Genomic DNA, 57671 nt, shown 5'->3' with positions numbered 1-57671 from the left:
CGTCGGGCCCGCAGGACGACGACGTGATCTACCAGCGCATGTTGTCGGAGATCATGGGCGACCAAGACCCCCATCAGCTGGTCGACAGCCCCGACCTGGACTGGCAGACGGTGTGGGACCGCGGCTGGTCGGCGGCTGCCGAAGCCGAGAACAAGCCGGTGGAGTCGCGCACCGAGCACGGGTTGCCGATGCGTACGCCGGGAGCCCGCCTGGTGCCCGGCGCCGCGGAGGCCGACGAGCCGGTTGTCTCCAACGGCGGATTTCACGCCCGCGACCCCAACGCCGTCCGTACCTCGATCGGCAGCCATTTCAGCGGTGTGCGCTCCGCCCGGTCACACGCGCGCGATACCCGGGAAGGCGAGCAATGACGGTCCAATCGTCGTACAGCCCACTGGACTGGCTGGTGTCGAAATTCGTGCGAGAGGTGCCGGGGGTGGCGCACGCGTTGCTGGTATCGGTCGACGGGCTGCCGGTCGCGGCCAGCGAACACCTGCCGCGCGAGCGCGCCGACCAGTTGGCCGCGGTGGCATCCGGGCTGGCCAGCCTGGCCAGCGGCGCGGCTCAGCTGTTCGAGGGCGGACAGGTGCTGCAGTCGGTGGTCGAGATGCAGAACGGGTTCCTGCTGCTGATGCGTGTCGGCGACGGCTCGCATCTGGCCACGCTGGCGATGCCGTCGTGCGATATCGGTCAGATCGGGTACGAGATGGCCATCCTTGTCGAACAGGTGGGCAACGTGGTGCAGTCCGCCCGCCGCGCCGAGTCCGGACCGCAATGGACGAACGCGAGCCGCCGGTAACCGCCGGCGGGCCGAACCTGGTCCGGCCGTACACTTTGACGGCCGGGCGGACCGGAACCGACGTCGACCTTCCGCTGGAGGCGCCGGTGCAGACCCTGCAGGCGGGGCTGGTTCACCAGTGGCCGGCCGGGGACACCCGCGGCAAGATCCTGCAGTTGTGCACCGCGAGCCCGTCGGTCGCCGAAATCTCGGCCCGGCTGGATTTACCGGTCGGTGTTGCGCGCGTCTTGGTCGGCGATCTGGTGACGGCCGGTTACCTTCGGGTGCACAGGACCTTGACCGACCGTTCGACCCGCGATGAGCGGCACGAGCTCATAGGAAGGACCCTGCGTGGCTTACGAGCACTCTGAAGGGGCTCCTGTGCAGCAGGACACCGCCTCGACGAAAATCGTCATCGCGGGCGGTTTCGGCGCGGGCAAGACCACTTTCGTCGGCGCGGTGTCGGAGATCATGCCGTTGCGGACCGAAGCGATGGTCACCGACGCCTCAGCCGGTGTGGACATGATCGAGGCCACCCCGGACAAGCGCACCACCACGGTCGCGATGGATTTCGGCCGCATCACCCTGGCCGAGGATCTGGTGCTCTACCTGTTCGGCACGCCGGGCCAGCGCCGGTTCTGGTTCATGTGGGACGACCTGGTGCGGGGCGCGATCGGCGCGATCGTGCTGGTCGACGTCCGGCGGCTGCAGGACAGCTTCGCGGCGGTGGACTTCTTCGAACACCGCCGGCTGCCGTTCGTGGTCGCGGTCAACGAGTTCGACGGCGCGCCGAGGTATCCGGTCGGTGAGGTGCGCAAGGCGCTGACCCTGCCGGACCACATCCCGGTGATCAGCGTCGACGCCCGCAACCGGCATTCGGCGCGCGACGCGCTGATCGCGGTGAGTGAATACGCGCTGGCCAGCCTGGCGAGCCACTGACCGCCTTGGAGTGGACCGACCGCGAGTTCACCGGTGAGGACTTCCGGGACGAGGATTTCAGCCGGCTGCACACCGAACGGGTCGTGTTCACCGAGTGTGACTTCAGCGGGGTGAACCTGGCCGAGTCCCGGCACCGCGGATCGGCCTTCCGCAACTGTGTGTTCACTCGAACTACGCTGTGGCACAGCAGTTTTGCGCAGTGCAGCATGCTTGGCTCGGTCTTCGCGCAGTGCCGGCTGCGGCCGGCGACGTTCGACGAGGTGGACTTCACGCTGGCGGTACTGGGCGGCAACGACCTGCGCGGGGTCGACCTCAGCGGGTGCCGGCTGCGCGAAACCAGCCTGGTGGAGACCGACCTGCGCAAGAGTGTGTTGCGCGGCGCCGATCTGCGCGGCGCCCGCACCACGGGCACCCGGCTGGATGACGCCGACCTGCGGGGCGCCAGCGCCGACCCGGCCTTGTGGACCACCGCGTCGTTGACGGGCGCCCGCATCGATGTGCCGCAGGCGCTGGCGTTCGCCTTGGCGCACGGCCTGCGCCTGGACGCCTGAGAGGTGGCGCGAGCAGACGCAAAATCGCACTCCGCGAAGCGGATTCGTGCGATTTTGCGTCTGCTCACCCCACTGGGTGCCCGCGCAACCTCACTCAGCGGCGCAGGCGGATTCGCCACCACACCAGGCCGGAGTAGACCGCGGCCAATACCGCGAGCATCGCCATGTCGAGCAGCCAGGCCCCCGTCGAGTGGTTCCAGTGGCTGTCCTTCGGGCTGAACTCGCTGGGCTGCACCTGGTTCAGGTCGATGGTCGACGCGCAGGCAGCGAAACCCCACCGCGCCGGGGTCAGCCAGGATAGCTGGTCGATCACCGCCCGGTCGGTCACCGGGATCACCCCGCTGGAGAACACCAGCTGCGCCATGATGGCCACCACCAGCAGCGGCAGGATGTGGTCGCTGGTGCGGGCCACCGCCGACAGCAGCATCCCGATGATCGCCGCGACGATGCACGTCGCGGCCACCGCTACGTACAACTCGAGGGTGGGACTGCCCAGCAGCACCGCCCCGTGTTTCGGGGTGCCCTTGCCGATCACTGTGATCGTGGTGGCGATCACCGTCTGGGCGATGGCGAACGCGCAGAACACGCCGATCTTGGCCAACAGGTACGCCTTGGTCGAGAGCCCGAACGCCTGTTCCCGGTGGAAGATGGGACGCTCGCCGACCAGGTCGCGGATGGTCAGCGCAGTGCCCATGAAGACCGCGCCCATGCAGAGCAGGACCAGAATCTGTGCCGGTTCGGCCGGGCTCTTGCCATGCGGGTCGGCCAGGCCGAACCCGCTCTGCCCGGGCACCGTCAGCGTGAGCAGCCCGATGAGGAACGGCAGCACCGCGAGGAACACCGTGTACCAGCGGTCGGACACCACCAGCCGAACCTGCCGGCGCGCGAGGGTCCAGAGCTGACGCCGCACCTGGATGTGTACCGGCTCGCCCAGGTCCCGCGGCTGGGCGGCCGGCGATTCCGGCTCCGGCCGGCGCTGGGCCAGAAAGCGCTGCTTGGCTTCGTCGGGATCGGCGCCCACCTTGATGAAGATCTCGGCCCAGTTGGTGGTGCCCATGACGGGTGCGACGCCGTCGGGTGGGCCGAAGTAGGCCGTCTTGCCGCCGGGGGCCAGCAGTAGCAGCTGATCGCACAGGTCGAGGTGGGCCACCGAGTGCGTGACCACCAACACCGTGCGACCGGCGTCGGCGAGCTGGCGCAGCATCATCATCACCTGGGAATCCAGCGCCGGGTCCAGGCCGGTGGTCGGTTCATCCAGGATCAGCAGCGACGGGCCGGTGAGCAGCTCCAGGGCGACCGACGCGCGTTTGCGCTGGCCGCCGGAAAGCTTGTCCACCCTGGTGTCGGCATGCTCGGTGAGGTTCAACTCATCGAGCACCCGGGCGACCGCCGCGGTGCGGTCGGCCGGGCTGGTGTCCGGGGGCAGGCGTAGCTCAGCGGCGTAGCCGAGGGCCTGGTTGACCGTGAGCTGGCGGTGCACGACGTCGTCCTGGGGCACCATCCCGATCCGGGTTCGCAGCGTCGCGTACTGGGCGTGGATGTCGTGTCCCTCGAAGGTCACCGAGCCGGAACTCGGGCGGGTGTATCCGGCGAGCAGCCTTGCCAGCGTGGTCTTGCCCGCACCGGAGCCGCCGATGATGGCGGTCAGGGTGCCGGGCCGGGCGCTCAGCGAGATGGTGTCGAGCAACTCCTTGCCGTCGGCGCTGAACTGGACGCCGTTGACTTCCAGGCCGCCGGTGCCGCCGGCGGACTGCGGGACCAGGGCGTCGCCGGTGAAGTTCAGGTCGACGTTGCCGACGGTGACGACATCCCCCCGGCGCAGGGTCGCGGACCCGACCCGCACGCCGTTGACGAACGTCCCGTTGACGCTGCGGGAGTCCCGTATCTCGGTACCGAGGTGGGTCGGCACCAGGAACGCGTGATGGCGCGAGGCCAGCACGTCGGGCACGACGATGTCGTTGTCGCCGGCCCGCCCGATCGTCGCGCAGTGGTCGCCGGCCGGGATGGGCTGCGTTCGCGGGGCCGGCCGGCTCGGTGGGGCCGGCAGCGGGGACTGCGGAACGGTGGGCGGGTCCGCCGGGCGTCGCTGATGCATGGTGGGCAGGGGAGCGGTCGTCGGCGCCGCGCCGTCAAATGACCGCCCGACGCCGAAGGTCAGGCACGGCCCGTCCGGGTTGCCGACGTTGATGCGCTGGCCGTCGCAGATGTCGATGACCCGGGCCCGGCGCCGCGCAACGAATGTGCCCTGCCGCGAGGAGTTGTCGATGGCCCGCCACCGGCCGTTGCCGAAGCGCAGCAGCAGGTGCCGGCGCGAGATCAGCGGGTGGCTGACCCGCACGTCAGCGCGCAGATCACTTCCGACAATAACGTCGTGACCTGCGGTGAAAGTATGTTCCGCCCCGTTGGCCCGCACTGTGAGCACCGGCGGCGCCGCCGCATTCATCCCTGTGAGAGTTAGCCGCCGGCGCCGGGGCCAAACATATGAAAACCCCCAGCGCGTCCCCGGAGACCGTTGGTGACAGCGCGCCCGTCACCGCCGCTTGAGCCGGATCCTCCACCACACGACGAGGCTGTAGACCACCGACAGAACGGCCAGCATCGCCATGTCGAACAGCCAGGCCGGGCGGGAGTGGGTCCAGTGGCTGTCCTCCGGGCTCAGTGAACCGGGCACCAGTTCGCGCAGGTTGACCGTGGCCGCCGAGGCTGCGTACCCCCACCGCGCGGGTATCGCCCACGACATCTGGTCCAGACCGACCCGGTCGGTCACCGGGATCATGCCGCCGGCGAGCACCAGCTGCAGCATCAGCGACACCACCAGCAGCGGCATGATCTGTTCGTTGGACCGGGCGACCGACGACAGCAGCAACCCGACGACCGCCGAGGCGACACAGGTGGCGGCGACCGTGGTGAACAGCTCGAAGCTGGGATTGCCCAGCACCAGCGCCTTCTGGGTGGGAGCACCCTTGCCCACGATCACGATGGCGGTGGCGATCGCGGCCTGCAGGACCGCGAACACGATGAACACCGTGAGCTTGGCGCCCAGATACGCCCACGTGGACAGGCCGACCGCCTGTTCGCGCTGGAAGATCGGGCGCTCCCCGATCAGGTCGCGGATGGTCAGCGCGGTGCCCATGAAGACGGCGGCGATGGAGAGCAGCGTCAGGATCTGGGCGGCCTCGTCGGGGGTATTGCTGGTTGGCGAGGCCATCCCGAACCCGGTGTTGCCGGGCACGGTCAGCGCCAGGCCTCCCAGGATGAACGGCAGCACCGCCAGGAAGATGAAGTAGGCGCGGTCGTTGACCACCAGCCGGACCTGGCGGCGGGTAATCGTGGAGAACTGGCGTCGCACGCTGGTGTGGGCGGGCGCGCCGAGGTCGCCCGGCGCCGCTGCCGCGGGGGTCGGCGGTGGTTGCTTCTGGGCCAGGAACCGCCGGTTCGCCTCGTCGGGGTCCGCGCCGACCTTGGCGAAGATGTGCGCCCAGTTGGTGGTGCCCATCACGTCGCCGATCTGGCCCGGCGGCCCCAGATACGCCGTCTTGCCGCCTGGCGCCATCAGCAGCACCTGGTCGCAGACGTCCAGGTAGGTCAGGGAGTGGGTGACCACCAGCACCACCCGGCCGGCGTCGGCGAGTTGTCGCAGCATCGTCATGACCTGCAGGTCCAGCGCGGGGTCCAGGCCCGACGTGGGTTCGTCGAGGATCAGCAGGGACGGCCCGGTGAGCAGCTCCAGTGCCACCGACGCGCGCTTGCGCTGGCCACCGGAGAGGTTGTCGACCCGGGTTTCGGCGTGCTTGGTCAGCCCGAGTTCGTCGAGGACCTGCGCCACCACCTGCTCGCGGTCCTCTTTGCTGGTGTCGGGGGGCAGGCGCAGCTCGGCCGCGTAGCTGAGAGCCTGGTTGACCGTCAGCTGCCGGTGCACGACGTCGTCCTGCGGGACCATCCCGATCCGGCTGCGCAGCGACGCGTACTGCTGGTGAATGTCGTGGCCCTCGAAGGTCACCGCGCCCGAGCTCGGGGTGGTGTTACCTGCGATGAGCCGCGAAAGGGTGCTCTTTCCGGCGCCGGAACCCCCGATGATCGCGGTCAGCGTGCCTGGCCGAGCCGTCATCGACACGTTGTCCAGCAGCCGGTTGTTGTTGATCGAGAAGATGATGTCGCGGACCTCGAGGCCGCCGGTGCGGGTCGCGGCCTCGGTGCGCCGCACCAGGATGCCGCCGACGAACGCCAGGTCGACGTTGCCGATGGTGACCACGTCGCCCTCGGTCAGGATCGCCGAGCCGACCCGGATGCCGTTGACGAAGGTCCCGTTGATGCTGTTCAGGTCGCGGATCTGGGCACCGGCCGGGCTGGGGGACAGCTGCGCGTGGTAGCGCGATGCCAGCACGTCAGGGATGACGATGTCGTTGTCGGAGGCCCGGCCGATGCGGGCGGCCGCGGTCGGGGCGGCCGTGCCCGTCGCCTGGTTCGGAACCCGGACCGTGCCGGCCTGAGACTGCGACACCGTGTCGTCCTGGCCCGGCGGCTGCGGGATCGTGGGGATGGCGGTGGTACGCGTGACGTCATCCAGGGCCAGCACCGGCACGCGTTCGGTCGGCGGTAACGCACCCACGTCGCCTCGGTAGTGCCCGACTTCGAAGGTGATGCGCGGACCGTCCGGCTGGCCCAGGTTGATGGTCTGGCCATCGCGGATGTCGAGTCCCGGCACCCGCTTGCCGTTGACGAAGATGCCGCTTTGCGAATTGTTGTCGATGGCCAGCCACCGGCCCTGGTGGAAGCGCAGTAGCAGGTGGGCACGGGAGATCAGGGGATGCGCGACGCGCAGGTCGGCGCGCAGGTCGCTGCCCACGACCACATCGGGTCCCGCCGCGAACTCGCGGTGTGAACGGTCTGATCGGACTGTCAGCACCGGCGCGGTTGTATTCATCCGGACAGATTAAGCGGCGAATGCCCGGGCTAACGGCGCTTCAGCCGGATCTTCCACCACACGATGCTGCTGTAGATGATGCACAACACCGCGAGCATGGCCATGTCGAACAACCAGGCGCTCGCCGTGTGATTCCAGTGCTGGTCTTTCGGGTCGGTCGGCCCGGGGGTGAGGCGGTGGGTGTCGATGGTCGACGACGCCGCCGCGTAACCCCATCTCGCCGGTGTGGCCCACGACAGCTGGTCCAGGCCGGTCCGGTTGGTCACCCAGATCATGCCGCCGGAGAACACCAGCTGGGACATGATCGCGGTGACCAGCAGCGGCATGATCTGGTCCTGGGACTTGGCGATCGCGGACAACGCCATGCCCAGGATCGCCGATGCCACACAGGTGGCGGCGACGGTGACGAACAGCTCGAATCGCACGTCACCCAGCAGCACCGCACCCGAGAGCGGCTTGCCCCAACCGACCACCGCGATGGTGGTCGCGATGAAGGCCTGCATGATGGCGAACGCGCAGAACACCACGATCTTGGCCGCCAGGTACGCGCCGGTGGACAGGCCGACGGCCTGCTCGCGCTTGAAGATCGGCCGTTCGCCGACCAGGTCGCGAATGGTCAGCGCGGTTCCCATGAACACCGCGCCGACGTTGAGCATGACCAGGATCTGCCCGGGCTGGTTGGGCGCACTGCTGAGGGGATCGGCCATGCCGAACCCGGTCTTGCCGCGAACCGTCAGCGTCAGCACGCCGATCAAGAACGGCAGCAACGCCAGGAACACCGTGTAACCACGGTCGGAGACCACCAGCCGGACCTGGCGGCGCGCGATGGTGGAGAACTGCCGGAACCCGTTGTTGTGCACCGGCTCGCCGAGGTCGGCGGCGGGGCTGGTCTGCGACGGACGCTCCGGCTCCCGGTTGCCTTCCCGGAAGCGGCGGTTGGCCTCGTCGGGGTCGGCGCCCACCTTGGTGAAGATGTCGGCCCAGTTGGTGGTGCCCATCGCCTCGCCGATCTGGTCCGGCGTACCCAGGAATGCGGTCTTGCCGCCGGGCGCCAGCAACAGGATCTGGTCGCACACGTCGAGGTAGGACACCGAGTGGGTGACCACCAGCACCACGCGGCCGGCATCGGCCAACTGGCGCAGCATCATCATCACCTGCCGGTCCAGTGCCGGGTCCAACCCGGACGTCGGCTCGTCCAGGATCAGCAGCGACGGTCCGGTGAGCAGTTCGAGGGCGACCGACGCCCGCTTGCGCTGGCCGCCGGACAGCTTGTCCACCCTGGTCTCGGCGTGCTTGGTCAGTTCCAGTTCCTCGAGGACCTGAGCGACCACCTGTGCGCGGTCGGCCTTGCTGGTGTCGGGGGGCAGTCGCAACTCGGCGGCGTAGCCCAGCGCCTGGCTGACGGTCAGCTGCCGGTGCACCACGTCGTCCTGCGGGACCATACCGACCCGGCTGCGCAGCGAGGCGTATTCGGCGTGGATGTCGTGGCCCTCGAAGGTCACGTTGCCGGTGGTGGGACTGGTGTAGCCGGCGATCAGACGCGACAGCGTGGACTTGCCCGCGCCCGACCCGCCGATGATCGCGGTCAGCGTGCCCGGCCGGGCGGTCAGCGAAATGTGGTCGAGCAGTTGCTTGCCGCCCTCGACGGTGAACGTCACCGAGTTGACTTCCAGGCCGCCGGTTCGCGACGCCACGGCGGTGCGGCGTGCCAGCGTGCCCCCGGTGAACGTCAGGTCGACGTTGCCGATGGTGACCAGGTCGCCTTCGGTGAGGATCGCCGACCCGACCCGCACCCCGTTGACGAAGGTGCCGTTGACGCTGTTGTTGTCGCGGATCTCCGCACCCAGCGGCGTGAGCGTGAGGAACGCGTGGTGCCGCGAGGCGAGCACGTCCTGGATGACGATGTCGTTGTCGGTGGAGCGGCCGATGGTGACCGAACCGACTGGCTTCTCGTGGGTGCCCGTGCCCAGCAGGGCCTGGAACATCTTGGTGGCGATGTTGCCCTGTTCGGGCGGCTTCGCCCCGACCGGCGGGCCCGGTAGACGGCCCGGCGGCCGGAACGGTGCCTGCGGAGTCGGCGGCGGATGCGGGATGTGCGAAGACGACGCCGGGTGCGGTGGTGGCCCGCTCGACGGGTATCCGGGCGGCGCCCACGGAGCCCCGCTGCTCGGATACATCGGTTGACCCGGCGGCGGCGGTGGGGGACCCCCGGAACCCTGCCGTCCCGGCAGCGGTCCCACCCAGGTGGCCTGTCGACCGCTCGGCGGTGGGGGATGCCCCGGCCCGCCGGGTGGCACGGGACCGGAAGGTCCGGCCGGTCCTGACGGCTGCAGGATCGGCAGCGATTCGGTTTGCGGTGGGCGTCCGGCCGGGCCGCGGTGCCGTCCGACTTCGAAGATGAGCAGCGGCCCGTCCGGGTTGCCGATGTTGACCGTCTGGCCGTCGCTGATGTCGACCACCGGCACCCGCCGACCGTTGGCGTAGGTGCCGTTGAGCGAGTTGTTGTCGATAGCCAGCCAGCGGCCCTGGTCGAAGCGCAGCAGCAAATGGGCGCGCGAAATCAACGGATGGGTTATGCGCATGTCGGCGCGCAGGTCGCGGCCGACGACCACGTCGTGGCCCGCCGCGAACGTGCGCTCCGACCCGTCGTATCGAACGGTCAGCGCCGGCGGGGCGGGTGGAGGCATCGCACCAACTTTAGCTCCTGGGAATCCCGCGCAGCCGACCACGGCAAGCCGGAGCACGACCGCGGGATGGCGGGACGGTCCCGGGGTTTCCCGGCCCATTGTGCACTTTGCACAGTCTCCACGAATTCAATTGGTTATTCCGCCCTTGAGTCGCGGGGACGGAGCCGGGAATTATGTACGCCCTTGGCCGCCGAAGGACTCGGGCTTCGATCGTGGCCGAAATTGGCCAGGCCGATTGTCGAAAGCATCCGCACCTAGGGGCCGGTAATGAGACCATGATCTTCGCCAATGACGAGGGGAGGTCGACCCGTTGAATTTCCAACTGTTGCCTCCCGAGATCAATTCTTTATTGATGCGGGCGGGCGCGGGATCGGCACCGTTATTGGCGGCCGCCACGGCATGGGACGGTCTGGCGGCGGAGTTGGGCTCGGCGGCGGCTTCCTTCGCGTCGGTGACCTCCGGATTGGTGAGCGGGGCATGGCAGGGCCCGGCGTCGACGGCGATGGCCGCGGCGGCGGCTCCGTATGCGGGGTGGTTGACCGAGGTCGCGGCGCAGGCGTCCGTCGTGGCAGGGCAGGCACGCGGGGCGGCGTCGATTTACGAGGCGGCACTGACGGCGCTGGTGGATCCGCTCACGATCGCCGTCAACAGGATTCAGCGCACGGCGCTGGCCATGACGAATATCTTCGGGCAGAACACCCCGGCCATCGCGGCCGCCGAGGCGGCCTATGAATTGATGTGGGCCCAGGATGTGGCCACCATGGCGGGCTACCACGCCGGCGCGGCCGCGGTGGTATCGGCTCTGCCCGCGTTCACCGATCTGGTCGGCAGCGCCAACGCATTCGTCAACGCCGTTCTGGCGGACCCGTCGAAGGTGCTCAGCCTGAACGCCGGACTTGCGCATGTCGGCAACTACAACGTCGGACTGGGCGACGTCGGCGCGTTCAACCTCGGCGCGGGCAATGCCGGGGTGCGCAACCTCGGTTTCGGAAACGCCGGTGACGGCAATTTCGGCCTGGGAAATGCCGGGACCGCCAATTGGGGATTAGGGAACTCCGGATTGACGGCGGGCACGGCCGGCCTGGGCAATGTCGGGTTCGGCAATTCCGGCGGTGGCAATGTCGGGCTCGCGAACATGGGTGTGAGCAATATCGGCATCGGCAATACTGGGAACAACAATATCGGTATCGGGTTGACCGGCGACAATCTGACCGGTTTCGGCGGCCTGAATTCCGGTAGCGGCAACATCGGTCTGTTCAACTCCGGGACCGGCAACGTGGGGTTCTTCAACAGCGGCACCGGCAACTTCGGGCTGTTCAACTCGGGGAGTCACAGCACCGGCGTGGGCAACGCGGGTACAGCTTCTACCGGGCTTTTCAATATCGGCAATTTCAATACCGGCCTGGCCAATGTCGGTCATTACAACACGGGCAGCTTCAACGTCGGAAACACCAACACCGGGGATTTCAACCCCGGCAACCTCAACACCGGATGGTTCAACACCGGCGACGTCAACACGGGCATGGCGAACCCCGGCAATGTCAACACCGGCGCCTTCATCTCGGGCAACTACAGCAACGGCATCTTATGGCGGGGAGATTTCCAGGGCCTCTTCGGCTTTGCCGCCGGATCGTCGATACCGGCAATTCCCATCGGCATCGGCATCAACGGCGGCGTCGGCCCGATCACGCTGTTGCCCATCCCGATCATTCCCGCCATCCCGCTGAACATCCACTACACCTTCAATATCCCGCCGCTGGCCGTTCCCGACATCACGATCCCTTCATTCTCGGTCGGCACCGGCATACCGATCAGCATCGGACCGCTCACGGTTTCGTCGATCACGCTGGTGGCCAAACAGCAATTCCCCGCGATCGATTTCTCGGCCGGCCCCTTCAACGCTCTGGGGATTGTCACGATACCGGCGACCACCGCCTCGGACGGGTCGGTGACCGGTCCAATTCATATCGACACCCGAATTCCCGTCCTGAATTTCCACGTCAACTGGAATACGCCGGAGGTGAAGCTCTTCCCGAATGCCATCAGCATCCCGGACAACCCACTGGCGCTGCTCACCAATCTGTCGTTGGGGACCCCCGGCTTCACCATCCCGGGGTTCAGCATTCCGGGACAACCGATTCCGTTCACGATCGACATCGACGGCCAGATCGACGGGTTCACCACGCCGGCGATCACCATCGACCGTATTCCGCTGGACGTGGGCGCCGGCATCCGGATCGGCCCCATCCCGATCCAGGGCGTCAACATCCCGGCGACGCCGGGTTTCGGGAACACGACGACCGCGCCGTCGTCGGGCTTCTTCAACAGTGGCGCGGGCGGAGTGTCGGGTTTCGGCAACTTCGGAACCGGCGTATCGGGCTGGTGGAACCAGGCCTCCGGCGCCCTGCTCGGGACGAGCTCGGGCTACCTCAACGCCGCGTCGTTGAGCTCGGGTGTGCTCAACGTCGGTTCGGGTGTGTCGGGGTTGTACAACACCGCGGCGGTGGGGGTGCCGGCGCTGGTCTCCGGTGTGGGCAACGTCGGTCAGCAGGTGGCGGGGTTGCTGACGGCCGGGGACGGGGTGAGCCGGACGCTGATCGCCAATGTGGGTCTGGCTGATGTGGGCAACTTCAACGTCGGGTTGGGCAATGTCGGGGATCTGAACCTGGGTCTGGGCAATGCCGGATCGGCGAACCTGGGCCTGGGCAACCTCGGCGATCACAATGTCGGGTTGGCCAATATCGGGGACGGCAACTTCGGGTTCGGCAATGGCGGAATGTCTGCGGGTCTGGCCGGGATGGGCAATATCGGGTTGAGCAACGCCGGCAGCCTCAACGTCGGATTGGCCAATGCGGGCCTGGGCAATATCGGACTGGCCAACACCGGCACCAACAACCTAGGTATCGGGCTGACCGGGGACAACTTGACCGGGATCGGGGCGCTGAACTCCGGTTCGGGCAACCTCGGGTTGTTCAACTCCGGCACCGGCAATGTCGGGTTCTTCAACACCGGGACCGGGAACTTCGGGTTGTTCAACTCCGGCAGTTACAACACCGGGATCGGCAATGCAGGGACGGCCTCGACGGGTCTGTTCAATGCGGGGAATTTCAACACCGGTCTGGGCAATGCCGGGCACTACAACTCGGGCAGCTTCAACGCCGGCAGTGTGAACACCGGTGATTTCAACCCGGGCAGCGTCAACAGCGGGTGGTTGAACACCGGTCACGCCAGCACCGGCTTCGCCAACGGCGGTGACACCGACACCGGCGCGTTCATGACCGCCAACTACAGCAACGGCATCCTGTGGCGCGGCAACTACGAAGGGCTGGTCGGCGCCTACTTCGCGCCGACGATTTCCCGGTTCCCGGTGACGCTGCACGCGGCCGGCCTGGTCGGCCCGATCCATGTGGCGCCCATCCCGGTCCCGGCGGTCCACGTCGCCGTCACCAATGCGGCGGTCGGTCTGGGGCCGATCAACTTTGCGCCCATCACCGTCCCGGCTATACCCATCGACGCGCTGGGTTCGGTTGACCTGGCGGCCAATTCGATCGCCCCGATCCGGCTTCTCAACCAGCTCAGCGGCGCCGTTTCGGCGCGCATCGACCCCTTCAGATTCAACGACCCCTTCATCGCGATCGACAAATTCGGCAATCCGAACGGGTTCTTCTTGTCGAATCTGTCACTCGCCGGCGTACAGATCGGCGGTCCCACTTCTGGCAGCACCATTCCGTTGAGCCTCAACTTCGTCAGCGATGCGCTGACCCTGCTGCCGAACGGCTTCACCATTCCCGGACAGACGGTGGCGACCGTCAATGTGTCCGGCGGCAACGACGCTTTCACCTTCTTCCCGAACGGTTTCACGATTCCGAAAGCGTCCGCCGGTTTCGCGAACCTGTTCGGCGGCATCGACGCCTTCACCCTGCTGCCCAACGGGTTCACCATGAACATCCCGGCCAGTGTCGACGGGGTCGCCTACGTCGGGGATATCCCGATCCCGATCATCAATTTGCCCCCGAATCCGGGGTTCGGCAACGCGACCACCACGGCGTCCTCGGGCTTCTTCAACACCGGACCGGGCGGTGGATCCGGCTGGGGCAACTCCGGTGTCGGCATGTCGGGCTGGTGGAACCAGGCGCAGAACGCGCTTGCGGGTTCGGGGTCGGGGCTCGCCAACTTCGGTGGCCCGGGATCGGGTCTGTTGAATGCGGGCTCGGGTGTGTCGGGTTTCCTCAATACCGCCGCGCTGGGGTCGCCCGCGCTGGTCTCGGGTCTCGGCAATGTCGGCCACCACCTGTCCGGCCTCTTCGCCGCGGGAACCACGCTCAATGCCGGCAGCAGCATCGTGAACATCGGGTGGGCCGATCTCGGCCTGGGCAACGTCGGGTTCGGCAACGTCGGCGATCTGAATCTGGGCGCGGCGAACATCGGCGCCCAGAACCTGGGCCTGGGCAACATCGGCAGCGGCAACTTCGGGTTCGGCAACATCGGCGCCGCCAACTACGCTTTCGGCAACTCCGGCCTCGCGGGACTGCCCGGCATCGGCAATGTGGGATTCGGCAATGCCGGCAGCGGCAACTTCGGCCTGGCCAACCTAGGCTCGAGCAACATCGGCTTCGCCAACAGCGGTACCAACAACATCGGAGTCGGGCTGGTCGGGGACAACCTGACGGGCTTCGGTGGTTTCAACTCCGGGGCCGGCAATATCGGGCTGTTCAACTCGGGCACCGACAATGTCGGGTTCTTCAACACCGGTACCGGCAACTTCGGATTGTTCAACTCCGGCAGCTACAACACCGGCATCGGCAACAGCGGAACGGCCAGTACCGGGCTCTTTAATGCCGGCAACTTCAACACCGGACTGGCCAACACCGGCCACTACAACTCCGGCAGCTTCAACGCCGGCAACACCAACACCGGCGACTTCAACCCCGGCAACCTCAACACCGGCTGGTTCAACACCGGCCACTCCAACACGGGCCTGCTGAACTCGGGCAGTCTGAACACCGGTGCGTTCATCTCCGGCTACGGCAACAACGGTCTGTTCTGGCGGGGCAACTACGAAGGGCTGGTCAGCCTTTACTACGGCATCACCATCCCCGAGTTCCCGATCCACATCGTCACCACCGGCGGCGTCGGCCCCATCGTCATCCCGGACATCGACATCCTGCCGCCGCTGCACATCGATCTCGCCGGAGCGGCGAACTACGGGTTCACGTTGCCCGACATCCCGATACCCGCGATCCACATCGGGTTCGGCGGGGGCGCCAACGTCAATTTCACCGCGCCGGCCACCACGTTGCTCTCCGCCGTCAACGTCGACGGAAACTTCACCGCGGGCCCCCTCACCGCCTCGAACATCAAAGTCAACCCGTTCAAGATCAACCTGGCCATGCCGCAGGTCCTTCAGGATCCGCCGTTCAACCTGCCGCCGTCGATCGGGATCGAACTCGAAGCGCCGCTGATCCTTGATTTCATCACACTCGCCGGATTGTCGCTGCCGATCAAACAGGCCATGGATCCGATTGCGCTACAAGCGATTTCATTCACCCAAGCGATACCGATCGACATCCCGCCGATCGATATCCCGGCGCAGACGGTCAAGGGCATCTCGATGGGCGACATCCTGCCGCTCAACTACTCGCTGGACACCCCGGCCATCTCCATGACGGGAATGACGATTCCGGCGATCCCGCTGAATTTCGACATCCCGCTGACCGCGGGACCGCTGCACATCTCGATCATCGACCTCAAGCCGGTGCCGGGCTTCGGAAACTCGAGTACCGCGCCGTCCTCCGGCTTCTTCAACTCCGGTGCCGGCGGGGGATCGGGCTTCTTCAACGCGGGCTCGGCCATCTCTGGTGTGTTGAACCAGGCCGCGAAGGAATCGATGCTGGGCACCCTCTCGGGCCTGGGCAACACCGGCGGCCTGTCGTCGGGACTGCTGAACTCCGGCACCGCCATTTCGGGCTTCTTCAACGTCACCGGGTTGGACTTCAACACCCCCGCATTCGTGTCCGGGTTCAGCAACCTCGGCGACCACGTATCCGGGCTCTCCTACAAGGGCCTGTACGCGATGCTCACCTATCCGAGCGGTCCCAGCGCCATCTCGCAACTCATCGACAACGCCATCGCCGAGCTGCAGCACCTGGACGTCCGCAATGCGCTCAACCTCGGCAACGTCGGCGGCATCAACGTCGGCTTCGGCAACCTCGGCGACCTCAACCTGGGTGCGGGCAACTCCGGCAGTGCCAATTTCGGTGGGGGCAACCTGGGCGCGCAGAACTTCGGCTTCGGAAACATCGGCGACGGCAACTTCGGGTTCGGCAACATCGGTGACGGCAACCTCGGCTTCGGTAATTCCGGTCTGGCGGCGGGCTTGGCAGGCCTGGGCAACGTCGGCTTCGGCAACGCCGGCAACGCCAACACCGGTTTCGCGAACGTCGGCCTGGGCAACATCGGCCTCGCCAACAGCGGCAACAACAACATCGGGATCGGTCTCACCGGCGACAACCTCACCGGCATCGGCGCCCTGAACACCGGTGGCGGGAACATCGGCCTGTTCAACTCGGGGACCGGCAATGTCGGGTTCTTCAACACCGGGACCGGGAACTTCGGGTTGTTCAACTCCGGCAGTTACAACACCGGGATCGGCAATTCAGGGACGGCCTCTACTGGTCTGTTTAATGCCGGCAATTTCAACACCGGGCTGGCCAATGCCGGTCACTACAACACCGGCAGCTTCAACGTCGGTAACGCCAACACCGGCGACTTCAACCCGGGCGACGTCAACACCGGCTGGTTCAACGTCGGAAACACCAACACCGGCCTGTTCAACACCGGCAATGTCAACACCGGCCTGTTCAACTCCGGCAACTTCAACAACGGGGTGCTGTGGACCGGGGACTGGCACGGCACCTTCGGCTTCCGGTACGACCTGCAAATCCCCGGCAGCACCATTTTCGACTTCAACCAGACCTTCGATTTCGGCCCAATCAAAATCAGCGATCCCATCCACATTGCGGGAATGTCCCTGTTCGACATCCACCAGGTGGTCAATGTCGGGCCCTACGTCATTCCGCAGATCGACGTCCCAGCGTTCGAGCTGGATATTCACCAGACCCTGGAGATCCCGCCCATCGTCTTCCTGCAGGGCATGACGCTCGGCGGACAGACCTACACCACGCCGTTCAACAACCCGCCCGGGCTCGCCTCCGAGTTCACGCTGCCGATCATCAAGGTGCGGATACCGCTGATCAGCAACTTCGTCTGGACGATCGGCCAACCCAACGGCCTGGGATTCATGGGCAACGAGAACTGGGCCCAGGAGCCGGTCAAAGGCATCACCTTGTACACCGGCACCGGTTTCGCCACGTCCGGCTACAACTCGATCACCATTCCGGTCATCAACATCCCGACGATCATGACCGATGCCATTCCGCTGAATATCGATATCAGCGGTGGTCTACCCGCCTTCACTTTGTTCCCGGGTGGACTCAACATTCCGCAGAACCCCATTCCATTCAATATCGACGCCACCGGGATCCTCGACCCGATCACCATCTTCCCGAACGGTCTCACAATCGATTCGCTGCCCCTGCACGCGGCGCTGAATGTCACCATGCCGCAGAGCAGCGTCACGCTGATCGACATCCCGCGGACCGCGGGCTTCGGCAACACTTCGCCGACGCCGTCGTCCGGCTTCTTCAACAGCGGCGCGGGCGGGGTGTCGGGTTTCGGCAACTTCGGCGCGGGGGTGTCGGGCTGGTGGAACCAGGCATCGAGCGCGCTGGCCGGGTCGGCGTCCGGCGTGCTCAACGTGGGCTCGCTGCATTCGGGACTGATGAACTTCGGCTCGGGTGTCTCCGGCCTGTTCAACACCAGCACGCTGCCGCTCGGCACGCCCGCGGAGCTCTCGGGTATCGGCAATGTCGGCCAGCACCTGGCCGGGTTGTTTGCCGCCGGGACGACAGGCGCCCAGAGCCCGATCGTCAACCTCGGGCTGGCCGACCTCGGCAACCTGAACGCGGGGCTGGGCAACATCGGCACGCTGAACATCGGTGCGGCCAACATCGGCCTGCAGAACCTGGGCTTCGGCAACGTCGGTGACGGCAACTTCGGGCTGGGCAACATCGGCACCAGCAACTTCGGCTTCGCCAACGCCGGTGTGTCGGTGGGTCTGCCCGGCATCGGCAACGTGGGATTCGCCAACGCAGGCAGCGGCAATTTCGGCCTGGCCAATGTGGGTCTGAGCAACATCGGCTTCGCCAACAGCGGCAACAACAACATCGGCATCGGGCTGGTCGGGGACAACCTGACGGGCATCGGTGGGCTCAACTCCGGGGCCGGCAATATCGGGCTGTTCAACTCCGGCACCAACAATGTCGGGTTCTTCAACACCGGTACCGGAAACTTCGGGCTGTTCAACTCCGGCAACTACAACACCGGCGTCGGCAACTCCGGCATCGCCAGCACCGGGCTGTTTAATGCCGGCAATTTCAACACCGGCCTGGCCAACCCCGGTCACTACAACACCGGCAGTTTCAATGCCGGCGACACCAACACCGGCGACTTCAACCCGGGCAACCTCAACACCGGTTGGTTCAACACCGGCGACTCCAACACCGGATTCGTCAACACCGGCAATGTCGGCACCGGCGCGTTCATGTCGGGCAACTACAGCAACGGACTGTTCTGGCGCGGCGAGTACCAGGGCCTGTTCGGCATGCACTACGACTACCCGCTGCCCAAGATCGCGCTGCTCGAGATCCACGGCAGCGGCGAGTTCGGTCCCGTCGTCATCCCGCCGATCCCGATCCCCGCCACCCACCTGCAACTGGGCGGGAACGTCGCGATGGGGTCGTTCACCATTCCGCAGATCGACATCCCCGCGCTCAACCCCGACATCCTCGGCAGCATCGGTTTCGGTCCCATCCACGTCCCGTCCGTCCACATTCCCGGCATCGACGCCATCAACGTCGTCATGCACACCGACCCGGTGCGGGGACCGAACACCGCCACCAGTCCCTTCCTGATCTGGACGGCAGGCGACACGTCCGGCATCTATCTCGGCCCGACCTACTACTCGATCGGCGGATCGGGAGGCAACCCGTTCTCGACCGGCAACATCACCGCCAACGGCGGTTTCGCCGGAGAAGCCAACACTTTCATCAAGATCATCAGCGAAGGCTTCGACACCCCCGAACTCAACATCGGCCGCATCCCGGCGGGCTTCCACATACCCGGCTTCGTCGACCCGATCACCGTCTTCCCGGGCGGCGTGACGTTCCCGGCGGCCAACCTGATCAACCTCGGCATCAATGCGGGCAACCTGGGCGTCGACATTCCGGCGATCACCTTCCCGCAGATCCTGGGCAACGTCGACGGCACCGTGTATGTGATTTCCAGCAACATCCCGTTCGTCAACATCCCGGCGACACCGGGCTTCGGCAACACCACGACCGTTCCGTCGTCGGGCTTCTTCAACAGCGGCGCCGGTGGGGGATCGGGTTGGGGCAACTTCGGTGCCGGGCTGTCGGGTTGGTGGAACCAGGCCCACGACGCATTGCTGGGTACCGGCTCGGGTTACTTCAACGTCGGCACCCTGAACTCCGGCCTCCTGAACTTCGGGTCCGGGGTGTCGGGGTTGTACAACACCGCGGCGCTGGGCGCACCGGCGTTCGTGTCGGGGCTGGGCAATGTGGGCCACCACGTGGCGGGGTTGTTGACGGCCGGGGACGGGGTGAGCCGGACGCTGCTGGCCAACGTCGGTCTGGCCGACGTGGGCAACTTCAACCTCGGCCTGGGCAATGTCGGCGACCTCAACCTGGGATTGGGCAACATCGGGCTGCAGAACCTGGGCCTGGGCAATATCGGCGACCATAATCTCGGGTTCGCCAATATCGGGGACGGCAACATCGGGTTCGGCAACGGCGGAATGTCTGCCGGACTGGCCGGGAGGGGCAACAACGGGTTCGCCAATGCCGGCAGCTTCAACGCCGGGCTGGCCAATGTGGGGCTGGGCAATATCGGGCTGGCCAACACCGGCACCAACAACCTGGGCATCGGGCTGACCGGGAACAATCTGACCGGGATCGGGGCGCTGAACTCCGGGTCGGGCAACCTGGGGCTGTTCAACTCCGGGACCGGCAATGTCGGGTTCTTCAACACCGGCACCGGCAACTTCGGGTTGTTCAACTCCGGGAGCTACAACACTGGCATCGGCAACAGCGGAACGGCCTCGACCGGTTTGTTCAACGCCGGCAACTTCAACACCGGGCTGGGCAATGCCGGGCACTACAACTCGGGCAGCTTCAACGCCGGCAACGTGAACACCGGCGACTTCAACCCGGGCAACACCAACAGCGGATGGTTCAACACCGGGCACGCCAGCACCGGCATCGCCAACGCCGGCGACGTCGACACCGGCGCCTTCATGTCCGGCAACTACAGCAACGGCATCCTGTGGCGCGGCAACTACCAGGGCCTGGCCGGTTTCGCGCTCGGCTACACCGTGCCGCAATTCCCTGCGGTCGGCGGGGACCTGCTGGGTGGCGTCGGCCCGATCACGGTGCTGCCGCCGATCCACATACCGTCAATCCCGTTGTATATCAACACATCCGGCGGTATCGGCCCGGTGAGCATCCCGTCGATCCCGATCCCGTCGATCCACCTGGGCGTCAACCCGACACTGGACGTCGGCCCGGTCAACGTCGGCCCGTTCACCATCAGCACGCCGAACTTCACCGTCAACTACAGCACCGCACCCAGTACCTCGGTGTCCGGCGGCAGCTCGGACCTCTACGTGGTGGCCAGCTACGCACTGGTGATTCCGGGACCGATAAAGATCTCGGGCAGTCCCGCCGGAGTCCAGGTCACGTCGCCGGGATTTGTCGTGAATCCCATCTCGATCCTGGCCGGAACCGCGACGTTCCCCGGGTTCACCATTCCGCTCGAGCCCATCCACATCGGCTTGCCGCTGTCCCTGACGATTCCGGGCTCCGGCATCCCGGGCGGGGGGATCCCCAACATCCCGCTGAACTTCGGGTTGAACTTCGCCACTCCCGCCTTCGGGCTCCCGACCGCCGTCATCGACCGGATCCCGCTGGAGTTGCACGTGGCCTCCACCCTGGGCCCGATCGAGATCCCGATCGCCGGCTTCGGCGGAGTTCCGGGTTTCTGGAATACGACACTGCTGCCGTCCTCGGGCTTCTTCAACATCGGCGGCGGCGAGGGTTCGGGCTTCTGGAACTCAGGGTCCGGGCTGTCCGGGTTCCTCAACGCGATCTCGGACCCGCTGCTGGGCTCGGCCTCGGGGGCGCTGAACTTCGGCACCCAACTCTCCGGTCTGCTCAACCGCGGCGCCGGCATGTCGGGGGTGTTCAACACCAGCACGCTCGACCTGATCACGCAGGCCTTCAACTCGGGTTGGATGAACGTCGGCCAGCGGCTATCCGGCCTGATCTACACCGGCACGGGGCCTTAACCCGCGGCCCTGCCCCGCTACGGAGGACCGCCGCCGGTGCCGTTCACGCCGCCGAAGCCGCCCGCCCCGCCCGTTCCCAACCCGGGCGAGAATCCGTTGTCGCCGCTGCCGCCCGCGGTTCCGGAATGGACGATGGTCCCGTTGACGACGGTGTTGCCGCCGTTGCCGCCCGAGCCTCCCTTACCGCCGTTCCCGGGTTGGACCGCGTCGCCGCCGCGCCCGCCTTGACCGCCGAAGCCGCCGTCGCCGCCGCCGGCGTTGCCGTCGCCGCCGACGCCTCCCGCACCGCCGGTGCCGCCGTTGGCGCCGCCGTTGAAATAGGAGGTTCCGGCGCCGCCGACGCCGCCATCGCCGCCTTCGCCGCCTCTGCCGACGCCATTCACCCCGCCGTTGCCGCCGGCGCCGCCGACCCCGCCGGCGGCGCCGGGGAGCAGAGCGACGTTGCCGCCCACCGCCAAGGCGCCGCCGGTGCCGCCGGTGCCGCCGATGCCGCCGTTGCCGCCGGTACTGCCGTTGCCGCCGGCGCCGCCGGTGCCGCCGCGTGCCGCGGTGACAAGGGTTCGGTCGGTGCCGTTGATGCCGCTGCCCCCGGTGCCGCCGTTGCCGCCATTGCCGCCGACGCCGTTCCACCCGGTGGCACCCGTTGCGCCCAGCCCGTTACGGCCGGTGCCGCCAATGCCGCCGGCCCCGCCGTTGCCGCCTGCGCCGCCGGCGCCGCCGCTCTTGCCGGGGGTGGCCGAGGTCGTGCTCGTCGCGTTGGTGCCGTTGCCGCCGTTGGCGCCGGTGCCGCCGGTGCCGCCCATGCCGCCCTTGCCGCCGGTGCCACCAAGGCCCTGTTGGCCCGCTGCGCCGAAGCTCGCGGTGCCGCCGGCACCGCCATTGCCGCCGGCGCCGCCGGTGCCGCCGAGCGCGCCGGTGCCCCCATTGGCCCCCGGGGCGCCGGGACTGAAGCCCTGACCTCCGGTGCCTCCGGTGCCGCCGGTGCCGCCGTCACCGCCGTTACCCGCGTTGCCGCCCTTGCTTCCGCCGTTGCCGCCGAGGCCGCCGTCACCACCTTTGCCGCCGGGCCCGCCCAGCACGCCGCCGGTGGTCGAGTTGGCGCCGGGCCCGCCGGCGCCACCCTTGCCGCCGACACCACCGTCGCCGTAGTTGCCGCCGTCGCCGCCCCTGCCTCCGGTGGCCCCGGTGGCGTTGACCGTTGTCGCGTCGGCGCCGGCACCTCCGTTGCCGCCGTTGCCGCCGCTGGTCGGGTCGTCACCGTTGAGAGCTTTGGCGCCATTGCCGCCACCACCTGTGCCCGCGATGCCGGCCTTTCCGCCTACGCCGTTGTCACCGCCGTTGCCGCCGTTGCCGCCGAGCCCGTTGTTCAGCGTGTTGGTTCCGGTTGCGCCGGTGCCGCCGTCGCCGCCCTTGGCACCGTTTCCGCCGGCGCCGGCGGCCCCGCCGATGCCTTTCGCGCTGGGGGCCGCCCCGCCGTTGCCGCCGTCGCCGCCGCTGCCGCCGCTGCCGGCATTGCCGCCGTTCTGGGCGCTGACCGATACTCCGCTCACTCCGTTGCCGCCGTTTTGGCCTTTGCCGCCGGCGCCGCCGGCACCGCCGGCACCACCGTTGCCGGCCTGGGCGCCGCCGGATCCGCCGTTGCCCCCGTTGCCCCCGTCGCTGCCGGAGTTGCCTGTTGCGGCGGGCTTTGGCGACAGGCCGGCAGCGTTGTAGCCCGCGCCACCTTTGCCGCCGTTGCCGCCGTTGCCGACCAGTCCGCCGTCACCGCCGGCGCCGCCGTTACCGCCAGGCAAGGCCGTCGACGAGCCGAGGGTGAAACCGGCGCCGCCAGCCCCGCCATTGCCGCCGTTGCCGCCGCTCGTCGCGGTGCCGCCGGTCTTGCCGTCAGCGCCGGGTGTGGAGCCGGCGCCGCCCTTGCCGCCGGCGCCCGCCGTTCCCGGGTTGCCACCGTGACCGCCGTCGCCGCCGTTGGCGCCGGGAAGGCCGGCGCCACCGTCGCTGCCGTTACCGCCGGCCGCTCCCGTTCCGCCGTCACCGCCGTTCCCGCCGGCACCCTGCACTCCGGCCTTGCCCGCGGTCGCGGCGCCGCCGGCGCCGCCGTCTCCGCCCGCACCGCCGGTCCCGCCGGCCCCGCCGTTCTGTCCGGGGTTGCCGTTAGTGCCGGCACCGACCGGATCGCCGTCCTTGCCCACGATGCCCGATCCGCCGCTGCCGCCGTTGCCCCCGGCACCCCCGGTGCCGCCGTTGCCGGCCTGGGCGCCGCCCTTACCGCCCGCGCCACCGACACCGCCCGCGCCGCCGGTTTTGCCGGCGTCACCCGGGTTGAGCGCAACGGGCGCTGCGGCGCCGTCACCGCCACGCCCGCCGGTGCCGCCGTTACCGACCAGTCCGCCGTCGCCGCCGGCGCCGCCGGCGCCGCCGACCCGTCCGCTGTCGGTCAACGCCGCCGACCCGTCGGCTCCGTTGCCGCCGTTGCCGCCGCTGGTGGGCGTGGCCCCGGTGGCCCCGGTGGTTCCGGTGGTGGCGCCGGCCCCGCCTGCCCCACCGAGACCGGCGACGCCGGGATTACCGCCCTTGCCGCCGGCGCCGCCGGCGCCGCCGAATGCCGCTGACGTGGCGCCGTTCCCGCCGTTTCCGGCAAGCCCGCCGGATCCGCCGGTTCCGCCGTCGCCGCCGGCGCCGAGCGAGCCGATCAGGCCTCCCTTACCTCCCGCGCCGCCTACGCCACCTTGACCGCCGAATCCGCCATTACCCCCGACTCCGCCGGTCAAGCCGGACCCTGCAGCGTTGGTGAGACCGTCAGCGCCGGTTCCCCCAGCCCCACCGAGGCCACCGACGCCACCGGCGCCGCCGACACCGATGAGGCGCCCACCGGCCCCACCGGCTCCGCCGGCCCCGCCGTTGCCGCCGGCCAATCCGTTGCCGCTGGGGTTGACCGGGGTCAGGCCGACGCCGCCCGCGCCGCCCTGGCCACCCGCTCCGCCGTAGCCGAACAATCCTGCGTCACCACCGACTCCACCGGTGCCACCGATGCCGTTTGCGCCGGAACCTGCCGTCCCGCCCGCGCCACCGCCGCCTCCGGCACCCCACAGCCAGCCGGCATGACCACCCGCGCCGCCGTTACCTCCCGCGGCGCCGGGCACGCTGCCGGCGCCGCCGGCGCCGCCCAATCCTCCGTCGCCGAACAGCCAGGCGCGCCCACCCGTGCCACCGGCGTGACCGCCGGTTCCGCCGGCGCCACCGTTACCCCACAACCACCCGGCGTCGCCGCCACCGCCGCCGATCCCGCCGGCTCCGCTGGCCCCGCCGACACCACCGCTGCCCAGCAACCAGGCCCGGCCACCGGCCCCGCCGTTGGCGCCGGCGCCACCGCTGCCGCCGGCACCCCACAGCCATCCGCCATTGCCGCCGGCGCCGCCGGCCGCGCCCGGACCTCCGACACCTCCGGTGCCCCCCGACCCGATCAGTCCCGCGGACCCGCCGGCCCCGCCGGCCGTCCCGGCGTTCACCCCGGCCGCGCCGTTGCCGCCGTTGCCGTACAGGATTCCGCCAGGTCCGCCGGCCTGACCGGGCAACGTCCCGTCAGCGCCGTTACCGATCAGTGGACGATCGAACAGCGCCTGGGTGGGCGCGTTGATGACGTCCAGCAGTGCCTGCGCGGCGTTGGCGGATTCAGCTTGGGCATAGGAACCGGCCCCACCGGCCAGGGCGCGCACGAACTGATCGTGGAACGCCGACACCTGGCTACTCACCGTCTGGTACCCGCCGGCGTGCCCGTTGAACAATGCGGCGATGGCCGCCGACACCTCGTCGGCTCCCGCCGGCAGCAGCCCCGACATCCGCACCGCCGCATCGAGGTTGGCCGCACTCAGCGCCGAGGAGATCCTGGCCAGATCCGCGGCCGCGGCCGACACCACATCCGGCGCTACGTTGACAAAAGACATTGACCCACCCACCTGACGTCCGGCGCCGACAGGCGTACGCGGCCGATTGCCGGTAGCTATCGGTGGTGCGTCAGACGTCGGCAGGACCAAGGCTGGTCGCAAAAGGGCGGAACTGGCCCGTAGGGCACTACGTGGATTTCCCCACCGTGCCCCTGCCGACTACGTGGATTCGGCGAACAGCCTCGTCAAAGCGGGCCGGCATGCGCCATCGTCGACGTGGCCGAGATACCAGGTGCGAGGGATTGCCGATGACAACGGGCGACCAGTACGAGGCGGCACTGCGCAGCCTGCCCGAAGCGCATTCACTGGCGATCCGCCTGCAAGATGCCGGGGTGGCCGCGGAGGTGATCTGTGGCTATCTGCAGATCGAGATTGAATGCCTTGGGACGCTGCTGGATCTGGCACGACGCAAGCTGGACAGTGCCATGCAGGGCTGACGGCACGTCGGGTACGAGGTTGCCCTCAACCGTCAGACGGTTCGCCGACGTGGTTGAACTGTCGGACCAGGTCGGACAGCTCGGAGCGTGACGTGACGCCGGCTTTGGTGCTGGCCTGATAGACGTGACCCTCGACGGTCCGGACCGACAACGACATCGCTTCCGCGATCTGCCTGTTGGAGAGGCCGCGGGACACCAGGTTCGCGATCTCGTGTTCGCGCCGGGTGAAGGGCAGCGGGACCTTGCTGGCAGCGAGCGCGGGGCTGACCGCTCCGCCGCATCGTCTGGCGAGCAGTTGGGCTCGCGCGCTCATCGAGAGCGAGCTGCCGCGTCGGCCCGCTGAGCGGTGGCAGCAGGCGGCCTGGGCCGCCGCATCGGCGGCGGCCAATACGTCGCCCATCGCCTCGAAGTCGTTCGAGACCGCATCCAGCCCCGCGGCATCATCGTCGGCGAAGGCGCGGGCGTAGCGGGCCGACAGCGGCGCCCTGGGACCCTCGACTCGGGTGGCCAACTCTTCGAGTCGGGCGGCCGCGCCGGCGTACCCGAATTGCACCGCGGTCTGCAGACACATCGCTTCACGCGCGTGCTGGCCGCAATTTCGCGCGAATTCCGTTGCCCGCAGCGAGATTTGCCGGGCATCGGTTTCCCGGCCCTGCACGGCGTGCACCCAGGCGGACGCCAACAGGTAGTTCGATTCGACGTATCGGTAGGCAGGGTGACGGCTCCGTCGGGTCGTCTCCAAAGAGGCCAGGGCGGCATCGACGATGCCGCATCGCGCCAGCGCTTCGGTCTGCAGAATCCTGAACCGATAGAACAGTCCGGAGATTTCGCCGTAGCCGCCGAAACTCTCTCCGGCCGAGTGGAAATGCCGCACGGACGCCGCCAGATCGCCCTTTCCCAGCGCCGCCATGCCCAGGGCCGCGATCGCCATCGACCGCGACATCCCGGGCAGGTCGGCGTATCGGCGATACTGCTCGGCGGCGATGGCGTCCGCGTCGTCGATGCATCCCGCCGCGATCAGTGCGTAGGCGTGGAACTCCGCCAACCCGGTGCCATGGAAGGACGCTTCCTGCGGTGAATCGCTGAGCACCCGGTAGCCCGCCGAGGCCTGGGCGGACGCTTCCCGCACACGTCCAAGGTCGCCGAGTGCGATCGTCGCCGCAGCGTAGCCGACGACACGGCCGAAGTCGTCCAGCCGATCAGTGTCGATCCCGGCCATGGTTTCGGCAGCGCCGGCCGGCTCGGCGGCCACCACTTCGATCGCGGCCCGGAACGTGCGCAGCGCGTGGTTGCGGTCGCCGTCGCTGCTTCGGATCGCGCTGTCGATCACGGCACGGGATTCACCAGGATTTCTCAGCAACCACAACAGATTTGCGGCGCGCAGGATCGATCCGTCCAGGAAGCCGTCTGCGGCGAACTCCGCCGGACCGAGAGTGTTCAGAACCTCCTCGGCCTCGTCGCCCTTCTCCTGGAGAAACAAGATGTAGGCCAGCGGGATCGTCGTCTCAGGACCCGGCCGTGCGGTCGCCGCCGCATGTGCGAGCCGCTCCGCCAGTCCGACGTCAAGTCGCGATGCCGCGATCTTGGCGGCCTGCATCAGTATTGCCGCATCGGGCACCAGGTCGGACTCCAGCCAGAGCAATCCCAGCCGCAGCAGGTCTGATCCATTCCTCTCCGCCATCACGGCGGCGACACTCCCTCGGAGTCTCTTGAGCCGCAACGGTCCGCAGTGGCTCAGCCGGATCTCGCCGTACAGCGGGTGGCCCACGTAGACGGCGTCGGTGGCGGCATCCGCGGTGATGAGCCCGCGCTGTTCGGCACGTTCGATCGTTTGCGGGTCGGCCAGTGCGGCCAGAACCTGCCGGTCGAGGGGCTCCGCGATCGCGACCAGGTCCACTACCTGCCGGATGTCGTCGGCCACCGTGCCGATCTGCTGCTCTACCAGTTCGACCAGCGACGGCGACGCCGTGAGTGTTCCCGTCCAGCACCATTGCGCGTCGACCAGCACCAGACCGCCCGATTCCCGCTGGTGCTCGACAAGATGACGCAGAAAGAGCACATTCCCGCGGCTCAACTTCCACAGCCGCTCGGCACAGTCAGGGTCTACGGCCGCCCCGAGAACGGACTGCAGCAGACTGCCAGTCTCGTTGCGGGACAACGGTTGTAACTCAAGCCGCCGCAACAGGCCGTCTTTCCACAGTGCCCGCACCGCGTCCGGCATGGTCTCGCCGGTGCGGATGGTCGCGATCACGCTTGCCGCGTCCTGCAAAACCAATTGGTGCACGAGCAGTGCCGACAGGTCGTCCAAGAGGTGCGCATCGTCGACAAGCACCAGCAGCGGCGCGCCCTGGGCGCCCTCCATCAGGCCCGCGAACACGTTGCGTGTCAATGCCACCGATGTGTCCGCTGCGCCGGCCCAGCGCGCAAACGCCCCCAATGTCACCGCGCGACCCGTTGCGGTACCCGCCACGCGCCGCACTGACCAACCACTCCGCGCAGCCGCGTCGGCGGCGGCACGGGACAACCGGGTCTTGCCGACACCCGCCGCGCCTGCGACGACCATTCCCTTGTGTTCGCTGCCGGTGAGCGCCTCGCCGATAAGGCGAAGCTCATCCGCGCGGCCGGTCAGGGGCCAGCGGTCAGCCATAAAGCGAAATATTAGTTGGCTGTCCGGCTGGCTACCCGGAAAAGCCGGCCCTAGTCCGGCGCCCCGGTCACCACGCAGTGGGTGCGACTGTAGATGGTCGGCATGCACTTGTTGCAGTGTGTGCAGGCCGACCGGACGCTCGCGCCGTCCCGGGCGATCCGGTTGATCAGGTCCGGCTCGGCCAGCAGTGCTCGACCCATCGCGACGAAGTCGAACCCCTCGGCCATCGCCAGGTCCATCGTCTCCCGGTTGGTGATGCCGCCCAGCAGAATCAGCGGCAGCTTCAACTCGGCGCGGAACAGCTTGGCCTCTTTGAGCAGGTAAGCCTCTTGGTAGGGATATTCGCGCAGGAACTTGGTGCCCGTCATCCGCATGCCCCAGCGCAGCGGCGGCTTGAAGGCGCCGGCGAACTCCTTCAGCGGCGCCTCGCCGCGGAACAGGTACATCGGGTTGACCAGCGAGCTGCCCGCCGTCAGTTCGATGGCGTCCAGCCCGCCGTCCTCCTCGAGCCATCTGGCCGTGATCAGCGACTCCTCGTTGGAGATGCCGCCGCGCACGCCGTCGGACATGTTGAGCTTGGCGGTGACGGCGATCTGCCGCGGGCCCTGGTCAACGGCCCGGCGCACCGCCATCACCAGCCCGCGAGCGACCTTGGCCCGGTTGGCCAGCGAACCGCCGAACTCGTCGGTGCGGCGGTTGATCAGGGGGGACAGGAACGCACTCGCCAGATAGTTGTGCCCCAAATGGATTTCGACGGCGTCGAAACCGGCCTCCACCGCGAATCGGGCTGCCTTGGCGTGATCGGCAAGCACCTCGTCGATGTCGTCGGCGCTTGCCTTCTTGGCAAACCGCATGCCGATCGGGTTGAAGAACCGCACCGGGGCCAGCGCGGTGGCTCCGTTGCTGCGGGCGTTTGCGACCGGGCCGGCGTGGCCGATCTGGGCGCTGACGGCGGCGCCTTCGGCGTGGATCGCGTCGGTGAGGCGCCGGAAGCCCGGCACCGCCTCCGGCCGCATCCAGATTCCGTTGCCCTCGGTGCGCCCGCCCTGGGAGACGGCGCAGTAGGCGACGGTCGTCATCCCGACCCCGCCGGCGGCGGGCTGTCGGTGGTACTCGATCAGGTCGTCGGTCACCAGCGCATTCGGGGTGCGGGCTTCGAAGGTCGCCGACTTGATGGTCCGGTTTCGGAGGGTCAACGGACCGAGTTTGGCGGGGCTCAGAACGTCTGGGGCTGCAGACATATAGGCAGCCTAACCGTCGTCATGAGACCGGCGACGTGGGGTGCAGCTGCGGGACGCCAGGGGCGCCGCCGACACCGCGATCAGCGCTCCGAGCCTGCGCTGAAAGCGCCGATTCGGGCTGTATGCGGGCGTGAATACAGGTTCTGTGCCGCCACCGCGGTCTCGACTCGGAGATCGCACTCACCGAGCCGCGCGCCGGGCATGCCAGACTGTCTGGCGTGGGCGCAATCACGCTGGACGGCAAGGCCACCCGTGACGAAATCTTCGTCGACCTGACCGAGCGGGTCGCGGCGCTGACTGCCGCGGGCCGCACTCCGGGGCTCGGCACCATTCTGGTCGGTGACGACCCGGGCTCGCAGGCCTACGTCCGCGGCAAGCACGCCGACTGCGCCAAGGTGGGCATCACCTCGATCCGCCGCGACCTGCCCGCCGACATCTCGACCGAAATGCTCAACGAGACCATCGACGAGCTCAATGCCAACCCCGAGTGCACCGGGTACATCGTCCAGTTGCCGCTGCCGAAGCATCTCAATGAGAACGCAGCTCTGGAGCGCGTCGACCCCGACAAGGACGCCGACGGCCTGCACCCCACCAACCTGGGCCGGCTGGTGCTCAACATGCCGGCGCCGCTGCCGTGCACCCCGCGCGGCATCGTCCATCTGCTGCGCCGCTTCGACGTGCCGATCGCCGGCGCGCACGTAGTGGTCATCGGGCGCGGTGTGACGGTGGGCCGTCCGCTCGGGCTGCTGCTCACCCGGCGGTCGGAGAACGCCACAGTCACCTTGTGCCACACCGGAACTCGCGATCTGCCAGCGCTGACCAGGCAAGCCGACATCATCGTCGCCGGGGTCGGGGTGCCGCACATGCTGACCGCGGACATGGTCCGCCCCGGTGCTGCCGTCGTCGACGTCGGTGTCAGCCGGGTCGACGGCAAGCTCACCGGGGACGTGCACCCCGACGTGTGGGAGGTCGCCGGTCACATCTCACCCAACCCCGGTGGCGTCGGTCCGCTGACCCGTGCGTTCCTGCTGACCAACGTCGTCGAGCTGGCCGAACGGCAGTGACTATCCGATGACGGTCCGGGCCATTCTGGGGCGCGCGGTGCGCGCCCAATGGCCGATCCTGCTCGTCGGGCTCATCTTCCTGGTGGCGTTCGTGCTGGCCGGTGCCAACTTCTGGCGCCGCGGCTCGCTGCTGATCGGCATCGGTGTCGGGGTGGCCGCCGTGCTGCGGCTGGCCCTGCCCGACGAGCGGGCCGGCCTGCTGGTGGTGCGCAGCCGGGGGACCGACTTCCTCACCACCGCGTCGGTGGGGGCCGCGATGGTCTACGTCGCGTGGACCATCGACCCGCTGGGGACGGGTTAGACCGGTCAGCTACCGGGCATCCCCGGAATTCCGGCCAGGCCCGGAATGCTGCCGACGCCCGGGATCTGCTGCAGTGCGCCCGGCACCTTGCCGGCGGCAACGTCGGCCATCACCGACGGGCAGTACATCTGGATCGCGATGGTGGTGAACATCCCGGCCATCTCGGGCGACATGCCGCTCTGGCTGGCGAACACGCGGGAAGCGGCGGTGTTGAACGACCCGCCGGGCTGAGCCAGGATCGGACAGACCGACTTGCCCAGGTTCTCGGCGTTGATCGGGTCGCCGTAGTTGACGCCGGCGTTGCTCAGCGCGGTGATGAATGCGTCGTCGACGGGGCTGGCCTCGGCCGGGGCGGCGAATACCGCGCCCGCGGTCAGCAGGCAGGCGGTTCCGGCCAATAGCCGGACGGTCAGGGGTTGGTGACGCCATGGCTGCATGGTGGGGCTCCCTCAGGATTGTTGGAGAGCACCCTCTGGCGGCACTCAAGCGACCTCTCGAACCTTCGTCCTTCACAGTCTCATTCGGGACACGATGGCGTAAAGGTTTGGCAGGACCGGCGTTTTGCGACCGCGGCGGGGCGGCCGGACCGACTTGCGGACACAATAGCGTCACGCTGTGCCGCGACACGTGGACGGAGGGTCGCTTCCGGTGCTCGGGCGAAGAACAATGCGGCTCATGATTTCTCGCCAGGCATTTCTTCGGGGGGCCGCCGGAGCGTTGGCGGGCTCGGCACTGTTCGGAATTTCCCCCGGGATTCGAGGGCCGCGCGCCTGGGCGGAACCGACCGGCGCGTGGAGCAGCCTGGCCTCCTCAATCGGTGGCAAAGTACTGCTGCCCGCCGACGGAGCCTCTTTCACCACCGCCAAGCAGGTCTTCAACTCCAACTACAACGCCGCCACCCCGGCGGCGGTCGTGGTGGTGACCTCACCATCGGATGTCGCGAAGGCCGTCGCGTTCGCGGCGGCCAACAAGCTCAAGATCGCCCCGCGCGGCGGCGGGCACTCCTACACCGGTGCCTCGACCGCCAACGGCGCCATGGTCCTGGACCTGCGCGGGCTGCCCGGTGGGGTGAACGTCGACAGCGCCGCCGGCACCGTCACGGTGCCCGCCGCGACAAACCTGTATGCGGTGCAGCAGGCGCTGGCGTCTGCCGGGCGGGCGATTCCCACCGGCAGTTGTCCCACCGTCGGGACCGCCGGGCTGACGCTGGGCGGTGGGATGGGTGCCGACTCCCGGCACGCCGGGTTGGCGTGCGACGCGTTGCGGTCGGCCACGGTGGTGTTGCCCAGCGGGGAGACCGTCACCGCGTCCGCCGAGGACCACCCCGACCTGTTCTGGGCACTGCGCGGCGGAGGCGGCGGCAACTTCGGGGTGACCACATCGCTGACGTTCTCCACCTTCCCGGTCGCCGACTCCGACGTGGTGCGGGTCGACTTCGCCCCGGCCGCCGGCGCGCAGGTGCTCACCGGCTGGCAGACCTGGCTCGCGGCCGCCGACCGCAACACCTGGGGGCTGGTCGATCTGTCGGTCAGCGGCACCGAGGGTAACTGCCATGTGCTGGCCACCTGCCCCGCCGGCTCGGGCCAGGCCGTGGCTCAAGCGATCACGAACGCGGTGGGCGCGCAGCCCACCGCGACCGAACGCAAGACGATGACCCACCTGGACCTGGTGATGTACCTGGCCGGCGGGAGCGCGACGAGCTCCCCGCGTGGCTTCGTGGCCGGGTCCGACGTGATCGGCACCATGAATTCGACTGCAGCACAAGCGATTGTCGCGGCACTCGGAAAGTGGCCGCCGGCCGGCGGACGGGCGTCGGTGATCGTCGACACGCTGAGCGGCGCGGTCGGCGACGTCGAGCCGGCCGACTCGGCCTTTCCATGGCGCCGGCACGCCGCCGTCGCGCAGTGGTACGTCGAGAACGGCGGCGGACAAACCTCGACGGCCAGCACCTGGGTGGCCACCGCGCACACGACGGTGCAACAGGTTTCGGCCGGCGGGTACGTCAACTACCTGGAGCCCAATACACCGGCGTCACGGTACTTCGGTGCCAATCTGGCGCGGCTGGCCTCAGTGCGGCAGCAGTATGACCCGAACGGGCTGATGTATTCGGGGCTTTCCTTCTGAGTTGTCGGCTCCATCGCGCGATTTCCCCACCTCGACGCACGTCGGCCCGGTTCAATGGCGGTAGCCCACCGCAGTCGAGGGAGGCGGAAGGAGGGCGCGTCGGTTGGAAGCGAGCGAATTCGGTCGATACCAACTGTTCGAGCTGATCGGCCAGGGCGCCATGGGCGAGGTGTACAAGGCCCACGACACCGTCATGGGACGCGACGTGGCCATCAAGATCCTGCCTGGCGAGCGGAGCCGCGTTCCGGGATTTCGCGAGCGATTCAGCCGGGAGGCGCTGATCTCGGCGCGGTTGACCGAACCGCACATCATCCCCATTCACGACACCGGCGAAATCGACGGACGTCTCTATCTGGTGATGCCGATCATCCGTGGGCTCGATGTGGACGCCGCGTTGCGGCGCGACGGTCCGATGGCTCCGGCGCGAGCCGTGCGGGTCGTCGAACAGATCGCCGCCGCCCTGGATGCGGCGCACGCCCATGGTCTGGTCCACCGCGACGTCAAGCCGTCCAACGCCCTGATGACCGACCACGACTTCGTCTACCTGATCGATTTCGGCATCGCTCAAGACAATTCGGCTTCCAAATTGACCACCGCGAGCCGCACCGTCGGCACCTGGGCCTACATGGCGCCGGAACGATTGATGAGCGACGTCGCCGATGCGCGCACCGATGTCTACGCGTTGGCCTGCGTGCTCTACGAATGCCTGACCGGCGACCGGCCGTTCCCCGGAGAGCTTGTGGCACAACAGATGACGGCGCACCTGACCACGCCGCCCCCGCGGCCGAGCGAGCGCCGGCCCGGCGTGCCGGTCGGGTTCGACGACGTCGTCGCCCGCGGAATGGCGAAGGACCCCGCCGACCGCTACCAGAGCGCCGGTGATCTGGCGGTGGCCGCGGCCGCCGCTTTGGCGACGCCGCGGCGCGGGGAAGCCGGCGACAGCCTCGACCCTGTCGAGGTGGGCGCGCGCGTCGAGTCACCGCGCAGCGGTGCCGCCGCGTTCGCAGGACTGGCCAACACGCTGCAGAGCGGCATCGGCGCGGCATCGTTCCCGTGGCCACCGCCCTCGGAACCGGACCGGCCGCCCTATCGCGGGTGGGAGCAATTCCAGCCGGTCGACGCCGGGGTGTTTTTCGGTCGCGACGCCGAGTTGGTGCGGGCCATGGACGCACTGCACGGAATGCGGGACAGCGACGAGGCGCTGTTCGTCGTGCTGGGGGCATCCGGAGCGGGCAAGTCGTGTTTTCTGCGCGCGGGCATCGTGCCCCGGCTGCAGAGAATCAAGCGCAGCTATCTCGTGCTGGACATCGTCCGGCCCGAGCTCAGGGCGCTGACCGGGGCGTGTGGCCTGGCGCAGGCGATTTGCGCCGCCCGGCAGCGAGTCGGCCTGCACGAGCCGCCGTTGGGCGACATCAAGGACGCCTGCACCCGCGGCGACGCCGCGGCGCTGCGGACCTGGCTGCTGGAATGCCGGGACGCCGGGGGCTCGCCCGATGCGGCTGCCGAGCGCGAAGCGCCGACCATCGTGCTGCCGCTGGATCAGGCCGAAGAGCTGTTCACCGCCGACAGCGGTGGCGAGGCCGCCGGTTTCCTGGCGCTGATCCGAGATCTGGCGCTCGCCGGGGACGGCGAGGACCGGCTGCCGTTCATCGTGGCGGCGACCATCCGCACCGACCGCTACGAGGTGATGCAGACCGCGCCACAGCTTTCCGGGCTGCAGACCCGACAGTTCGATCTGCGGCCGATGGACGCGACCCAGTTCCACAGCGTGATCACCGGCCCGGCGCAGCGATCCACCGACGGTGGGCGTCCGCTGTACCTCGACGAGGATCTGGTGCGCCGCCTGCTGGACGACGCCACCGCCGGCGCCGACACGCTTCCGTTGCTGTCGCTGACCCTGGCCTGGCTGTACCGCGACTACGGGTCGACGGGCCGGCTGACCGCCAAGCCCTATGACGAGCGGGGCGGTATCGACGGCGTCGTGCAAGCTGAGATCCACGAGCTGCTGGCATCGGAACCCGGTGAGCGCGCCGAGCAGCTGCACCGGCTGCGGTCCGCCTTCATTCCGTGGTTGGCCACCGTCAATCCCGACAACGACCAGCCGATGCGACGGCTGGCGCGCTGGGACGACCTGCCTGCTGACAGTCATCCGCTGCTGGAGCGTTTCATCGAGCGCCGGTTGCTGATGAAAGACCTGCGCGACGGGGTGGTGGTCGTAGAGGTCGCGCTGGAAAGCCTGCTGCGGTTGTGGGAAGAGCTGGCCGGCTGGCTGGTGGAGGAGAGCGAAGACCTCAAGGCTGCTGACGCTCTGGAGCGCGGTGCCGCCGAGTGGCGCAAGAAGCAGCGTGAGGACGCCTGGCTGCTGCACGGCCCCCGGCTGACCGCAGCCGAAAACCTGGCCGCCAAGCCAGGATTCTGTGACCGCCTGAACAACGTCCGCGACTACCTGCTCGCCTCGCGCCAGCATGAGAACGAACAGGCGGCGCTGGAAACGCAGCGCCAGGTCGCCGAACTCGAGGCCGCCAAGAAGCTCGCCGCCGCGGAAACCCAAGCGCGCGAACAGGTTCAGGAGAGCGCGGCGGCGCTACGCCAGCGCAGCCGGATCCTGCGCGCGGTCCTCGCCGGAACGTCCGTCATCGCCGTCATCGCGGTTGTCGGCGCGGTGGTGGCTGTGACCATGTTCAAGCAGGCCACCCGCGAAGCGCGCAACGCGCTGGCCGCGGAACTCGATGCCCAGGCCGCCGCCGTGTTCTCCGGAACCATCACGGACAGCAACATTCGCGCGCTGACCGCCACCCTGGCCGCGCAGCGGTTGCGTTCGGACCCCGCCGCCGGACTCGGCGCGCTCTACACCGCGGCCACGGTGCTGAACACCACGCGCATCATCCTCTCCACGCCGGCCCCGGTCGCCACGGTGGCGATGAGCCCGGACGGGCGCGTCCTGGCTTCCGGTGGCGGCGACGCCGTCGTGCGTCTGTGGAACGTCAGCGACCCGGCACACCCGCGCCCACTGGGTTCACTGGGAGCAGTGGGGCAGGGCGCCGCGGTGGCCAGTGTCGCGTTCAGTCCCGATGGGCGCCTGCTGGCCTCCGGTGGCGCTGATGGCGCGGTGCGGTTGTGGGACGTCGCCGACCCGGGGCATGCGGGTCCGCTGGGCGAATCTCTGCAGGGCCAGGGAGCCGGGGTGGCCAGCGTGGCGTTCAGCCCCGGCGGACGTGTGCTGGCCTCCGGCGGCGGTGATGGCACGGTGCGGTTGTGGGACGTCGCCGACCCGCGGCATGCGGGTTTGCTGGGAGCGCCCCTGCTGGGCCAGGGCAAAGGTCTTACCAGTCTGGCTTTCAGTCCCGACGGGCACGTCTTGGCCACCGGTGGCAACGACGGCAGGGTGCGAATGTGGAATCTCGCCGACCCGGCACGTCCGGCCCCGCTGGGCGAACCCCTGTCGGGTCACACCCGCTTCGTGCAGGACCTGGCCTTCAGCCCGGACGGGCGGGTGCTGGCTTCCGGCAGCGGTGACGGCGACATCCAGTTGTGGGATTTCGCCGACCCGGCACACCCGAGGCCACTGGGTGAGCCGCTGCTGGGACACACCGGGATTGTGCAAAGTCTGGCCTTCAGCCCGGATGGACACGTCCTGGCCTCCGGCAGCGACGACGACACCGTGCGACTGTGGGACGTCTCAGATCCGGGACACGCCGGCCCGTTGGGCGGGCCCTTGGCCGGTCACAGCGGAAATGTGCCCAGCATCGCGTTCACCCCGGACGGACGCACTCTGGCCTCGGGGAGTCAGGACGGCAACATCCAGCTGTGGAACCTGGACACCGCGCTGCCGCTCCAAACGCAGGCCGGCGCCGTGCACAGTGTGGTGTTCAGTCCGGATGGACACACCCTGGCCTCGGGAAACGAGGACGCCACCATCCGGTTGTGGGATGTCGCGGACCAGGTACACCCGCGAGTGCTGGGTCAGCTGCTGCGGGGTCACACCGGCGCCGTTGAAAGTGTGGCGTTCAGTCCCGACGGGCACACCCTGGCTTCCGGCGGCGACGATGGCACAGTCCGGTTGTGGGATGTCGCGGACTCAGCGCATCCGGCTCCGTTGGGCGGGCCGCTCACGGCTGGCGGCGCACCGGTGCGCAGTGTCGCGTTCAGCCGCGACGGGCACACCGTGGCCTCCGGTGGTGACGATGCCACCGTCCGGTTGTGGAATGTCGCGGACTCAGCGCATCCGGTTCCGCTGGGCGCGCCGCTCACCGGTCATAGCGCGCCCGTGCGCAGTGTCGCATTCAGTCCCGACGGGCGCACCCTGGCCTCCGCTGGCGACGATGCGACCATCCGGTTGTGGAACGTCACTGACCATGCGGTGCCGCTGAGCCAGCCGTTTCGCCGGTATATGACCGCGGTTTACAGCGTGGCCTTCAGCCCCGACGGACGCACCCTCGCTTCCGGCAGTGGCGATGACACCGTCTTGCTGTGGAACGTCACCGACCCGGCGCGCCCGAGCTCGCTGGGCCGTCCGCTGCACGGAAACACCGGTTACGTCTATCAGGTGGCGTTCAGTCCGGACGGTCACACGTTGGCGGCGGGCAGCGCCGATCACGATGTGCAGCTGTGGGACCTGGAAGATCTGGCCCACGCGCACCCGCTGGGCCAGCCCCTGATGAGCGACACCGATTCCGTCCTCAGTGTCGCGTTCAGTCCCGACGGGCGGAGCCTGGCTTCGGGTAGTGCCGACACCACCGTGCGACTTTCACCCACCCCGCTCGACGCGACCGCCAAGCTGCTCTGTTCGAAGCTGACGTCGAACGTCAGTCACGAGGACTGGCAGCAGTGGATCTCGCCCAAGGTCGGCTACATCACGCTGTGTCCGGAGTTGCCGGTCGCGCAGTAGTGGTTTTCGGGCCGGCTCGATTTGACTATCACTCGGGTTCTCGTCACATCAGTGGCTCGTCGTTCGTCGTCATAGCGGAAAGGGGGAATACCACCGCAATGACCGACATCACCGAACTGCATCGGGCCCTCGTCGCCCGCATCCTCGGCAGCGCTGCACAGACTCCAATCGAGCTGCGCCGCGCCGCATTCGAGAACGCTGCTACCGGCGACCCACTCCGAACGTTGATCGACAAAGTCGCGCGCCATTCCCACCAGGTGACCGACGACGACGTCGCCGCCGCCAGGGACGCGGGTTTCAGCGAGGACGAGATCTTCGAGATCGCGGTCTGCGCCGCCGTCGGACAAGCCGGCCGTGATTACGACAGCGCACTGGCCGCTCTCGTCGAGGCGACGGGTCGATGAGACTCGCAGTCCTGGAACGCGGCCATTCCCTCCCGACCAGGGCGCTGTTCGCGGTGATCCGGCTGATGACCCGCCAGCCCGTGGTGGACGCCGTCAAGCTCGCCCTCTACCGCACCGACTTCTACGGCGCCGGGCCATTGACGCACGAGGCCATGCGCGGACCCTCGCAATGGTCCGTCGGCGACCGCGAGTTGATGGCTGCCGTTGTCTCCCAGGCCAACCGCTGCCCATTCTGCGTCGCCGCGCACTCCGCCACGTCCAGCCAGTGGTACGGCAACCCGGCCAAGGTGGATGCCGTCCTCGCAGAGGTCGACACCGCACCCGTCGGCGAGCCGCTGCGAGCCACCTTGCGCATGTTGGCCAAGCCCTGCACCGCGGATGACGTCCGTGCCGTGCTCGCCAAAGGCGTTACCCCGCAACAGATCAGCGACGCGCTCAACGTCGCCCTGGTCTTCGGCATCACCAACCGGCTGGCCAACGCCTTCGATTTCGAGGTTGCCGGACCGGAGGCCATGAACGCCGGAGCCAAGCATCTGCTCAGGCGCGGCTACCGGTGAGATTCAGGACAGCGTGGCCCGCACGCACACTGTGACGTACGGCAGCGCCAGCCCCGCGGAGTTCGCCAGCGCCGGGTGGGTGGCCAGCAGTTCGCGGACCTTGTCGAGGGTCTTGGTCCGTACCTCGGCCGGCGAGTTGATGCAGTAGGTCCGCGACGCGACCAGATCGATAAGTGCTTGGGGCGTCAGGTAATTCGTCCACTCCACCTGATGGCGTTCCACCTCGCCGAACGGCTCGGGCAGCGTCGCACGGTCGCGCAGCGGATCGTCGTCACGACCGATGATCTCGCCGAGTTCGCGCACCCAGCCCAGCCGTTCGTCCCGGGTGTTCCACACCAGACCCAGCCGGCCACCGGGCCGCAGCACCCGGGCCACCTCCGGAATCGCGCGGGCGGGGTCCACCCAGTGCCACGCCTGAGCCACCAGCACCGCGTCAACGCTGTTGTCCGGCAACGGAATCTCTTCCGCCGTGCCCAACAGCGCGCGAGTGTCGGGCAGCGATGCGGTCAGCACTTCCAGCATCTCGGGAACCGGATCGACGGCCACCACGTCCAGGCCGCGCTCGACGAGCCGGGTGGTGAGCTTGCCCGTCCCGGCACCGAGGTCCAGCACCTGGCGTGCGCCACCGGGCAGCAGCCAGTCGATGGCATCCGGGGGATAGGTCGGGCGTCCCCGCTCGTAGGCGGCCGCCGCCGAGCCGAACGACAGGGAGCGGTCACGCCTGGAGCGGGTCACCGCGAACACGCGCCTTGTGCGAGCGCCAGGTCGAGGGTCTCGCGGATCAACACACCGACGGCGTCGGATTCCACCAGGAAGCCGTCGTGCCCGCAGACGGACTTGACCACCCGCACGCCGCCGCAACCGGGCAGGAGCTCGGCCAACTCGTCCTGCAATCGCAACGGGTAGAGCCGGTCGGAGGTGACCCCGCCGACTACCGCCGGCACCGGGCACCGGGTGAGCGCGGCATGCAGGCCGCCACGCCCACGGCCGACGTCGTGGCTGTTGAGCGCCTCGGTCAGGGCCACATAACTGCCCGCGTCGAAGCGGGACAGCAGCTTGTCGCCCTGGTGCTCCAGGTAGCTCTGCACGGCATAGCGACCGCCATTGGTCGGGTCCTCGCCGTCCTGGGCGTCGTTGCCGAAGCGCCGGTCGAGTTCGACCTCGCCGCGGTAGGTCAGGTGCGCGATGCGGCGCGCGATCCGCAGGCCGTCATCGGGGGACCGGCCGGTTTCGTAGTAGTCGCCGCCCTGCCAGTTCGGATCGGCCTTGATGGCCGCGATCTGGGTCGTCTGGGTGCCGAGCTGGTCGCCGGTGGCGCGCGCCCCGACCGCCAGCAGCAGCCCGGCCCGCACCCGTTCCGGGTGACCGACCATCCACTCCAAAGCCCGGGCACCGCCCATGGATCCGCCAACGACCGCGGCCACCTGAGTTATTCCCAGCGCAGCCAGCGCGGCCAGGTCCGCCTCCACCTGGTCGCGCACCGAGATCTGCGGAAACCTTGAGCCGTAAGGCTTTCCGTCGCGGGCCAGCGAACTCGGGCCGGTGGAGCCACGGCACCCGCCGAGCACGTTGGTGGCCACCGCGCACCAGCGGTCGGTGTCGATCGGCGCACCCGGCCCGGCCACCCCGTCCCACCAGCCGGGGGTCGGATGCCCGGGTCCGGCGGGCCCGGTGATGTGTGAGTCGCCGGTGAGCGCATGCAACACCATGACGACGTTGTCCCGCGCCGGTGACAGCTCACCCCAGCGCTGAACGGCGATGTGGACATCGTCGATCACCGCGCCGCTCTCCAGCCTCAGCGAGCCGATGTCGACGACGCCGGTCTCGCCTTCGGCGGGCAGCGTCTGGGTAGGCACGTCGGAGATCGTCATGTCAGGTCTCCTCAGAAGGCCGCCACGGTCTGCGGGTCGCTGCCGGTCTTAGAGGCGCTATATACCCCGGCGGCAGCAAATCCACGCTCCAGGTCGGCCAGGATGTCGTCGATGCCCTCGATGCCGACGGCCAGGCGCACCAGACCGGGGGTGACGCCGGTGGCCAGCTGCTCGGCGGCGCTGAGCTGGGCGTGGGTTGTCGACGCCGGGTGGATCACCAGCGAACGCACGTCGCCGATGTTGGCAACGTGGCTGTGTAACTGCAGCGCGTCGACGAAAGCCTTGCCGGCCTCCGCGCCGCCGGCCAGCTCGAAGGCCAGGACGGCGCCGGTGCCCTTGGGCGCCAGCCTCTTCGCCCGTTCGTGCCACGGCGAACTCGGCAGTCCCGCGTAGTTGACCGACAGCACGTCGTCGCGGGCTTCCAGGAACTCGGCGACCCGCTGGGCGTTGGCGACGTGCCGCTCGATGCGCAGGCTCAACGTCTCCAGACCCTGGGCCACCAGGAACGCGTTGAACGGCGACGCGGCGGAGCCGAGGTCGCGCAGCAGCTGCACGCGGGCCTTCAGGGCGAAGGCCGGCGGCCCCAGCTCGGCGTAGACCACGCCGTGGTAACTGGGGTCGGGGGTGGTGAAGCCGGGGAAGCGGCCCTGGGTCCAGTCGAAGGTTCCGCCGTCGACGATCACCCCGGCGATCGCCGAGCCGTGCCCGCCCAGGTATTTGGTTGCCGAGTGGACCACCACGTCGGCGCCCTGGGCCAGCGGCTGGATCAGGTACGGCGTGGCGATGGTGTTGTCGACGATCAGCGGCACCCCGTTGCGGTGCGCGACCTCGGCGACGGCCGGGGTGTCCAGGATGTCGATCTGCGGGTTGGAGATGGTCTCGGCGAAGAACGCCTTGGTGTTCGGCCGGACCTCGGCCTGCCAGGCGTCCAGGTCGTCGGGATCGGAGACGAAGCTGACCTCGATACCGAGCTTGGCAAGCGAGTAGTGGAACAGGTTGTAGGTGCCGCCGTAGAGCCGGGGACTGGACACGATGTGATCACCGGCACCGGCGACGTTCAGGATCGCGAACGTCTCCGCCGCCTGCCCGGAGGACAGGAACAGCGCCGCGACGCCTCCCTCGAGGGCGGCGATGCGCTGCTCGACCACGTCGGTGGTCGGATTACCGATGCGGGTGTAGATGTTGCCCGGCTCAGCCAGCGAGAAGAGTGCGGCGGCGTGTGCGACGTTGTCGAAGGTGTACGACGTGGTCTGGTAGATCGGCAGGGCGCGCGCGTTCGTCGTCGGGTCCGGCCGCTGGCCGGCGTGAATCTGCTTGGTCTCGAAGGACCACTGCGCGGTCGGGTCCGTCTCGGTGGTGCCGTCAGTGCTCATGAGAATGCTCCCCTGTCTGGCTCAGGGGTCCGATCACGGCGGACCCGCGCTTGCCGCGTAGCCGTTGCGGCTACTCAACCTGGTCATCACCCGGGGCACCCCACCGCGGTTGGAGGGTTGCCGGCCAGCAAGCCGGGGCTAAACGCTGGCACTCATGACCGATTCGCAGCTTATCGTATGGCTGCTGTGTCCCGCCAAATCGACGGGCGAGGCGGCTCAGCCGGCCGGCGGTTCGAGGGCGCGAACGGGCGGCGAGACTTCTTCCAGGAACTCCAGGATCACCTCGGTGACGCGGCCCGGCGCCTCGAACATCGGTACGTGCCCGACGTTTTCGAGCACGGTGAACTGGTGGTCGTCCGGCAGGTGGTGGCGGAAGTGCTTGCTGAACCTGGGCGACGGGACGATGCGGTCCTTGGTGCAGATCACCAGATGTGCCGGCACGGCGTTCTCGGCCAGTTCCTGCAGACCGGGCATCAGCAACGCCTTGAGCAGTAGCTGGAAGTAGGCCGGGCAGTGCGCGACGTCGTCGATGATGACGCTGAGCTCGCGCTCGCTGACGCCCTCGGGTTTCGCGCTGATGGCGTACGTGGCCAGGTGACGGCTGAACGGCACGCGCATGACGTTCGGGCCGAACAGCCAGGCGAACACCAGCAGCGGAATGCCCAGGATGAACTTGGCGATCACCTCGAACTTGGCCGGGCTCCAGCGCGTCCAGCCGCCGGCCGGGGCGATGCCGGTGACGCTGCGGGCGCGGCCGCGCCGCTCCAGTTCGAACGCGACCCATCCGCCCAGCGAGTTGCCGACGATGTGGGCGGTCTCCCAGCCGAGCTCGTCCATCTGACGTTCGACGTGGTCGGCCAGGACCTGCGAGGACAGGAACCAGGTGCCGGCGCGGGGGCCGCCGTTGTGGGCGGCCATGGTGGGTGCGAACACCTCGTAGCGGCCGGTGTCGGCCAGTTGTTGGGCGACGACCTCCCACACCGTCTGGGACATCAGGAACGGGTGCAGCAGCAGGATCGGCTCCGCAGAGCCGTCCGTGGGTCCGAGGTGGATGGGCTGCCGGGTGGCGCCCGCCGATGACGGTCTACGCAGACGGAGCATAAATCCGACAGTAAATGCGGTACCGCCGGTACCGCAAGCCGCCCCCCGGACCCCCGGTCGTCGCCCAGAGTGAAGCTGTCTTCACGCTCGACGCCGAGCGTGAAGACAGCTTCACGTTCGGTGCTTGAGGGGCCCGTGAAAAGATCGGGGCATCATGAGCACCCCTACCGGAACCCGCCGGATCTTCTCCGGCGTGCAGCCCACCTCCGACTCTCTCCACCTCGGCAACGCCCTGGGCGCGGTGGCCCAGTGGGTGGGGCTGCAGGACGGGTACGAGGCGTTCTTCTGCGTCGTCGACCTGCATGCCATCACCATTCCGCAGGACCCCGAGGCGCTGCGGCGCCGCACGCTGATCACCGCCGCGCAATACCTGGCGCTGGGCATCGACCCCAACAGCGCCACCATCTTCGTGCAGAGCCACGTGCCGGCCCACAGCCAGCTGGCGTGGGTGCTGGGCTGCTTCACCGGCTTCGGCCAGGCCTCGCGGATGACGCAGTTCAAGGACAAGTCGACCAAGCAGGGCGCCGACTCCACCACCGTCGGACTCTTCACCTACCCGGTGCTGCAGGCCGCCGACGTGCTGGCCTATGACACCGATCTGGTGCCGGTGGGGGAGGACCAGCGCCAGCACCTGGAGTTGGCGCGCGACATCGCGCAACGGTTCAACAGCCGCTTCCCGGACACCTTCGTGGTTCCCGACGTGCTGATCCCCAAGGTCACCGCCAAGATCTACGATCTGCAGGACCCGACGTCGAAGATGAGTAAATCGGCGTCCACCGACGCCGGACTGATCAGCCTGCTCGACGATCCGGCCAAGTCCGCCAAGAAGATTCGTTCGGCGGTCACCGACAGCGAGCGCGAGATCCGCTATGACCCGGTGGCCAAGGCCGGTGTCTCGAACCTGCTGAGCATCCAGTCGGCGGTCACCGGGGTCGCGATCGACACTCTGGTCGACGGCTACGCCGGGCGTGGCTACGGCGACCTGAAGAAGGACACGGCCGAGGCGGTCGTCGAATACATCAGGCCGATCAGGGACCGGGTGGCGGAGCTGACGGCCGATCCGGCCGAGTTGGAGTCGGTGCTCGCCGCCGGCGCGCAGCGCGCCAACGATGTCGCCAGCAAAACCTTGCAGCGGGTCTACGATCGGTTAGGTTTCCTGCCGCAAAGGGAATGAATTGACCGTCGATCAGCAGACCGAGCCAGGGTTCCTGGATCGGCTCCGGGCGCGGTATGGCTGGCTGGACCATTTCATTCGCGCCTTTCTGCACTTCAGAGCGTGCAATGGCAACCTCTTCGCGGCGGGTCTCACCTACTACACGCTGATCGCGTTGTTTCCTTTGCTGATGATCGGTTTCGCGGTGGGCGGCTTCGCATTGTCGCGGCGTCCGCAACTGGTCGACGCGATCGACGATCGCACCCGGTCCTGGGTGTCGCCCGAGCTGGGGCAGCAATTGGTCACGTTGATGAACTCGGCGATCAAGGCGCACACCTCCGTTGGCGTGATCGGGCTGGTCTTCGCGGCGTGGATGGGCCAGACCTGGATGTACCGGCTGCGGGAAGCGTTGTGCAGGATCTGGGGCCATCAGCCCGACAGGCTGGGCTTCGCGCGCACCATCGCGTCCGATCTGTCCGCGGTGCTGGGCACCTTCGCGGTGGTGGTGGCCAGCATGACGCTCGCCGCGCTGGCCCATGCTGAGCCGATGAAGATGGTGCTGAATCTGCTTGGCATACCTGAACTTTCGGTATTCCACTGGGTATTCCGCACCATCTCGGTGGTGATATCTTTCCTGGTGTCGTGGCTGGTGTTCAGCTGGGTCATCGTTCGCTTACCGCGGGAGTCGGTTGGTGTGGCCACCTCGATGCGGGCGGGTCTGATGGCGGCCGTCGGGTTCGAGTTGTTCAAATGGGTGGGCTCGCTGTACCTGCGGATGGTGCTGCGCAGCGTCGCGGGGGCGACGTTCGGGCCGCTGTTGGGCCTCCTGATATTCGCCTATGTCACCTGGGTTTTGGTGCTGTACAGCACAGCCTGGGCCGCGACCGCGCCAGGTGCGACGTGACCGAGCCGACTGACAAGCCCGGGTTTTTGCAGCGGCTGCGCACCCGCCACCCGCGGTTGGACCATATCCTGCGGGCATACCAGCGCTTCGCCAAGCAGAAGGGCACGTTCTTCGCGGCGGGCCTGACGTACTACACCATCTTCGCGCTGTTCCCGTTGCTGATGGTGGGTTTCGCGGCGGCGGGCTACGTGCTGGCGGGCCGGCCGCAGTTGTTGCAGACGATCGACGGCCGGATCCGGTCCGCGGTGTCCGGCGAATTGGGGCAGCAGATGGTCGATCTGATCAACTCGGCGATCGATGCGCGCACATCGGTCGGGTTGATCGGTCTGGCCACGGCGGCCTGGGCCGGGCTCGGCTGGATGTGGCATCTGCGCGAGGCGCTCAGCGAGATGTGGGAACAACACATCGAGCCCGACGGTTATGTGCGCACCAAGCTGTCCGATCTGGCCGCGATGGTGGGTACCTTCCTGGTGATCATGGTCACGGTCGCGCTGAGCGCGCTGGGGCAGAAGAGACCGATGGCGGCTGTCCTGAGATGGCTTCACATTCCTGACTATTCGGTGTTCGACGAGATCTTCCGGGGTGTGTCCGTACTGGTCTCGGTGCTGGTGACGTGGCTTCTCTTCACCTGGATGATCGCCAGGCTGCCTCGGGAGTCGGTGCGTTTCACCACCTCCGTCCGGGCCGGGCTGATGGCGGCGCTGGGTTTCGAGGTGTTCAAACAGGTGGGTTCGCTCTACCTGCAGACGGTGGTGCGCAGCCCGGCGGGAGCGGCGTTCGGTCCGGTTCTGGGGTTGATGGTGTTCGCGTTCGTGACGTGGTCGCTGCTGTTGTTCAGCACCGCGTGGGCGGCCACGGCGGCACCAGAGGACCCGCGCGACAGGCACGTCGACCCGCCGCCGCCGGCGGTCATCAGTCCGCGAGTCACGGTCGAGGAAGGGTTGCGTCCGCGCCAGACGGTGGCCGCGATGGCGGCGGGAGCCGTTGGCGCGCTGACGCTTTCGCGGGTCTTCAGGCGCCGCCGCTGAGTTCGGTGCGCATCCTGGCGGCGAACGCGGTAACGGCTTTGAGCGGACGCATCATCACGGTGATCTCATCGACCAGTCCGTCGTCGTCGGTGTGCAGGAAATCGCAGCCCTGGATGTCCAGTCCGTCGACGGTCGCTCTGAACATGAGCGCGCCGTCCAGCTCCCGCTCGAACCGGAAGTCGTCGAGCACCTTGGCGACGGTGCCGACCACCGTCGCGATCACGGCACGGCCGCGGTAGGGCCGCTGCGCGATGGGGCTGTGCAGCACTCCATCTTCGGCGAAGATGTCGCCGATGGTGTCGAACTGACCGCCCTCGACGGCGGTGCGGAACGGGTGCGTCATGGTGGCTCCAATCGTTTCGGATACACAGCTATGACGCGCCGGGCCGCCCAGGTGTGACAGCCGGTTATCGATCGCCCCGCCAGGAGCCTTCGACCATGACCTCGCGCACCCGCAGATCCTGGCCCAGCACAACCAGATTCGCGTGGTAGCCGGCGCGGATGGCGCCCACCCCGTCGAGTCCGAGCGCACGGGCCGGGGTGGCCGAGGTCGTCCGCACTGCGGCAGCCAGGCCCGCGCCCTCGGCCACGGCGCGGAAGAGTTGATCCATGGTCGCCAAACTGCCCGCGATGGTGGAGGTGCCGCGCACCGTGGCCACTCCGCCGGCGACGACGACCGGCACCGTTCCCAGCCGGTACTCACCGTCACCGCTGCCGGCCGCCGCGGTCGCATCGGTGATCACCGCGACGCGGTCGGGCCCGGCCCACTGCAGCACCGCATGGACCATCTCGGGGCGCACGTGCACGCCGTCGGCGATCAGTTCGACCGTCACCGCCGGGTTCTGCAGCAGGGCCAGCGCCGGTCCGGGTTCCCGGTGACCCATCGGCGGCATCGCGTTGAACAGGTGGGTGCCGACGGTGGCGCCCAGGGCGATCGCATGCTGGGTCTGCTCATAGGTCGCCTCGGTATGTCCAAGCGCGACAACGACACCCGCGTCCAGGAAACGCCGGATCGCGTCGTCGCTGCCGGGTAACTCGGGCGCCAGGGTGACCATCCGGATGGTGCCGTCGGCGGCGGTGAGCACGGCCTCGATCTCGGCGGGGTCCGGGTGCCGGATCTGGGTGTGGTCGTGGGCGCCGCAGCGCGCCGTGCTGAGCCACGGTCCCTCCAGATGGGTGCCCGCCACGACGCCCTGCCTGGTCGCGTCGGCCAGCAGGCGCACAGCCGACAGCAACTCGGCCGGGGCGGCGGTGACCAGACTGGCCAGGGTGGTGGTGGTGCCGTGGCCCCGGTGGAATCGCGCGGCCGCCGCCGGCGCGTCGCCGAACGACGCGCCGCCACCACCGTGCACGTGCATGTCGATAAAGCCGGGCACCACAAGGGAATCCGGCAGCACCAGGTCGGCCGGTGCGGGCGGCGCTCCGGTGCCGCAGGCGGCGATCCGCCGGCCGTCGATATGCACCCAGCCCGGCCGGCAGACCTCGTCGTCCGCGACGACGGTGCCCGCACTGATCAGTGTCACGGGTCCGCGGTGGGCCAGCGGCCACCGTTCTCCCAGAACTGCCGGATGTCCTCGAGTTCGCGGCCTTTGGTCTCCGGCGCGAACCGGTACACCACAACGAAGGCCACCACCGTCAACCCGGCGAACACCGCGAAAACCCCTGCGCCGCCGAGCAGCTGCAGCATGGTGAGAAAGAATCCGGCGATCAGCGCGTTGCCCGTCAGCGTCGAGGTGAGCATCACACTGGACCCCAGCGAGCGTAGGCGCGAGGGGAAACTCTCGCCGGCGTACACCCACACCAGCGAACCGAAGCCGAAGTTGAAGCCGACGATGAACAGCAGGATGCCGCCGAACCCGAGGACCAGCCCGCTGCCGGCGCTGTTGGCGAAGATGACGATCAGCGTGGTGTCGGCAACGATCATCATCACGATGCCGGACAACAGAATCGGGCGTCGGCCCAACCGGTCCACCGAGAACAGCGAGACGAAGACGGCGGACAGCCCGGCCAGTTGGACCAGCGCGGGCAATCCGAGCAGCGCGAAATCGCCCTGGAAGCCCATTTCGGCGAAGATCGTGGGGCTGTAGTAGATGATCGCGTTGATCCCGGTGATCTGGACCAGGAAGCCGAGCGCGACGACGAACATCGTGGCCCGCAGGTACGGCCGGCGGACCATCTCCGTGATCTTCCCGCTGCCCTCGACTTCGAGAGCGTCGGCGATCTCGGCCAACTGGGTCTCGACGGCATCCGCAGGCTCGAGCCGTAACAGGGCTTGCCGCGCATCCTCGACGCGACCCTTGAGCATGTACCAGCGCGCGGTGTCGGGCAGCCGCATGAGCAGGGGGAGCAGCACGACGGCGGGCAGGGCGGCGAGTCCCAGCATCCAGCGCCAGGCGTGCGCGCCGGCCAGCAGGTAGCCCACCAGGTATCCCAGAATGATGCCGCCCAGGATCGTCACCTGATAGGCGGTCAGCAGCGAGCCGCGCACCGCTGTCGGCGCGGACTCGGCCACATACACCGGTATCACCACCACCGCGACGCCGATGGCCACGCCCAAGAGCAGGCGGGCGGCCAGCAGCATGGGCAGCGACACGGCGCAGGCTCCGAGGATCGCGCACAGCGCGTACCCCGCGGTCAGCAGGACCGTGGACCGCTTGCGGCCTATCGCGTTGGCGGTGACGCCGGCCACCAGGGCGCCCATGATCTGACCGATCACCACCATCGTGGTGAGCAGCTCCTGTTGTCGCGTGCTCAGATGGAAGTCCTGGGCGATGAACAACCGCGCGCCCGCGATGCTGGAAAGGTCGTAGCCGTAGATGACCCCGACGCCGGCCGCGGTCAGCCCGACCAGCAGCCCCCGGCCGGTCAGGCTTTGACCTTGGCTTTGAGGATGGAGATGACTTTCTCCGGGTCGTCGGGGGTGATGCACACCCGCACCCGGCGGCCCACGTCGATCACCAGCAGGGTCGACTTACGGCCGCGGCGGGGGTCCAGGGGGAACCAGTAGCGCGGATCGCCGGCGCCCCAGATTCGGCCCTTGCCGGTCGCCCAGCTCATCTTCTCGCGCCTGATGCCCTGGATGTCGGAGTAGGCGATCCGCTTGGCGTTGGCGAACGGGAAGTAGTAGCGGTTGACGGTGATCCCGTCCTCGTCCAGCGTGAGTCCGGCGTCTTGGTACAGGGCGGTCATCCGGCAGATTGTAGTGCTTTTCAGTGTTGTGTCCGGCCGTTCATCGAGCGTGCTACCAGGATCAACCCGAACACGACGACGGTCCCGATGACGGCGACGCCGACGCGGATCGGCAACGAGTCGGCCGAGGACATCAGACCCGCGGCCTGGTTGCTGTCGGGCGCCCGGCTGGCGGGGCTCGCCTTGGTGCTCACCAGCGAGGGGTCGGGTTCGATCAGCGAGCCGACCTGGGTGCCCTGGGTGGTGCTGAACCCGTAGTCCAGCAGGTGCGCGGCCTGCTCCCACGGCGCGATCGGCTGCCGGGTGCCGTGCAGCAGCACCGCCATCAGGCGCCGGCCGTTGCGGTTGGCCGCACCCACGAACGTCTGGCCGGCGTCGTCGGTGTAGCCGGTCTTACCGCCCATCGCTCCCGGGTAGTGGTAGAGCAGCTGGTTGTCGTTCTCCAGCTCGTAGCCGGGGTGGTCACCGTGGCCGGGGAAGTCGAAGGTCCGGGTCGCGACGATGTCGGCGAAGACGGGGTTGCGCCAGGCGTACCGGTAGAACAGGCCGATGTCGTAGGCCGAGGTGCTCATTCCGGGCCCGTCCAATCCGGACGGCGTGGCCACCCGGGTGTCGTGCCCGCCCAGCTTGGTGGCCAGCACGTTCAGCTTCTCCAGCGCCTGCTGCATACCGCCGAGCTGCATGGCGAGCGCGTGCGCGGCGTCGTTGCCGGAGTGCATCAGCAGGCCGTGCAGCAACTGGTTGATGGTGTAGGTGCCCCCGGCATCCACGCCGACCTTGGTGCCCTCGGCGGCCGCGTCGTCGTCGGTTCCGGGGACGGCCTTGCTCTGGCTGAACGCGTTGATCGATGCCATCGCGACCAGCACCTTGATGATGCTGGCGGGGCGGTGCCGGCCGTGCGGGTCGCGGGCGGCGATGACGGCGCCGCTGTCCAGGTCGGCGACCAACCACGCCTCGGCGGAGACGTCACCGGGCACCGGGGGAGTGTCGGGGGCGGCGATGATGCCGCAGCCGCTCAGCGCGTTGCCGCCGACCGGGGTGGCGGGCAGGGCCAGCGGCAGGGGCGGTTCACCGGCGCGGGGGACCTCGGAGGAGTCGACCGCCGGTGGGGTGTTGATCCGGTACGGGCAGTTGGCGGCCTGCGGATTCACCTCGGCGCTGGGCTCGGCGTTGGCCAGTGCACCGGAGCCGCTGATCGCGAAAACCGCTGCGGCCAGGCACGACGCTGCGCGTAGAGAGGTCCGTGTGGAGGGCATCGCTGTGCAGATTAAGGGATGGGAACGCCGAACGCCGGGAGCCGCGCTGTGACGGGTGGTGCGCAAGTTGCTAGTGCCGACCCCGATTTGACAGTGTCGAGATGGTATATGACACTGTCAAATACCATGACACTGCTCACCCTGCCCGAATTCGCCGCCGCGGCCGCCGACGCCGTTGAGGCGTCCGGTGCCGCGCCGGACAACCGGCAGGCGAAAGCCGTTCCGGCCGAGCGCATGGTCCGCTACTACACCTCTCGGGGCCTGCTGCCCCGGCCCGGGAACCGGGGCCGTGCCCTGACCTACGGACGCACCCACCTGGTCCGGCTGGTCGCGATCAAGCGCCTGCAAGGTCAGGGCCTGTCTCTGGACGAGATCGCCGAGCGGCTGGCGGCTATGTCGTCGGATCAGGTCGAGGAGCTGGCCGCGATCCCCGACAGCGCCATTCCCGACGGGCTCGGCGATCCGGAGCCGGCTCCCGAACCCGCCCGCGCGGCCGGGGCCTTCTGGCGCGCCGTCCCGCAAGCCGTCCCCGACGCGGCTCCCGAGCCGGCCGTCACCCGCCTGCAGGCCGTTCGGCTTTCCGACACTGTCACCTTGCTGATCGACGGGCCGCTGCCCGCGCTCGACTCGCTGCGCCGCGCCGCCGCGCCGCTGTTGGACCTGCTCGCTGATCCAGGAAAGGATTCTCCATGAATACCCAGGTGTTGCCCCTGTTGCCGGCCGAACCCACCCGACCGGTCCGGGCCGGCCGGCCCGGCTGCGGTCAACTGAGCGCCGACGACGGCCGCTCCCTGCCGCTGAAGGCGCTCACCGTGCAGACCGTGCTGGTCGGCATGACGGCCAGTTCGACGGTGCGGCAGCGGTTCGTCAACGCCGGCGACACCACGATCGAGGCCACCTATGTGTTTCCGCTGCCGGCCCGCGCGGGCGTCACCGACTTCTCCGCCGAACTCGCCGGCCGACGCGTGATCGGTGTGCTCAAGGAGCGCGGGCAGGCGCGCGCGGACTACGAACAGGCACTCGTCTCCGGCCAGCGCGCCGCGATCGTCGAGGAGGACCGTTCGGACGTGTTCTCGGTGCGGGTGGGCAATCTGGGCCCCGGCGAGGAGGCGGTCATCGAGATGCGGCTGACCGGGCCGCTGTCCTTCGAGGACGGCGAGGCCACGTTCCGTTTCCCGCTGGTGGTCGCGCCGCGCTACACCGCGGGGACGCCGCTGCCGGGTGACCAGACCGGCCCGGGTCTGGCGGCCGACACCGATGCGGTACCCGACGCATCGCGGGTGACTCCGCCCCGCCTCCTGGAATCCGACGAGCGTCCCGACCTGCAGATCTCGCTGAGCCTCGATGGCGCCGGACTCGCGGTGTCCGACCTGCGGTCGTCCCTGCCGACCACGGCGACCCGGGCCGACGGGGTGACACACCTGCAGGTGGAGCCGGGTGCGCGCGCCGACCGGGATTTCGTGCTGCGCTTCCGGGTCGACCGCAGCGAGCTGTCGTCGTCGGCTTTGGTGGTCCCGGACGAGGACGGATCCGAGGGCACCTGGTCGGTGACAGTGGTACCGCCCGTTGAGACATCCAGTGCGCCAAGGGATGTCGTGGTGTTGCTGGACCGCTCGGGTTCGATGCACGGCTGGAAGATGATCGCCGCGCGACGGGCCGCCGGCCGGATCGTGGACATGCTCGACACCGCCGACCGATTCTGCGTGCTGGCCTTCGACGATCGGATCGACACACCCACCGGCCTACTGGACGGTTTGGTGGACGCGACCGACCGCAACCGGTTCGCCGCGGCGTCGTGGCTGGGCTCGCTGGAAAGCCGTGGCGGCACCGTGATGGCCGAGCCGCTGTACAAGGCGGTCGACATTCTGGCCGGGACGGCGGAGGGCCGCCAGGCCAGCGTCGTGCTGGTGACCGACGGCCAGATCACCGGGGAGGACCACCTGCTGCGCACCCTGGCTCCCGCCGTCGGACGGTCCCGCATCTACTGCGTGGGCATCGATCGCGCCGTCAACGCCGGTTTCCTCGACCGGCTCGCGGGGCTGGGGCACGGGCGCTCGGAGTTGGTGGAATCCGAGGAGCGTCTCGATGAGGTGATGGCCCGGCTGGCCCGAACCATCGGGCGTCCGGCGCTGACGTCGCTGCGGGTACGTGCGGACGGGGTCTCGCTCCTCGACGACACGGTGACGCCGGCCCGCCTACCTGACGCCTTCGCAGGCATACCGTGCGTGATCTCGGGGCGCTACCGGGGTGCCGGCGACGTGACCTTCCACGTCGACGCCGACGAGTCGTTCACGACCGCGCTGCCCGCCAGAGTCGCACCGGAAGCCGTTGCGGTGCGGACGATTTGGGCGCGTTCGGTGGTCCGTGACCTGGAGGACGAGTACGCGGCGTACTCCGCCGACGACGAACTGGCCGCTCGGTTGGTCGCGCACTCGGTGCGCTTCGGCGTGCTGTCACGGTTCACGGCGTTCGTCGCGATCGACCCCGAGCGCACCGACGCCGGTCCGCTGACCGAGGTGGTTCAGCCCGTCGAGGAGCCATCCGGTTGGGTGACCAATGTGGGCTTCGCCAAGGCGGCTCACGCCTACGCGATGCCGGCACCGGCGGGATCGATGCCGGAAACGGCCGGTTTTATGCCGGCACCGGCGGGACCCGCGCCGGCGCTTGCCGGGGCCGCACCGGAGCAGGCACTGGAGCAGGCCGCGCCCCGCAAGCCCGCCACTCCGCGGCCGCTGGACAAATTGCTGAAGCAGGTCGAGAAGTCGATGCAGGTTCGGCGTTCCGGTCTGGACGCGGTGCTCGAGGAGTTGAGGCAGCATCGCGACGCGGCCGGCGACCCCGAGCTGCGGGCGGCGCTCGAGCAGTTGTGCGCCGCGCTGGCGCGCTTCCTGGCGGAGCCGAAGGGGCCGCAGAGCCGGCAGGTGCTGGTGGCCCTGGACGCGGTCAGGCGGGCCATGACGGAGCGGCCGGGCAAGCGGCGCTTCTGGAGGTGACGTGGTCGGTCGGCGATCGGCCCGCAAACTGGCGTACTAAACTTCGCGAAAAGATTGACACGTAATCTATTTCATATATTGTTCTCCTCATCGCGCGTCGGAGGGAGGCTTTCCAGGTGACGATGGTCGATGTCCCCGCCGCCATGCATGTCGGCGCCGACGAACTGCCGTTCGTCGACGTCGGTGACGGGTCGCTGCTCAAGGTGATCCACGTCGGAGCGGCTGAGGGCCTGTGGATCGTGGAGAACATTTTCCAGGCCGGCTATCAGGTGCAGCGGCACAAACACACCGGCCCGGTGTACGCCTACACCACCTCGGGAGCCTGGCGATACCGGGAGTACAGCTACGTCAATCGTGCGGGATCGTTCCTGTACGAACCTGCCGGCTCCGTACACACGCTGCAGGTACTCGAGGACGACACCCATGTGTGGTTCCAGATCTACGGGGCGAACCTCAATCTCGACGCCGCGGGAAATGTGGAAAGCGTCTTCGACGGAACCAGCACCCTGGTGAGCTACCTGTCCCTGTGCGAGGCCGCAGGTTTGCCCCGGCCGAACGTACTATTGCAATGAGCGCACCCACCGCATCCGGTCTTCTCGACCTCGCCAGCCCGGATGCCTTCGTCAACGGCGTTCCGCACGAGGTGCTCGCGGGGTTGCGGCACACGAATCCGGTGCACTGGCAACCGATGAACGGTGAGCCCGGCTTCTGGGCTGTGCTGCGTCACGCCGATGTGGTCGAGGTCGCCCGCCACCCGGAGGTCTTCTCGGCCGCCGAGGGCGGCATCGTCATCGAAGACCTACCACCAGTGACGCTGGGCAGGATGCGAAACATGTTGGCGGCCATGGACCCGCCCCGTCACCATGCGTATCGCGCGCCGTTGTCGCCGCATTTTCGCCCACGCGCGACAGCGCGTCTCGAGGGGCGGGTACGCAATATCTGCCGTGCGATCATGGCCGAAGCGCAGGAACGCGGCGAGACGGAGTTCGTTCACCAGGTCGCCGCTCCGCTGCCGACCCACGTCATCGGCGAGCTCTTCGGACTGCCCCGGAAAGACTGGCCCTACCTGCAGCAGTTGGCCGAGCGCATCACCTCCAATCAGGACCCGGACCTGGCGGGTCCGGCATACGGCGACGGCGAGGGCGGGGCCGAGATGGCGGCCTATGCGGTCGAGCTGGCCGCCGCGCGTCGGACGGCCGAACCGATCGCCGATCTGGCCGGCGCCATCCTCCACGGCGATTTCGGCGGCCGGCCGATGACTGACCTGGAGTTCGGCGGCTTCTTCGTGCAGCTGGTCACCGCGGGCAACGACACCACCAAGGGCATGTTGTCGTCGGGCTTGTTGACCCTGCTGCGACACCCCGACCAGCTGGCCGAACTGCGAGCCGATCCGTCGCTCATCGGGCGTGCGATCGAGGAGATTCTCCGTTACGACAACCCGCTGCACTATTTTCGGCGGACGGCGCTCGTCGACACCGAACTCGCCGGAATCCACATCAGGGCCGGCGACAAGGTGGCGATGTACTACACGTCCGCCAATCGTGACGAAACCGTCTTCGAAGACCCCCAGCGATTCAACATCCACCGCCATCCCAATCCGCACCTGTCGTTCGGGATGGGCGTTCACTTCTGCCTGGGCGCGCACCTGGCCAGACTCGAGGCCCGCGTCTTCTTCGAAGAGCTGTTGGCCACCTTCCCGGGCATCGAGCTCAGCGGCGAGCCGGTGCGGATCCGCTCCAACCTGAACAACTCACTGAAGCGCCTGCCCATCACGCTGACCGGGTCCCGTCGTGCGTCTGGTTTTTGAACGCCTCCGCTTGCTGATCGTCATCGCCGTCTGCGGGTTGGCGGTGACGACCCTGGTGACGTTGCTGTGGGCGTCTGGACGCGCCGTGGACCTTGTCGTGGTGTTGGCACATGGGGGGTGGCGCCAGGATTCCGCGGTGATCAGCCTGCTGGAAGTTGTCGACCTGTTTCTGCTGGCGACTGTGCAACTCATCGTGGCGCTGGGTCTCTTCGAGCTCTTCGTCGCCGACCTGCACCTGCCCGAGTGGCTGACCGTGCACAATCTCGGTGAACTCAAGCGACCGATCATCCAGGTGCTGGTGGTCATCGTCGTCATCAAATTCGTCGAGCGCATGTTGCTGACCGGCGCTCTGGAGACGCTGTACGTCGGCACCGCGACGGCGGTTGTCACCGTCGCCCTTGCGGTGTTCATCCGGCTGGGTGAGCGGACTTGAGTACTTCCCGCAGGATCGACTCGATGGTGTCGAACTCGGCCTGACCGCTGATCAGTGGCGGTGCCAGCTGGATCACCGAATCGCCGCGATCGTCGGTGCGGCAGTACAAGCCGGCCTCGAACATCGCGGCCGACACCCGGCCGAGCAGGGCCGAGCGTTCGTCGTCGGCGAAGGTCTGCCTGGTCGCCTGGTCTTTGACCAGTTCGATGCCGAAGAAGAATCCCTCGCCCCGCACGTCGCCGACGATGGGCAGGTCGTACAGCTTCTCCAGGGTGGCCCGCAACGCGGGGGACAACTCCTTGACGCGGTCGTTGAGGCCTTCGCGCTCGAAGATGTCGAGGTTGGCCAGCCCGACGGCCGTCGACACCGGATGGCCGCCGAACGTATAGCCGTGCGGGAACATCGTCTTGCCGTCGTTGAACGGCTCGAACAGCCTCTCGCTGGCGATCATGGCGCCCAGCGGCGCGTAGCCCGACGTCAAGCCTTTCGCGCAGGTGATCATGTCGGGTACATAGCCGAAGTCGTTGCACGCGAACATCGATCCGATTCGGCCGAAGGCGCAGATCACCTCGTCGGACACCAGCAGCACGTCGTATTCGTCGCAGATCTCGCGGACCCGCTCGAAATAACCCGGCGGCGGCGGAATAGAGCCGCCGGCGTTCTGCACCGGTTCCAGGAACACCGCGGCGACGGTGTCCGGTCCTTCGAATTCGATCGCTTCGGCGATCCGGTCCGCCGCCCACCGGCCGAACGCTTTGGCGTCCGCGGCATACGGTTCGGGTGCGCGGTAGAAGTTCGTGTTGGGTACCCGGAAACCGCCCGGCGTCACCGGCTCGAAGGGGGCGGTGAACTTCGGCAGGCCGGTGATCGCCAGTGCGCCCTGGGTGGTGCCGTGGTAGGCGACCGAACGCGAAATCACCTTGTGCTTACCGGGTTTGCCGGTCAGCTTGAAATATTGTTTGGCGACTTTCCATGCCGTTTCGACGGCCTCGGTGCCACCGGTGGTGAAGAACACCCGGTTCAGGTCACCCGGGGCGTACCCGGCGACGCGTTCGGCGAGTTCTATGGCCGTCGGGGTGGCGTATCCCCAGAGCGGGAAGAAGGCCAGCGTCTGCGCCTGCCGGGCCGCGACTTCGGCGAGTTCGGACCGGCCGTGACCCACCTGCACCACGAACAATCCGGACAGCGCGTCGAGGTAGCTCTTACCGCGGTCGTCGAAAATCGTGACGCCGTCGCCGCGGGTGATCACCGGCGGGGTGAAGTCCGGGCCGTGCCGGGTGAAGTGCAGCCAGAGGTTGCTCATCTCACCGATGGTAGGGACCCCGTCAGTTCGGCTCCTCGGCGCCGCGCATCAGCCGTGCCAGCGCGGCGCGTCCACTGACGCCGGCCTTGATACTCGCCCGGTAGATGTGGCTCTCGACGGTCCGTACCGACAGCGACACCGCCTTGGCGATCTGCCGATTCGACAGCCCCCGCGCCACCAGCACCGCGACCTCCCGTTCGCGGGCGGTGAACGGCGGCGCGAAGGAGGCCGCCGCGATCGCCGGACTGGTCGCGCCGCCACATCGGGCCGCCAAGCTGCGCACGCGGGTGGCCAG

General features: G+C 68.3%; 39 protein-coding genes and 1 riboswitch (1 of these 40 running past the window's edge). Of the genes, 21 read left to right on the top strand and 18 right to left on the bottom strand.

Annotated features, from left to right (window positions below; genetic code table 11):
• The 5 genes in view from AO501_RS14035 to AO501_RS14015 are tightly spaced (at most 5 nt apart) and all read left to right on the top strand, a layout consistent with a single transcriptional unit that may run on beyond the window.
• Window positions 1-368: the 3' portion of an ATP-binding protein gene (locus tag AO501_RS14035; RefSeq protein WP_231752487.1), read on the top strand. The gene continues 2269 nt to the left of window position 1, outside the view; 368 of the gene's 2637 nt are visible here — the last part of the coding sequence; its start codon lies off the left edge, out of view; its stop codon occupies window positions 366-368.
• On the top strand, window positions 365-796 hold the full coding sequence (locus AO501_RS14030; protein WP_055578300.1) for a roadblock/LC7 domain-containing protein: 432 nt from the start codon (window positions 365-367) through the stop codon (window positions 794-796). Before AO501_RS14035 ends, AO501_RS14030 begins: the two co-directional genes overlap by 4 nt.
• Window positions 772-1146, top strand: a complete 375-nt coding sequence (locus tag AO501_RS14025; protein WP_055578299.1) for a DUF742 domain-containing protein — start codon at window positions 772-774, stop codon at window positions 1144-1146. Before AO501_RS14030 ends, AO501_RS14025 begins: the two co-directional genes overlap by 25 nt.
• A complete protein-coding gene (locus AO501_RS14020; RefSeq protein ID WP_055578298.1) occupies window positions 1127-1714 on the top strand; it encodes a GTP-binding protein in 588 nt (195 codons plus the stop codon). The genes AO501_RS14025 and AO501_RS14020 overlap by 20 nt, the downstream gene beginning before the upstream one ends.
• A 5-nt stretch (window positions 1715-1719) precedes the next feature.
• On the top strand, window positions 1720-2265 hold the full coding sequence (locus tag AO501_RS14015; RefSeq protein WP_156452549.1) for a pentapeptide repeat-containing protein: 546 nt from the start codon (window positions 1720-1722) through the stop codon (window positions 2263-2265).
• A gap of 94 nt (window positions 2266-2359) precedes the next feature.
• Here the strand turns inward: AO501_RS14015 and AO501_RS14010 are convergent, their stop codons facing one another.
• The 3 genes from AO501_RS14010 to AO501_RS14000 all read right to left on the bottom strand — a co-directional run bounded on the left by AO501_RS14010 (window position 2360) and on the right by AO501_RS14000 (window position 9876).
• Complete coding sequence (locus tag AO501_RS14010) at window positions 2360-4708, bottom strand: ATP-binding cassette domain-containing protein (RefSeq protein ID WP_055578296.1); 2349 nt, start codon at window positions 4706-4708, stop codon at window positions 2360-2362.
• 87 nt (window positions 4709-4795) lie between these two features.
• The gene (locus AO501_RS14005; RefSeq protein WP_055578295.1) at window positions 4796-7189 is read right to left on the bottom strand and encodes an ATP-binding cassette domain-containing protein; all 2394 of its coding nucleotides are present in this window, start codon (window positions 7187-7189) and stop codon (window positions 4796-4798) included.
• A 29-nt stretch (window positions 7190-7218) separates the two neighbouring features.
• Complete coding sequence (locus AO501_RS14000; RefSeq protein ID WP_055578294.1) at window positions 7219-9876, bottom strand: FHA domain-containing protein; 2658 nt, start codon at window positions 9874-9876, stop codon at window positions 7219-7221.
• A 310-nt stretch (window positions 9877-10186) separates the two neighbouring features.
• On the opposite strand from AO501_RS14000, the gene AO501_RS13995 reads away from it, so the two are divergent.
• Window positions 10187-21358, top strand: a complete 11172-nt coding sequence (locus AO501_RS13995; RefSeq protein ID WP_055578293.1) for a PPE family protein — start codon at window positions 10187-10189, stop codon at window positions 21356-21358.
• Window positions 21359-21375: 17 nt separating this feature from the next.
• Here the strand turns inward: AO501_RS13995 and AO501_RS40220 are convergent, their stop codons facing one another.
• Entirely contained in the window at window positions 21376-25302 is a 3927-nt protein-coding gene (locus AO501_RS40220; protein ID WP_055578292.1) for a PE family protein, read from the bottom strand.
• A 248-nt stretch (window positions 25303-25550) separates the two neighbouring features.
• On the opposite strand from AO501_RS40220, the gene AO501_RS13985 reads away from it, so the two are divergent.
• Window positions 25551-25739: a hypothetical protein gene (locus tag AO501_RS13985; RefSeq protein WP_055578291.1), complete on the top strand. Its 189-nt coding sequence runs from the start codon at window positions 25551-25553 to the stop codon at window positions 25737-25739.
• 25 nt (window positions 25740-25764) lie between these two features.
• On the opposite strand, the gene AO501_RS13980 is transcribed toward AO501_RS13985, so the two are convergent.
• Both AO501_RS13980 and AO501_RS13975 read right to left on the bottom strand, forming a co-directional pair.
• Window positions 25765-28386, bottom strand: coding sequence for a helix-turn-helix transcriptional regulator (locus AO501_RS13980; RefSeq protein ID WP_055578290.1), 2622 nt, complete (start codon window positions 28384-28386; stop codon window positions 25765-25767).
• Between the two features lie 50 nt (window positions 28387-28436).
• Window positions 28437-29627 carry an NADH:flavin oxidoreductase gene (locus AO501_RS13975; protein ID WP_055578289.1) on the bottom strand — a complete coding sequence of 397 codons (1191 nt, stop codon included), beginning with the start codon at window positions 29625-29627 and terminating at the stop codon, window positions 28437-28439.
• 218 nt (window positions 29628-29845) lie between these two features.
• Here AO501_RS13975 and AO501_RS13970 point away from each other — a divergent pair, with 218 nt between their 5' ends.
• Window positions 29846-30691: a bifunctional methylenetetrahydrofolate dehydrogenase/methenyltetrahydrofolate cyclohydrolase gene (locus tag AO501_RS13970; protein WP_055578288.1), complete on the top strand. Its 846-nt coding sequence runs from the start codon at window positions 29846-29848 to the stop codon at window positions 30689-30691.
• A 7-nt stretch (window positions 30692-30698) separates the two neighbouring features.
• Window positions 30699-30992 (top strand): DUF3017 domain-containing protein, encoded by a 294-nt coding sequence (locus tag AO501_RS13965; RefSeq protein ID WP_055578287.1) that lies wholly within the window; start codon window positions 30699-30701, stop codon window positions 30990-30992.
• 5 nt (window positions 30993-30997) lie between these two features.
• On the opposite strand, the gene AO501_RS13960 is transcribed toward AO501_RS13965, so the two are convergent.
• Complete coding sequence (locus tag AO501_RS13960; RefSeq protein WP_055578286.1) at window positions 30998-31429, bottom strand: DUF732 domain-containing protein; 432 nt, start codon at window positions 31427-31429, stop codon at window positions 30998-31000.
• A 229-nt stretch (window positions 31430-31658) separates the two neighbouring features.
• On the opposite strand from AO501_RS13960, the gene AO501_RS13955 reads away from it, so the two are divergent.
• The 4 genes from AO501_RS13955 (at window position 31659) to AO501_RS13940 (ending at window position 38965) form a co-directional block, all read left to right on the top strand.
• Entirely contained in the window at window positions 31659-33116 is a 1458-nt protein-coding gene (locus tag AO501_RS13955; protein WP_055578285.1) for an FAD-binding protein, read from the top strand.
• Window positions 33117-33219: 103 nt separating this feature from the next.
• Entirely contained in the window at window positions 33220-38004 is a 4785-nt protein-coding gene (locus AO501_RS13950; protein WP_055578284.1) for a protein kinase domain-containing protein, read from the top strand.
• Between the two features lie 98 nt (window positions 38005-38102).
• Window positions 38103-38408, top strand: coding sequence for a hypothetical protein (locus tag AO501_RS13945; protein WP_055578283.1), 306 nt, complete (start codon window positions 38103-38105; stop codon window positions 38406-38408).
• Window positions 38405-38965 (top strand): carboxymuconolactone decarboxylase family protein, encoded by a 561-nt coding sequence (locus AO501_RS13940; RefSeq protein WP_055578282.1) that lies wholly within the window; start codon window positions 38405-38407, stop codon window positions 38963-38965. The genes AO501_RS13945 and AO501_RS13940 overlap by 4 nt, the downstream gene beginning before the upstream one ends.
• A gap of 3 nt (window positions 38966-38968) precedes the next feature.
• Here the strand turns inward: AO501_RS13940 and AO501_RS13935 are convergent, their stop codons facing one another.
• From AO501_RS13935 to AO501_RS13920, 4 genes are all read right to left on the bottom strand, one after another.
• The gene (locus AO501_RS13935; RefSeq protein WP_055578311.1) at window positions 38969-39700 is read right to left on the bottom strand and encodes a class I SAM-dependent methyltransferase; all 732 of its coding nucleotides are present in this window, start codon (window positions 39698-39700) and stop codon (window positions 38969-38971) included.
• Window positions 39697-40836 carry a homoserine O-acetyltransferase MetX gene (gene metX, locus AO501_RS13930; RefSeq protein WP_055578281.1) on the bottom strand — a complete coding sequence of 380 codons (1140 nt, stop codon included), beginning with the start codon at window positions 40834-40836 and terminating at the stop codon, window positions 39697-39699. Before metX ends, AO501_RS13935 begins: the two co-directional genes overlap by 4 nt.
• An 11-nt stretch (window positions 40837-40847) precedes the next feature.
• The gene (locus tag AO501_RS13925) at window positions 40848-42209 is read right to left on the bottom strand and encodes a bifunctional o-acetylhomoserine/o-acetylserine sulfhydrylase (protein ID WP_055578280.1); all 1362 of its coding nucleotides are present in this window, start codon (window positions 42207-42209) and stop codon (window positions 40848-40850) included.
• A gap of 41 nt (window positions 42210-42250) precedes the next feature.
• Window positions 42251-42369, bottom strand: a riboswitch (SAM riboswitch).
• A 56-nt stretch (window positions 42370-42425) separates the two neighbouring features.
• Window positions 42426-43223, bottom strand: coding sequence for an alpha/beta fold hydrolase (locus AO501_RS13920; RefSeq protein WP_055578310.1), 798 nt, complete (start codon window positions 43221-43223; stop codon window positions 42426-42428).
• A gap of 241 nt (window positions 43224-43464) precedes the next feature.
• On the opposite strand from AO501_RS13920, the gene trpS reads away from it, so the two are divergent.
• The 3 genes from trpS to yhjD (AO501_RS13905) are packed head-to-tail and all read left to right on the top strand — an operon-like array spanning window position 43465 to window position 46395.
• Complete coding sequence (trpS, locus tag AO501_RS13915; RefSeq protein ID WP_055578279.1) at window positions 43465-44484, top strand: tryptophan--tRNA ligase; 1020 nt, start codon at window positions 43465-43467, stop codon at window positions 44482-44484.
• Between the two features lies 1 nt (window position 44485).
• Window positions 44486-45367, top strand: coding sequence for an inner membrane protein YhjD (yhjD, locus tag AO501_RS13910; RefSeq protein ID WP_055578278.1), 882 nt, complete (start codon window positions 44486-44488; stop codon window positions 45365-45367).
• Window positions 45364-46395, top strand: coding sequence for an inner membrane protein YhjD (gene yhjD, locus AO501_RS13905; RefSeq protein WP_055578277.1), 1032 nt, complete (start codon window positions 45364-45366; stop codon window positions 46393-46395). Before yhjD (AO501_RS13910) ends, yhjD (AO501_RS13905) begins: the two co-directional genes overlap by 4 nt.
• Here yhjD (AO501_RS13905) and AO501_RS13900 read toward each other — a convergent pair.
• The 5 genes from AO501_RS13900 to AO501_RS13880 all read right to left on the bottom strand — a co-directional run bounded on the left by AO501_RS13900 (window position 46379) and on the right by AO501_RS13880 (window position 50840).
• Window positions 46379-46738, bottom strand: a complete 360-nt coding sequence (locus AO501_RS13900; protein ID WP_055578276.1) for a nuclear transport factor 2 family protein — start codon at window positions 46736-46738, stop codon at window positions 46379-46381. The genes yhjD (AO501_RS13905) and AO501_RS13900 overlap by 17 nt on opposite strands.
• A gap of 64 nt (window positions 46739-46802) precedes the next feature.
• Window positions 46803-47918, bottom strand: coding sequence for an N-acetylglucosamine-6-phosphate deacetylase (gene nagA / locus AO501_RS13895; RefSeq protein ID WP_055578275.1), 1116 nt, complete (start codon window positions 47916-47918; stop codon window positions 46803-46805).
• On the bottom strand, window positions 47915-49264 hold the full coding sequence (locus tag AO501_RS13890; RefSeq protein WP_055578309.1) for a sugar porter family MFS transporter: 1350 nt from the start codon (window positions 49262-49264) through the stop codon (window positions 47915-47917). Before AO501_RS13890 ends, nagA begins: the two co-directional genes overlap by 4 nt.
• Window positions 49261-49584 (bottom strand): hypothetical protein, encoded by a 324-nt coding sequence (locus AO501_RS13885; RefSeq protein ID WP_055578274.1) that lies wholly within the window; start codon window positions 49582-49584, stop codon window positions 49261-49263. Before AO501_RS13885 ends, AO501_RS13890 begins: the two co-directional genes overlap by 4 nt.
• 20 nt (window positions 49585-49604) lie before the next feature.
• Entirely contained in the window at window positions 49605-50840 is a 1236-nt protein-coding gene (locus AO501_RS13880) for a D-alanyl-D-alanine carboxypeptidase family protein (protein WP_055578273.1), read from the bottom strand.
• A 126-nt stretch (window positions 50841-50966) separates the two neighbouring features.
• On the opposite strand from AO501_RS13880, the gene AO501_RS13875 reads away from it, so the two are divergent.
• From AO501_RS13875 to AO501_RS13855, 5 genes are all read left to right on the top strand, one after another.
• A complete protein-coding gene (locus AO501_RS13875; protein ID WP_082658621.1) occupies window positions 50967-51533 on the top strand; it encodes a MerR family transcriptional regulator in 567 nt (188 codons plus the stop codon).
• Window positions 51530-53833: a VIT domain-containing protein gene (locus AO501_RS13870; RefSeq protein ID WP_055578272.1), complete on the top strand. Its 2304-nt coding sequence runs from the start codon at window positions 51530-51532 to the stop codon at window positions 53831-53833. Before AO501_RS13875 ends, AO501_RS13870 begins: the two co-directional genes overlap by 4 nt.
• Window positions 53834-53955: 122 nt before the next feature.
• Window positions 53956-54405: a 2,4'-dihydroxyacetophenone dioxygenase family protein gene (locus tag AO501_RS13865; protein ID WP_055578271.1), complete on the top strand. Its 450-nt coding sequence runs from the start codon at window positions 53956-53958 to the stop codon at window positions 54403-54405.
• The gene (locus tag AO501_RS13860) at window positions 54402-55640 is read left to right on the top strand and encodes a cytochrome P450 (RefSeq protein ID WP_055578270.1); all 1239 of its coding nucleotides are present in this window, start codon (window positions 54402-54404) and stop codon (window positions 55638-55640) included. Before AO501_RS13865 ends, AO501_RS13860 begins: the two co-directional genes overlap by 4 nt.
• Entirely contained in the window at window positions 55624-56073 is a 450-nt protein-coding gene (locus AO501_RS13855; protein ID WP_082658620.1) for a YqhA family protein, read from the top strand. The genes AO501_RS13860 and AO501_RS13855 overlap by 17 nt, the downstream gene beginning before the upstream one ends.
• Here AO501_RS13855 and AO501_RS13850 read toward each other — a convergent pair.
• Window positions 56048-57376: an aspartate aminotransferase family protein gene (locus AO501_RS13850; RefSeq protein WP_055578268.1), complete on the bottom strand. Its 1329-nt coding sequence runs from the start codon at window positions 57374-57376 to the stop codon at window positions 56048-56050. The two genes, AO501_RS13855 and AO501_RS13850, sit on opposite strands and share 26 nt — an antisense overlap.
• A 22-nt stretch (window positions 57377-57398) precedes the next feature.
• Window positions 57399-57671 (bottom strand): helix-turn-helix domain-containing protein (locus AO501_RS13845; RefSeq protein ID WP_055578267.1); only part of this gene is annotated, 273 nt, incomplete at its 5' end.

Source organism: Mycobacterium gordonae (genome assembly GCF_001417955.2).
Classification (GTDB): Bacteria; Actinomycetota; Actinomycetes; order Mycobacteriales; family Mycobacteriaceae; genus Mycobacterium; species Mycobacterium gordonae_B.
Note: the sequence above shows the minus strand (reverse complement) of the source record. Positions and strands in the feature narration are given on the sequence as shown.

Bases quoted from the DNA above. Each gene is read 5' to 3' on its own strand.
- AO501_RS13900 (WP_055578276.1), bottom strand. From the start codon at position 46,738: ATGACGCACCCGTTCCGCACCGCCGTCGAGGGCGGTCAGTTCGACACC.
- AO501_RS13955 (WP_055578285.1), top strand. From the start codon at position 31,659: ATGCGGCTCATGATTTCTCGCCAGGCATTTCTTCGGGGGGCCGCCGGA.
- AO501_RS14000 (WP_055578294.1), bottom strand. From the start codon at position 9,876: ATGCCTCCACCCGCCCCGCCGGCGCTGACCGTTCGATACGACGGGTCG.
- AO501_RS13975 (WP_055578289.1), bottom strand. From the start codon at position 29,627: ATGTCTGCAGCCCCAGACGTTCTGAGCCCCGCCAAACTCGGTCCGTTG.
- AO501_RS13925 (WP_055578280.1), bottom strand. From the start codon at position 42,209: ATGAGCACTGACGGCACCACCGAGACGGACCCGACCGCGCAGTGGTCC.
- AO501_RS13945 (WP_055578283.1), top strand. From the start codon at position 38,103: ATGACCGACATCACCGAACTGCATCGGGCCCTCGTCGCCCGCATCCTC.
- AO501_RS13860 (WP_055578270.1), top strand. From the start codon at position 54,402: ATGAGCGCACCCACCGCATCCGGTCTTCTCGACCTCGCCAGCCCGGAT.
- AO501_RS14025 (WP_055578299.1), top strand. From the start codon at position 772: ATGGACGAACGCGAGCCGCCGGTAACCGCCGGCGGGCCGAACCTGGTC.
- AO501_RS14005 (WP_055578295.1), bottom strand. From the start codon at position 7,189: ATGAATACAACCGCGCCGGTGCTGACAGTCCGATCAGACCGTTCACAC.
- AO501_RS13880 (WP_055578273.1), bottom strand. From the start codon at position 50,840: ATGCCCTCCACACGGACCTCTCTACGCGCAGCGTCGTGCCTGGCCGCA.
- AO501_RS13850 (WP_055578268.1), bottom strand. From the start codon at position 57,376: ATGAGCAACCTCTGGCTGCACTTCACCCGGCACGGCCCGGACTTCACC.
- AO501_RS13870 (WP_055578272.1), top strand. From the start codon at position 51,530: ATGAATACCCAGGTGTTGCCCCTGTTGCCGGCCGAACCCACCCGACCG.
- AO501_RS13980 (WP_055578290.1), bottom strand. From the start codon at position 28,386: ATGGCTGACCGCTGGCCCCTGACCGGCCGCGCGGATGAGCTTCGCCTT.
- AO501_RS13985 (WP_055578291.1), top strand. From the start codon at position 25,551: ATGACAACGGGCGACCAGTACGAGGCGGCACTGCGCAGCCTGCCCGAA.
- metX (WP_055578281.1), bottom strand. From the start codon at position 40,836: ATGACGATCTCCGACGTGCCTACCCAGACGCTGCCCGCCGAAGGCGAG.
- AO501_RS13865 (WP_055578271.1), top strand. From the start codon at position 53,956: ATGGTCGATGTCCCCGCCGCCATGCATGTCGGCGCCGACGAACTGCCG.
- AO501_RS14010 (WP_055578296.1), bottom strand. From the start codon at position 4,708: ATGAATGCGGCGGCGCCGCCGGTGCTCACAGTGCGGGCCAACGGGGCG.
- trpS (WP_055578279.1), top strand. From the start codon at position 43,465: ATGAGCACCCCTACCGGAACCCGCCGGATCTTCTCCGGCGTGCAGCCC.
- AO501_RS14030 (WP_055578300.1), top strand. From the start codon at position 365: ATGACGGTCCAATCGTCGTACAGCCCACTGGACTGGCTGGTGTCGAAA.
- AO501_RS40220 (WP_055578292.1), bottom strand. From the start codon at position 25,302: ATGTCTTTTGTCAACGTAGCGCCGGATGTGGTGTCGGCCGCGGCCGCG.
- AO501_RS13885 (WP_055578274.1), bottom strand. From the start codon at position 49,584: ATGACCGCCCTGTACCAAGACGCCGGACTCACGCTGGACGAGGACGGG.
- AO501_RS13875 (WP_082658621.1), top strand. From the start codon at position 50,967: ATGACACTGCTCACCCTGCCCGAATTCGCCGCCGCGGCCGCCGACGCC.
- AO501_RS13965 (WP_055578287.1), top strand. From the start codon at position 30,699: ATGACGGTCCGGGCCATTCTGGGGCGCGCGGTGCGCGCCCAATGGCCG.
- AO501_RS13940 (WP_055578282.1), top strand. From the start codon at position 38,405: ATGAGACTCGCAGTCCTGGAACGCGGCCATTCCCTCCCGACCAGGGCG.
- AO501_RS13960 (WP_055578286.1), bottom strand. From the start codon at position 31,429: ATGCAGCCATGGCGTCACCAACCCCTGACCGTCCGGCTATTGGCCGGA.